Here is a 56,239-nt window from a genome sequence, read left to right as displayed (position 1 = left end):
GGTGTTTTGTCGGCCCTGTTTTTGACCATTTCGATGGCCAGGGTCATGCCGTGCTGGCGGATGTCGCCCACATTGGGGTGATCGGCCAGGTGGGCCACTGATTCCGCCATGCACCGGGACAGCGTTCGGTTCTGCTCGATCACATTGTCATCACGGAAAATGTCCAGAGTGGCCAGTGCAACTGCGCAGCCAATGGGATTCCCGGTATAGCTGTGGGAATGCAGGAAGGCCCGCATGGTTTCGTAATCGTCATAGAAAGCGTAGTAGACGTTGTCGGTAGTCAGTACCACGGACAGCGGCAGGTAGCCGGCGGTCAGACCCTTCGACAGGCACATGAAGTCCGGCGTGATGCCGGACTGCTCGCAGGCGAACATAGTACCGGTGCGGCCGAAGCCAACGGCGATTTCATCGGCAATCAGGTGCACACCATAGCGGTCGCAGGCCTCCCGCAACTTCGTGTGATAGATCGGATGGTGCATGCGCATGCCGCCGGCGCACTGGATCAGCGGCTCCACCACTACGGCACAGATCTCTTCATGGCGTTCGGCGAGAAGCGTGTCCATAGCCTCGAACTGGCGCAGGGCGTAGTCCTCTTCGGATTCCCCGACTTCGCGGTTGTACGCGTCAGGTGAGGGCGCGGTGATCACTTCCATCAGCAGCGGCTGGTAGGTGTCCTTGTAAAGGCCCACATCACCGAGCGCCAGGGCGCCCAGGGTCTCACCGTGGTAGCTGTTGCCGAGGTTGACGAAATTCTTCTTGCCGGAACGGCCCTGGTTCTTCCAGTAGTGATAGCTCATTTTCAGGGCGGCTTCGATGGCAGAGGAACCGTTGTCTGCGTAGAAACACTTGCTGAGCCCGTCCGGGGTGACTTCGATCAGCCGCTCGGAAAGATTCACCACCGGTTCATGACTGAAACCCGCCAGAATAACGTGTTCAAGCTGCTCGATCTGATCCCGGATGGCGGCGTTAATGCGGGGGTTGGCATGGCCGAACAGGTTGACCCACCAGGAGCTGACCGCATCAATGTAGCGATTGTTCTCGAAGTCCTCCAGCCAGACACCTTTGCCGCGACGAATGGGTATCAATGGGAGCGACTCGTGGTCCTTCATCTGGGTGCAGGGATGCCAGACGGACTTGAGGTCTCGGGCGACCAGGTCGGCGTTGCGCATGGTGACTCCTGTTAGTGGATCGCTGTTCAAGCGGCCCATGATACTGGTGCCGGGGTCAGGTATGCCAGTACTAACCGGTACCGGGGTGGGCACTGTGCTGCCTACTCTGCCGGGTTGGCGACGGCGGCCTGACTGCCATGCCCGTAACCGGCGCAGGCACGGCCAATGCGGTGGTATGCAGCTCCTTCCACAATCCGGTTATCGGTTCACTGGAGGTGCAAAATGCAGCTGGAAATGACACACAAGTATGACAACGGCCTCGAGCAGGTGCTGGGCGCTTTTTTTGATGAAGGCCATATTCGGGAAAAAAACCAGCGACTGGGATCCCGCAACGTCCGGATTGCCGAGCTGACCCGGGACGGTGGCTCGGCCAAGCTGGTGGTGGAGCGGGAAGTGACCAGTTCGGTTGAGGTGCCGGGTGTGTTGGCGTCCTTTCATCGCGAATGGAACCGCGTGCGACAGGAAGAGCACTGGTTTCGCAAGGACGACGGCGAGTGGCACTGTGAATTCCGCGTTCGCATTGATGGCGTGCCCGCAAAGATCAAGGGCAACATGCGACTGCAGGGATCAGACAACACCTGCACCAACCAGGTTACGCTTTCGGTGCGCTGCGATGTGCCTCTGCTTGGCAAAAAGCTGGCAAAGTTTCTTGTGGAGGATTCCCGCCACAAAATCGAGCGGGAGTATGGTACTACCCGGGAGATGCTCTAACCTCCCCGGGCAGCACCACGGTTTCAGTGCTTGAGCACCCGGGCCAGGAAGGACTGGGTCCGTTCGTTCTCGGGGTTGTCGAACACGGCCTCGGGCTTGCCCTGCTCAACAATCTGGCCCTCGTGGATGTAGATCACCCGGTCAGCCACCTCCCGGGCAAAGCCCATCTCATGGGTGACCACCATCATGGTCATGCCTTCCTTTGCCAGTTCGCGCATGACATCCAGCACTTCGCCGATCATTTCCGGGTCCAGAGCGGAAGTGGGCTCATCGAACAGCATCAGTCGTGGGTCCATGGCCAGGGCCCGGGCAATGGCCACCCGTTGCTGCTGGCCGCCGGAGAGCTGGGACGGGTACTTCTCCGCCTGGTTGGCAATGCCGACGCGCTCCAGCAGGGCCATGGCCCGTTTTTCGGCTTCGGACTGGGAAGCATCCTTGACCTTCATGGGGGCCAGCATGACGTTCTTCTTAACTGTCAGGTGGGGGAACAGATTGAACTGCTGGAACACCATGCCCACCTGTTTGCGGATGATGGCAAGCCCTTTCTGGCTTTGGCCTTTCGGTGCCAGGGGCTCGTTATCCACTACCAGTTCCCCGGAACCATACTCTTCCAGGCCATTGACGCAGCGGATCAGGGTTGATTTGCCCGAGCCACTGGCGCCAATGATGACCACCACTTCCCCAGGCTCAATGCTGAGATCGATATCCTTCAGGACATGAAGATCACCGAAGTGCTTGTTCAGGCCCTGCATTTTTACAATGTGAGTCATCGCAGACGCTCTCTCCAGTTAATCAGGTAGATGCTACACCGCGCCTTTCCAGTAACCGCAGCATCAATGACAGGGACAGGGTGATGCACAGGTACATGATGGCCACGACGAAATAGACCTCAAAGGCGGTAAAGGTATTGGCGATGTACACCTGACCCTGGCGCACCAGCTCGCCTACGCCAATCACCGAAAACAGCGAGGTATCCTTGATGCTCACGATGGCCTGGTTGCCCAGAGGCGGAATCATGCGTCTGAACGCTTGGGGCCAGACGATGGACCAGAAGGTCTGGGTGCGGGAAAGACCCAGCGACAGCCCGGCTTCGCTCTGGCCGCGGTCAATGGACTGGACACCACCCCGGACAACTTCCGAGATATACGCACCTGAGTTCAGGGCGATGGCTGCGATACCCGCGGTCAGCGGGTCGATAGGTCCGCCGATCAGGTCCGGCAGGCCATAGAAGATGAACAGTACCTGCACCAGGATGGGGGTGCCCCGGAAAATCTCGATATAGGCCGTGGCCGGCCAGCGCAGGAACCATTTTTTATTGATGCTCAGCAAACCGAAGAAAATACCCAGCATGAAGCCGATGGCAAGGCCGCCAAAGGAGATCAGAAGGGTATAGGGAATGCCTTTTAGCAGGAACGGGATCGAATTGATGGCCGCCTGCCAGTCAAACTGAAACTGGAATTCCACAGTTCGGACTCCCTGCCGAAGGTGAGAAGTAAGGCGCCGGGCCAGGCCCGGCGCGGGACAAAGTCTTTACCCTGCCGTTACTCTTCTTCGGGCATTTCGCCGAACCACTTCTCGTAGATGTCCTTGTAGGTGCCATCTTCCTTCATGCTGGCCAGGGCTTTATTCACATCTTCGACCCACTCGCTGCCGTCTTTCAGGGCGATGCCGTATTGCTGGCCTTCATACAGCTTGCCAACGGTCTTGACCTTGCCTTCGCCCTTGGTGCTGGCGAAGTAGCCGACATTCGGTGCGTCGTAGAAGACGGCATCCACATTGCCGGACATCAGCGCCATGTACATGTCGGAGCTGCCGGGGTAGGGGGTTACACCGTCGTTATCATCCAGTTCCTTGGTCAGGAAGTCGTAGCTGGTGCTACCGATCTTGGTGCCGACCTTCTTGCCTTCCAAGTCTTCCAGCTTTTCGATGTCGTCGTTGTTCTTGCGGACCAGGATGCGAAGACCGGAATCGTAGTAGGGGTCAGAGAAATCGACGATTTTCTCACGCTCTTCGGTAATGGTAATGCCGGCGATGGCTATATCAACATTGCCAGTTTGAAGTGCCGGAATGATACCGTTGAAATCCATGGTATTGAGTTCATAGTCGAAACCGGCCCGGTCAGCGACTTCAGCAATGATTTCCATGTCGAAACCGATCATCTCCTCGGTCTCCGGGTCCATCATTTCGAAGGGAACAAAACTGGGATCCGTCACCACCCTGAGTTCTTCCGCATTCAGGGCCGTGGTACTCACGCTCAGGGCAACGGCGGCGCTGAGGGTCTTAAGCCATTTGCTTTTCATATTGTCTCCTTGACATTTTTTGGGCGCCCCTGGGGTAGATGTTCGCGGGGCGACGGCTTGTTGGCAGCAGGTGGCTGCTGGTAACAGTCTAGACTATGGACAGACCAGGGCCAGAAAATCAAATAACAGGGCCTTTTCCGAGCCCAAAAAAAACGCCAGCATCAGCCGGCGTTTTTAAAGTCAGAGCCCGAAACAGGACGGTCAGAACGCGATCTTGTCCCGCTGGCCCAGCCCCAGGTTGTTCCAGATGTTAATGCTGGGTTCCACCTGGTTCAGGGTATAGAAATGCAGACCCGGCGCACCGGCTTCCAGCAACTTGCCGCACATGTCGGTGAGCAGTTCCTCGCCGAACTTGCGGATGCTGTCGCTGTCGTCGCCATAGGCTTCCAGTTGCTTGCGAATCCAGCGCGGGATCTCGGCACCACACATCTCGGAGAACCGCACCAGGTTGGAGTAGTTCACGATCGGCATGATGCCGGGCACCACGGGAATGGTTACGCCCATTTTCTCCAGCCGGTCAACAAAGTAGAAGTAGCTGTCAATGTTGAAGAAGTACTGGGTAATGGCACTGTTGGCGCCAGCCTCCACCTTGCGGGCAAAGTTTTTCAGGTCTTCTTCGGCATTGCGGGCCTGGGGATGGAATTCCGGGTAGGCCGCCACTTCTATATTGAACGCGTCGCCGCTGTGCTGGCGGATAAAACTGACCAGGTCGTTGGCGTAACGCAACTCACCGGCTGCCCCCATACCCGAGGGCATGTCGCCCCGAAGGGCGACAATCCGGCTGATGCCATGCTCCCGGTACAGGTCCAGCAGTTCAGCGATACTTTCCCGGGTCGAGCCGATGCACGACAGGTGCGGCGCCGCCGATATGCCCTGCTTGTGCAGGCTCAGGACGGTATCCACGGTCCGGTCGCGGGTGGACCCGCCGGCACCGAAGGTGACCGAGAAAAAATCCGGGTGAACCTCTGCCAGTTGGTCCCGGACAGCCTGGAGCTTGTCCCGGCCCTTGTCGGTCTTGGGCGGGAAGAACTCGAAGCTGAACCGGCGCTTGAACTGCTTTTGAGATTGCATGGCTTCGCTCTCGCTTAGTACTTGTAGACTAGTACTTGTAGATTAGTACTTGTAGGACTCAGGCTTGTAGGGGCCTTCCACCGGTACGCCGATGTACTTGGCCTGATCCGGGGTCAGTTTGGTCATGACGCCGCCAAACCCCTCCACCATGGCCCGGGCCACTTCTTCGTCCAGCTGCTTGGGCAGAACCTGAACGTAGACTCCCTTGGCACGCGCATCTTCCGGCAGGTCGGCAAACTTGCGCTCGAACAGGTGCATCTGGGCCAGAACCTGGTTGGCAAAGGAGCCGTCCATGATCCGCGACGGGTGACCGGTGGCGTTACCCAGGTTCACCAGACGGCCTTCGGACAGCAGGAGCAAAAAGTCGTTGGCGGCCTTGTCGCGGTAGACCACGTGCACCTGCGGTTTGACCTCGTCCCACTCCCAGTTCTTGCGCATGAAAGCCGTGTCGATTTCGTTGTCGAAGTGGCCGATGTTGCACACCACGGCGCCGGCCTTCAGGGCCTTCAGCATGTTGGAGTCACAAACATTAACGTTGCCGGTGGTGGTCACCAGCAGGTCAGTGTTCTGGAGAAGCTCCCGGTTGATGCCGGCTTCGGTTCCGGTGTTGATGCCGTCCTTGTAAGGGGACACCACTTCGAAACCGTCCATGCACGCCTGCATGGCGCAGATCGGGTCGGCTTCGGTGATCTTCACGATCATGCCTTCCTGACGCAGGGAGGCAGAAGAGCCCTTGCCCACGTCGCCGTAGCCGATGACCAGCGCTTTCTTGCCGGCCAGCAGGTGATCGGTGGCGCGCTTGATGGCATCGTTCAGGCTGTGACGGCAGCCGTACTTGTTATCGTTCTTGGACTTGGTGACCGCGTCGTTCACGTTAATAGCAGGCACTTTCAGGCTACCTGCGCGAAGCATTTCCTGCAGGCGGTGAACCCCGGTAGTGGTCTCTTCGGTGACACCATGGCACTTGCTCAGGATTTCCGGGTATTTTTCATGGAGCAGGGCAGTCAGGTCGCCGCCGTCGTCCAGAATCATGTTCGGCTCCCAGCCGGCTACATCGGCGCCGACGGTACGCTCAAGGCACCACTCGTATTCTTCGTCGGTCTCGCCTTTCCAGGCAAATACCGGAATGCCCTGGGCGGCGATGGCGGCTGCCGCGTGGTCCTGGGTAGAGAAGATGTTGCAGGAAGACCAGCGCACGCTGGCGCCCAGCTCGATCAGGGTTTCAATAAGAACGGCGGTCTGGATGGTCATGTGGATACAACCCATGACATTGGCGCCCTTCAGCGGCTGCTCGCTCTTGTAGCGCTGGCGCAGGGCCATCAGGGCCGGCATCTCGCCTTCGGCGATGGAGATTTCCTTGCGGCCATAGCCAGCCTCGGAAATGTCACGGACCTTGTAGCCTGCAAAGCTTTTCAGTTGTTCTGCTGGAGTGCTCATGGTGGTGCTCCTCAGTGTTGAATCTTGTGGGCCGGGAAGCGTTAGCCGCTTCCGGCTCTTAATTTGGCTTTTGAAGTCAGGGGCCCGATAGACGTTTAAACGCCCGCAGCGTCCTTCAGTGCAGCAGCCCGGTCAGTCTTCTCCCATGGGAAAGCGATAAAGGTCTCGTTCCCTACCGTCATTTCATAGGGCTCACGGCCGAAGTGACCGTAGGCCGAGGTGGCGCGATACATGGGGTGCAGCAGGTCCAGCATGCGGGTGATGGCATAGGGGCGCAGATCGAAGTGATCGCGGACCAGGTTCGCCATACGGCTTTCGCTGATCTTGCCAGTACCAAAGGTGTTGATGGAGATAGACGTAGGCTGTGCCACCCCGATCGCATAGGAAATCTGGATCTCGCAGCGGTCCGCAAGGCCGGCGGCGACGATGTTCTTGGCCACGTAACGGCCGGCGTAGGCAGCCGAGCGATCCACCTTGGACGGGTCCTTGCCGGAGAAGGCACCGCCACCGTGGCGGGCCATACCGCCGTAGGTATCCACAATGATCTTGCGACCGGTCAGGCCGCAGTCACCAACCGGGCCGCCGATCACGAACTTGCCGGTGGGGTTGATATGGAATTGGGTGTCCTTGTGGAGCAGCTCGGCCGGAATCACGTGCTTGACGATCAGTTCCATGACCGCTTCCTTGAGGTCGTCCATGGACACGTCTTCGTCATGCTGGGTAGACAGCACGATGGCATCGATGCCGCTGACCTTGCCATTCTCGTAGCGACAGGTGACCTGGCTCTTGGCGTCCGGGCGCAGCCAGGGCAGCAGGCCGCTCTTGCGGGCCTCGGCCTGACGCTCGACCAGGCGGTGGGCGTAGCAGATCGGCGCCGGCATCAGCACGTCGGTTTCATTGCTGGCGTAGCCGAACATCAGGCCTTGGTCACCGGCACCCTGGTCTTCCGGCTTCTGGCGGTCAACGCCCTGGGCAATGTCCACTGACTGCTTGCCGATGATGTTGATGACGCCGCAGGTATCGCCGTCAAAACCGACTTTTGAGGAGGTATAGCCCACATCCTTGATTACAGAGCGAACCAGGTCTTCCAGATCTACCCAGGCGGAGGTGGTGATTTCACCGCCAACAATGGCAACACCGGTCTTGACCATGGTTTCACAGGCGACCCGGGCGTTGGAGTCCGATTCCAGAATCTTGTCCAGGACGGCGTCGGAAATCTGGTCGGCCAGTTTATCCGGATGGCCTTCAGAGACCGATTCGGAAGTAAAAATGCTGTAATCAGACATGCGGTTTTGCTCCTCTGTGAGCGGTTAAGATTGAGCCTGTCAGTTGCCTGTGTAACTCAGCGGTTTCTATGTATATCAAAATGTTTTGATATGTAACTATACGTATGTCTCAGCTGGCGCCAGAGACCTTCCAGAACTCCCGGACCTGCACCTGGAAGCCGTTGCGCAGGCCTATAAACAGAGTTTCACCCGGGGTCAGGCCGGCTTCGGTGGCCCAGGCGGTGAGCTCCTCGGGCTCGAACCCGAGCCAGAGGTCGCCGCAGTTCTCGGTCGCCCATTCCTGGCCGTGCCGGCACAGGTCGCTGACCACCAGGCAGCCGCCGCCATTCATCAAGGCAGCTGCATCCAGAAGTATGTCCGCCGGGCTGGGTACGTGGTGCAGCACCATGTTGGCGACCACCAGGTCAAAGTTGTCGCCCCGGGCCAGCAGGGTGTCGGTCACCCCTTCTATAAGGTCCACGTTATTCAGCTTTTCTTTGATACATGTGCGGGTGGCCTTTGCAAGCATGTCCCGGGAGTTGTCCAGTGCCACCACGTGCGGACAGATCCTCGACAGTACCGGCAGGAAGCCACCTTCGCCGGGGCCGATTTCCAGAGCCGACTGCCAGTTCTGGCGGGCAGCCCGCTGCTCAATCAGTTCCGCCACCGGCCCGGCATAGAGCTCAAACGCCGCGATCAGCTCCTGCTGCTCCCGGAACTGCTCCGCATGGCGGGCAAAGAACGCCTGGGACTGGCTTGCCCGCTGGGACCGGATGGCCTGTATCCGCAGCTGCAGGTGCTCGGGCAGCGGTATCCTGTCCACCATGGTGAAAATCTGCCGTATGGTCTGGTCCGCCAGTCTGGTGATTTCCAGATGCACCGGGCGCCGGTAGAAGATGGCGTTACCTTCCCGCTGGGGCTCCAGCAGTCCCGCCTTGTGCAGCACCTTCAAATGATGACTCATGCCGGACTGGCGCATGTCGAATAGCTGACTCAACTCCAGTACCCCGAAGGTATCCCGGCGTAACACCCGCAGGATCTCCAGGCGCAGGGGATCGCCACTGGCCTTGTAGATCGGGGCCAGTACATCGGCAGAGGATGGCTCTGCGGACGTCGTGGGGGCTTCTTTGGCGGTGAGATTGGTCATGGGAAGAGAGTGTAGTGGCGAGAGACGGGTCGATCAATAGCAATATCAAAATAATTTGATATAGTTCTCCGGCCCGTTAAGGCCGGGACTCTTGCCTTCCCGCAACGCCCCAGTATGCACACTGATTTGCTCCGGTGGTCACTAATCGGCGAAAATACGCGCCTTATTTTTTGTACGATCTACCCCATGCCCCTCGCAACTGGAGAAACAGTCAATGCCGTCTCGTAAACAACTCGCCAACGCCATCCGTGCGCTCAGCATGGATGCGGTTCAGAAGGCCAAGTCCGGGCATCCGGGTGCGCCCATGGGGATGGCAGATATCGCTGAGGTTCTGTGGAACGACTACCTGAGCCACAACCCGGCCAATCCTGACTGGGCCAACCGGGACCGCTTCGTGCTGTCAAACGGGCACGGTTCCATGCTGCAGTACTCGCTGCTGCATCTGAGTGGCTACGACCTTTCCATGGACGACCTGAAGAATTTCCGGCAGCTGCATTCGCGCACGCCCGGCCATCCGGAATACGGCTACACGCCAGGCGTCCAGACCACCACCGGTCCCCTGGGGCAGGGCATCGCCAACGCCGTGGGCTTTGCGCTGGCGGAAAAGACCCTGGCGGCCCAGTTCAACCGGCCGGGTCATGAGATTGTTGATCACTACACCTACGCTTTCCTGGGCGACGGCTGCCTTATGGAAGGTATCTCCCACGAAGTGGCCTCCCTCGCCGGTACTCTGGGGCTTGGTAAGCTGGTGTTTTTCTACGATGACAATGGCATTTCCATCGATGGAGAGGTTGAAGGCTGGTTCACCGACGATACCCCCAAGCGGTTCGAATCCTACGGCTGGCAGGTTATCCCGGCCGTCGACGGCCACGACGCCGATGCGGTCAAGGCGGCCATTGAAGCTGCCCGGGCCAATACCGCCCAGCCCACCCTTATTTGCTGCCGCACGGTAATCGGCTTCGGAGCGCCCAACAAGCAGGGTACCGAAAGCTGCCACGGCGCGCCTCTTGGTGACGAGGAAGTCGCCCTGGCCCGGGAAAACCTGGGCTGGAAGCACGGTCCTTTCGAGGTGCCGGAAGACGTTTACGCAGGCTGGGACGCCAGCAAAAAAGGCGCTGCCGCAGAGAAGTCCTGGCAGAAGGCCTTTGATGCCTATAAAAAAGCTGAACCGGAGCTGGCGGCAGAGTTCGAGCGGCGCATGAGTGGTGAGCTGCCAAAGGACTTCGCGGAAAAAGCCACCGCCTATATCCGTGCCTGCCAGGACAAGGGCGAGACCATTGCCAGCCGCAAGGCGTCCCAGAATACCCTGAATGTATACGGCCCCATGCTGCCCGAGTTGCTGGGAGGCTCTGCCGACCTGGCCGGCTCCAACCTGACCATCTGGAACGGCAGCAAGGGTTTGACCAGAGACGATGCCAGCGGTAACTACATCTATTACGGTGTGCGCGAGTTCGGCATGGGCGCGATCATTAACGGCCTGGCCCTGCACGGCGGTTTCGTACCCTACGGCGCCACCTTCCTGATCTTCATGGAATACTGCCGCAACGCCGTGCGCATGGCGGCATTGATGAAGCAGCGCGCCATTATGGTGTTCACCCATGACTCCATCGGTCTGGGTGAAGACGGTCCTACCCACCAGCCGATAGAGCAACTGGCCAGCCTGCGCACCACCCCAAACATGAGCGTCTGGCGTCCGGCGGATGCGGTTGAATCCGCGGTCGCCTGGAAGGCAGCCCTCGAGCGTAGCGATGGCCCGTCTGCCTTGGTGTTCTCACGTCAGGCTCTGCCTCACCAGGCCCGCGATGACAAGCAGTTGGCCAATGTCGCCAGGGGCGGCTATGTACTTTCAGACAGTGACGGCACGCCCGAACTGATCCTTATCGCCACCGGTTCCGAAGTGGGCCTGGCCCAGGACGCGGCTGATGTTCTGCGCGACAAGGGTCGCAAGGTCCGGGTTGTGTCCATGCCATCGACCGACGTCTTTGAAGCTCAGAGCGCCAAGTACAAGCAGCAGGTCTTGCCCCTGGACGTGACCAACCGTATCGCCGTTGAAGCAGGCATCGAGGACTACTGGTACAAGTACGTGGGCCTGGACGGTCGCATTGTTGGCATGAGCAGCTTTGGTGAATCAGCGCCGGCAGGGGAGCTGTTCAAGGAGTTCGGTTTCACGGTAGACAACCTGGTTTCCGTGGCCAAGGACCTTCTGGATAATTGATGAGTCGACCCAAGGCGCCCTATCGTATCGCGATCAATGGTTATGGCCGTATTGGCCAGTGTGTGCTGCGCGCGATCTACGAAAACGGCTACCGGGACCGTCTACAGGTGGTGGCGATCAATGAGCTGTCGGATATCGACACCATCGCCCACCTGACCAAGTATGATTCGACCCATGGGCGTTTCCAGGGCGATGTCCGGGTTGAAGACGAGGTACTGATCATCAACGGCGATCGTATCGAGGTGGTCAGTCAGGAAGATCCGTCCCATTTGCCCTGGGGTCTCCTCAGGGTGGATCTGGTGTTGGAATGCTCCGGCTCGTTTTCCAGCCGCGATACCGCCGAGGTTCACCTGGGTGCCGGAGCCGGCCGGTTACTTTTTTCCCAGCCGGCGGAATCCGATGTGGACCGAACGGTGGTGTTCGGTATCAATGAAGGCGACCTTCAGGTGACCGACCGGATCGTTTCCAGCGCCTCCTGTACCACCAACTGCATCGTGCCGGTGATCAAGGCGCTGGACGAGGCATTGGGCGTGGAGTTCGGCAACACCACCACCATCCATGCCGCCATGAACGACCAGCCGGTCATTGATGCCTACCATCATCAGGACCTGCGGCGCACCCGCAGCGCACTGCAGAACATCGTGCCTGTGGATACCGGCCTGGCCCGGGGCATAGAACGCCTGCTGCCGGAGATGGAAGGGCGGTTCAGTTCGGTCGCCATGCGTGTACCCACCATGAACGTGTCTGCCATCGACCTCACTGTGAACGTCCGGGAAGCGACCACCATCGAGGCGGTGAATGACCTGCTGAAGGAAGCCGCCTCGGTAGGGCCGCTACGTGGCATCCTGGGCTACACCGATGAATTGCTGGCCAGCTGTGATTTCAATCACGACCCGCGCTCGGGCATTGTGGATGGTGGTCAGACCCGGGTGACCGGCGGGCGGATGGTAAAAGTGCTGTGCTGGTTTGATAACGAATGGGGTTTTGCCAACCGCATGCTGGATGTGAGCCGGAGTTGGCTCTGCCTGCAGGACGACGGTGAGGCCGACAAATGATCAATGGACGCTGTCAGGACACCCGGGCGCAAGACCTGGGAGGCAGCCCTTGTGCTCTGGGTGAGCAGTCTGGTCACGGATCAGATGCCTGAATTCAACCCTGACAATTAAGGAAGAGAAGCATTATGGCCATTAAGAAGATGACTGATCTGGATCTTGCCGGTAAGCGCGTGCTAATCCGGGAAGACCTCAACGTGCCGGTCAAGGACGGCAAGGTCACCAGCGACGCCCGTATCCGTGCCTCACTGCCCACCATCAAGGCAGCTATCGAAGCCGGCGGCCGGGTCATGCTGATGTCCCACCTGGGCCGACCGGAAGAGGGTGTGTTTGACGAAGCCTCCTCCATGAAACCGGTGGCGGAGCACCTGTCCGGCCTGCTGGGTCAGGAGGTCCGGCTTGCCAAGGATTACCTGGACGGCATTGAGCTTGCGGACGGGGAAGTGGTGCTGTTCGAGAACGTCCGTTTCAACAAAGGCGAGAAAAAGGATGATGAAGACCTGGCCCGCAAATACGCTGCACTGTGCGACGTCTATGTGATGGATGCGTTTGGTACTGCCCACCGCGCCCAGGCTTCGACCCACGGTGTTGCCCGGTTTGCGCCGGAAGCCTGCGCCGGCCCCTTGCTGGCGGCTGAACTTGAAGCCCTGACCAAGGCCCTGGATGCGCCCACCCAGCCGGTGGTGGCCATTGTCGGAGGCTCCAAGGTGTCCACCAAGCTCGACGTGCTCATCGCCCTGTCCCGTATCTGTGACCAGTTGATCGTCGGCGGCGGTATAGCCAATACTTTCCTGGCCGCGGCCGGTTATTCTGTCGGCAAGTCTCTGTGCGAGCATGACTTGGTCGAAACCGCCAAAGAGATTGCCGGCCGCGTGAACATCCCGCTGCCCAGGGACGTTGTGGTTGCGAAAGCGTTCTCTGAAGACGCCGAAGCGGTGGTCAAGGCCATAGACGATGTGGCAGACGACGAGATGATTCTAGATGTCGGTCCCCAGACCGCCAGCGAGTTTGCCCAGTTGCTCAAGTCGTCCAGGACCATACTGTGGAACGGACCTGTGGGTGTGTTCGAGTTCGAGCAGTTCGGTCATGGTACCAAGGCTTTGGCCCATGCCATCGCTGAAAGTGATGCCTTCTCTCTGGCCGGCGGTGGTGATACCGTCGCGGCCATCGACAAGTACGGCATTGCTGATCAGATTTCCTATATTTCCACTGGGGGAGGTGCCTTCCTGGAGTTTGTGGAAGGTAAAGTGCTGCCAGCGGTTGCGGTTCTGGAAGAACGCGGCCACTGACATGCGATAGCGCCGGGCCGCATCTGGAGGCCCGGCAGTAGATTGTATTAACGAGGAGATTTTTCATGGCCCTTATTTCGATGCGCCAGTTGCTCGACCATGCAGCTGAGCATGGTTACGGAGTGCCTGCGTTCAACGTCAACAACCTTGAACAGATGCGTGCAATCATGGAGGCGGCCGACAAGACCGACTCCCCGGTGATCGTGCAGGCGTCCGCCGGCGCCCGCAAATACGCCGGTGCCCCGTTCCTGCGTCACCTGATACTGGCGGCGGTGGAAGAGTTTCCTCATATTCCGGTGGTCATGCACCAGGATCATGGCACCAGCCCGGCCATCTGCCAGCGGTCGATCCAACTGGGCTTCAGCTCGGTGATGATGGACGGCTCCCTGGGCGAAGACGGCAAGACGCCCATGGATTACGAGTACAACGTGGATGTCACCCGTCGTACCGTGGACATGGCCCACGCCTGCGGCGTTTCTGTGGAAGGCGAGCTGGGCTGCCTGGGTTCCCTGGAGACAGGGCAGGCCGGTGAGGAAGACGGCATTGGTGCAGAAGGCACCCTGGATCACAGCCAGATGCTAACCGATCCCGAGGAAGCGGCCGACTTCGTCAAGAGAACCCACGTGGACGCCCTGGCCATCGCCATCGGCACCAGTCACGGCGCCTACAAGTTCACCCGGCCACCGACCGGTGACATCCTGGCCATCGACCAGATCCGCGCCATCCACAAGCGCATTCCGGACACCCACCTGGTCATGCACGGCTCCAGCTCGGTGCCCCAGGAGTGGCTGGAGATCATCAACCAGTACGGTGGCGAGATCCCCGAAACCTACGGCGTGCCGGTGTCCGAAATCGTCGAGGGTATCAAGCACGGGGTTCGCAAGGTCAACATCGATACCGACCTGCGTCTGGCAAGCACCGGCTCCATCCGGCGTTTCCTGGCCAAGAACCCGGCTGAGTTCGACCCGCGGAAATACCTGAAAGAGTCGGTCAAGGCGATGAACGAGGTGTGTGTCGCCCGTTACGAAGCCTTCGGCACCGCCGGTAACGCCAGCAAGATCAAGCCCATGAACCTGGAGGAAATGTTCGGACGCTACGAGCGTGGCGAGCTGGATCCCAAAGTAAACTGAGTTCTGAACGGGTTGGCCTGAGCCCGGGCGATTTCGCTCCGGGCCAGGCAGCTCAGCCTTCTGCCCGGCTTGCCGGGTTCCTGCCTCTCTGTAATTGCCGCTTTTCCTGACCCCAGTCAACACTCCTTCTCCGCCCCGACTTGTATTCTCAGGCATTGCATCAATTGTATCGGGTAGAGAACACAGCCTGTTCTGGTTGTTTTACTGTTCAAACGCGAGGCAGCAATGGACTTCAAGGATTACTACTCAGCGCTTGATGTGAGCGAGTCGGCGTCGTCCGAGGAGATCAAGAAGGCGTACCGCAAGCTGGCGCGGAAATACCATCCCGATGTCAGCAAGGAGCCCAACGCCGAGGACCGCTTCAAGGATATCGGTGAAGCCTACGAGGTACTGAAAGACCCGGACAAGCGGGCAGAATACGACCAGTTGCGTAAATACGGCGCCCAGAGTGACGGCTCCTTCGAGCCACCTCCCGGCTGGCAGAGTCGGTCGCCCTTTGGCGGTGGTGGTTACACCGAAGCCAATGCTGAACAGTTCAGTGACTTCTTCGAATCCATATTTGGTGAAGGCGGCCGCCGCCGTGGTGCGGGCCCGGGCGGCTTCGGTTATAGCCAGAGCATGCGGATGCGGGGGGAAGATGTGCACGCTCGCATTGCCCTGTTCCTGGAAGAAGCGCTTAATGGCTGTGAAAAGCAGGTCAGCTTCAATGTTACGGAAGCCGACCCCCAGGGCAGGCCCGTTAATCGCCGCAAGACCCTGAAGGTCAAGATTCCCGCCGGTATGCGGGAGGGCCAGCATATCCGTCTCAAGGGCCAGGGCTCTCCGGGCGTAGGCGGTGGCGAAAACGGTGATCTGTTTATTGAAGTGGAGCTAGCACCCCATCCGGTGTTCACCGTTGACGGTCGTGATATCCAGCTCACCCTGCCCATTGCGCCCTGGGAAGCCGCTCTCGGCGCCAGTGTGCCGGTGCCGACGGTGGGCTCGCGGGTCAATCTCAAGATTCCCAAAGGCTCCACCAGCGGCCAGAAACTCAGGCTCAAGGGCAAAGGCTTTCCCGGCAAGCCGGCAGGGGACCAGATTGTCATTCTGCAGGTGGTTCTGCCCCGGGAACACAGCGAAAAAGCGGAAGCCCTCTATCGCGAACTTGCCGAGGTCGAGAGCGATTTCGACCCTCGCAGCCAGATGATGAAGATGTGATCGGGAGACTAGATCATGGCACGTCGAGACGATGAAGCCCCAAGAGTAACCGTGGACCCGTCAGTCACCTTCACGCTGCTTGAGTTATGCGAGCACGGCGAGGTCCATGCCGAGTATGTGATCAAACTGGTCAACTACGGTGTGATTGCACCGGTGACCGAGGTGTCACCCCGGGACTGGGAATTCGATCTGGATGCCCTGGCCAGGCTTCGCAAAGCCCAGCGACTGCAGCGGGACCTCAAGATGAACCTGCCCGGCCTGGCCATGTCCCTGGAGCTTCTGGACGATGTCCACCAGCTCCGGCGCGAGGTGGAGCGCCTGCGTCGGCAGTTGCATCAGTTCATGCGGGAGAGTTAGTTAGCCGCTGAACTCCACCGCGAGGTGAGGGCAGGTCAGGCCTGCTTTTCCATTTCCTGGAGCCTTGCATACATGGCCTCAGCTTCCTGGGACAACACGGAGTAAGTCCGTATGTCGCCGTTGCGCTGGGCTTGCATGGCCTCGGTCAGTTTCTTCTCATAGTCTTTCTGCAGCTTCCTTTTAGGGTCGCCTTTCAAGAATCCCAGCATGTTTTGTCCTGCCTGTTTTACTCGAGTGTTCAATCCTTTACGCCAGTCTAACCGGAAAGTTCACAAATAGGTGGCGTGATAACGCTGGACTTATAGTGATTTTGGTACTAAATTCCCAAATATACTTTTTATGATGGGAAAATTTTCCCAATTTATGTTACCGACTCATACCAATCAGCTACATCGTGCCCTGGCCAGAATTCTGCGGCCCCTGGCCCGGCTGCTATTGCGCAACGGCATCGCCTTTGGTGAATTCTCCGAACTGGTTAAGCGAGCCTATGTGGAAGCAGCCTATGAAGACTTTCGGCACAACCGCCGTAAGCCCACGGATTCAAAAGCAGCCGTGCTGACCGGGCTGACCCGCAAGGAAATCAGGCGCCTTCGGGAAGCAGGTCCCGAGGTCTCAGACCATACCGCCGGTAGCCACCTCAACAGGGCATCGCGGGTAGTCTCGGGCTGGGTCCGTGACCCGGATTTTCAGGACCCCGAGGGAGCGCCCGCAAGGCTCGATTTTAAAGCCCGCCACGGTTTTCCCGAGCTGGTAAAGCGCTACAGTGGCGATATGACCCCGCGGGCAGTGCTTGATGAGCTGATCAGGGTCGGCGTGGTTGAACAGTCGGACCAGCTGGTGCTGCGCAAGAATGCCTATATCCCCGCCGGCGATGACAGCGAAATGCTGGCCATTTTTGGTGAGGACGTCGGCGACCTTATTGCCGTCATCGACCATAACCTGGCCAGTGAACGGGAACCCCTTTTCCAGCGTACATTGACCTACAACAACGTCCCGCCTGAGATCATGGCCCAGTGGCGGGCCCTCGCTGCCAGCAAGTCACAGGAGCTGCTCAAGACCCTGGACAGATGGCTGGCACCCTATGTCAGGGAGGTGCCGCGGACCGCCGTCGGTGAAAAACAGGTCAGGACGAGGGTTGGTGTGTTTTATTTGGAAGATCCGGTTCAGAAAGACGTGGTCAGCAAAGCGGGCTCCTCTGGCGGGAAGTCGTCACAATGACCTTTTTCCTGGGGCGTACCGGCCCAACCCGATGGGTGCCTACGGAGCTTGCCGCCAGCATGCTGTCGCCGGGTACCCGCAAGGTCATCCATTGCTGGCTCACCGAGCCCCGCTTTCTTGACGCCCATGGGGAGCCCGCCATATTGCTGCTGAACTCTGATGAGCTGGCAGGCTTCGAGGGATTGGTCTGGACTGGTGAGCGCGTGCTGGCACCTGACAGGGTACTGGACGAGCTTCTGACGTCGGGTCTGGCTACGCTCTGTAATGAGACCAGGGAAATACTATTACGGCGTACCGCGTACCGACCCGCGGAGGCACAGGCGCCCTTCAACAGGCGTAAAGCGTCCGTGGGGGCCTCACCTGCGCTTGCCGGCCTGAAGCGTCGCCGTACTGACTATGGCTTCGTCGGCGGACATGATTGAGCCCCAGGTCGGCTCCTCTCAGGCAACCTTAGGCTGAACTTTATGGGCAAGGGACCCGGTTCGGCGAAAGGCCTGGTGCCGCTTTCGGATCCCACCAAGCGTCGTTAGCATTGGGGGCTAGCCCTTGCAGAGCCTCGCTTTGGCGGCCTCATATTCCCGCCTGAGGCGGCTCACCAACTCCGCCGTTGGCACCACATCCCGGATGGCACTGACCCCCTGGCCTGCCGACCATACGGTCTTCCAGGCCTTGGCCTCATCATTGACCGGCTTGAGCTTTTCGCCATAGTTTACCGTTCCGGGCTTGTGCAGCTCGTCCATGGGGAAGCCGCCGGCTTCCAGGCTCTGGCGCATGAAGCTTGCAGGAATTCCCGACACCGCCGGCGTATGGATGATGTCCCCGGACACCGCCTCGATGATCATCTCCTGATAGGCCGCTTCAGCCTGTGATTCGCTTGTGTTGATGAAGCGGGTGCCCATGTAGCCAAGGTCTGCGCCCATGGCCTGGGCTGCAAGAAGGTCCTGGCCATGGGAAAGGGCACCGGCCAGTATCAGGGTACCGTCGAACACCTCCCGTATTTCATGCACCAGTACCAGTGGGTTGACGGTTCCCGCATGGCCACCGGCGCCTGCGGCCACCGCAATAATACCGTCTACGCCGGCTTCCGTTGCCTTGCGGGCATGTTTTTGATTGGTGACATCATGGAACACCAGGCCGCCATAGCTGTGAACCGCCTCCACCACCTTGGTGGCGGCGCCGAGTGAGGTAATCACAATTGGCACCCTGTATTTCACGCACAGCTCCAGGTCGGCTTCCCAGCGCGGGTTGGTTTTATGGACGATCAGATTGACCGCATAGGGCGCCGCCGGCTGCTCGGGCCGGCTGTCGGCGTGGGAGGCCAGGTCCGAGTTCATCTGCTTGAGCCAGTCCTCAAAGCCCTCGCTGGTACGCTGATTGAGGGCCGGAAAACTCCCCACAATGCCGGCCTTGCAGCACGCAAGAGCCAGTTCAGGACCGGAGATCAGGAACATCGGGGCTGCAATCAGTGGCAGAGCAAGGGAATCGCTTAATGAGGTTGGGACCGGCATGGAGGCTCCTGTTACTATTGATCGGAATGACTTAAGAACCATAATCTAACATCAAATACTGCTGGAGAAATCATGGGTGAAGCTAAGCGTCGTCACAATACCGGTGCCCCGGCACCAGGGCCGGGCAAGAAGGGCCGGGGCAAGGCGCCACTGATCGCCGGCGTGGTCGTCGCGCTGGTGGTGATCGTGATTGTGGTTTTTTACCTGACCCGTGCGCCCCAGCCCGGCTCCGATGACCTCCCGTCGGTCCCCGCCACAGCGGATCCGTTCCCGGCTGACCTGGATCGTTACGGGGTGAGCATCGGCGAGCCTGACGCACCTGTGGTGGTGCGGGAATTTGCCGACTACCAGTGCCCGGCCTGCGCCCGATTTGCGCCGGCGGCAGAAAAGCTCAAGGAGCAGTTTATCGACACCGGCGAAGTTCGCCTGGTGTTTTTCGACCTGCCCCTGCAGCAGCATCAGAACGCCATGCCTGCAGCCCAGGCAGCACGATGCGCTAGCGATCAAGGCGAATACTGGGCCATGCACAAGCAACTGTTTGATGCCCAATCGGAGTGGAGCAAATCCGGCTCACCGGTTGATGTGTTTGCCCGTTACGCCGGGGATCTGGGCCTGGACGAGCGCCGGTTCCGCCGGTGCCTGAACACCGAGCTCCACCGGGACGCGGTGGAACAGAGCCGCCGGGTTGCCATGCAGCTTCGGGTGACCAGTACCCCTACGGTCCTTGTGGATAACATTCCACTGACTTCGCCCGGCTGGGGCCAGCTCTCAGCGGTGGTGGAGCGGGAACTGGCGAAGGCTGATCAATAGTCCGGGTGAGCCGGCCGTGGGGCCGGTGAATAAATAATCGATGAGGCCCCCCGGCACGGCTGAAAACCCGTATAATCCAGCCAGTGCCGGGTTGTGTTCCAGTGGCACATTCATTTGCTTCGCTTTCAGTCGTCTTTCGGGGTCCTCGCCCCGGTCTTTGCCAGGGTTATCCATGTCATTCGCTTCACTTGAACTAATCGAGCCGTTGCTCCAGGCCGTTGAACTCCAGGGCTATAAAGAGCCTTCGCCGATACAGCAGCAGGCCATCCCCGGCATTCTGGCCGGTCGTGACATGCTCGCCGCGGCCCAGACCGGCACCGGCAAGACCGGCGCCTTCGTGCTGCCGCTGCTTCAGCGCCTGAATGCGGGCGAACCTGTACGCAGCAACTCGGTGCGGGTGCTGATTCTGACGCCGACACGGGAGCTGGCGGCCCAGGTCGGCGCCAGTGCCGTGCTCTACGGGCGCGAGCTGAACCTGCGCACGGAAGTGGTCTACGGCGGCGTGCGCATCAATCCCCAGATGATGAAGCTCAGAAAGGGTGCTGACATTCTGGTTGCCACCCCGGGCCGGCTGCTGGACCTGCACCGCCAGAACGCGGTCAAATTCGACCAGATAGAGGCCCTGGTGCTGGACGAAGCGGACCGCATGCTGGACCTGGGCTTCCTTGCCGACATCCGCAAGATACTGGACCTGCTACCCGCCAAGCGCCAGAACCTGCTGTTCTCAGCCACCCTGTCCGATGACATCCGCATTCTCGGGCGCGGGTTCATGCATCAGCCGCTGGAAGTGGACGTGAGTCCCAAAGTGATTGCAGCGGCGACCGTCCAGCACGGCCTGTTCCCGGTGGATAAGAAGCGCAAGGGTGAGCTTTTAAGTCATCTGATCCGCACCAAGGGTTGGTCCCAGGCGCTGGTGTTCGTCAAGACCAAAAAGGGCTGCGACCAGCTGGTACGTCAGTTGTGGGCCGATGGCATCCGCTGCACCGCGATCCACGGCGACCGTACCCAGGCCATGCGGACCAAGGCCCTGGACGATTTCAAGGAAGGCAAGATCGGCATACTGGTCGCCACCGACGTGGCCGCCCGGGGGCTGGATATCGAAAGCCTGCCGCTGGTCGTCAACGTGGACCTGCCCCGTGCGGCGGAGGACTATGTCCACCGGATCGGGCGAACCGGCCGTGCCGGCAGCAAGGGCAGGGCAGTTTCCCTGGTGAGCCATGACGAGGTAGTCGAGCTCAGGGCCATAGAGCGATTGCTGAAAAAACGCATCACCCGGGACACCATCAACGGCTTTGAGCCGGAGCATAACGTGCCGGTGTCGCCGGACCCGACGGCCAAGGTGAAAAAGGTCACCAAGCCCAAAAAGCCCAAGCGCTCGAAAGACGGGAAGAGTAAGTTAAAAGGCAGCAAGAAGCCCGCTACCAAAGCGGGTAAGAGTCCAGGCAAAGGACCCGGCAAGGCGCCTGGAAAGGCCTCGGGCAAGAAGCCGCAGTCGGGCGCACCCGCAGAGTCGGGCAGAGACCGCCGGCCGCCCCCGCCCCGGGCACGGCAGGCAGATTCGAACAGTCAGGGCTGACCTGAGTTACGCACAACCATTTCTACGGAGTCATTATGGTGAACGTCGGTCGATACGAGCGCCTGAAAGTTACCCGCATTGAGGACATCGGAGCCCGTCTCGATGCCGGAACCATGGGTGAGTTGCTGCTGCCGGCACGGTATGTGCCCTCCGGCTGCAAGCCCGGTGACCTGCTAATGGTTTTCGTGTCGCTGGATTCGGAAGACCGCCCGATTGCCACCACCGAAAAGGCCAAGGCCCAGGTCGGCGAAGCCGCCTGGCTGAAGGTGGTTTCGGTGACAGAGGTCGGCGCCTTCCTGGACTGGGGGCTGTCAAAGGACCTGTTCGTGCCCTTTTCCGAACAGCGGGTACCGATGCAGGAGGGCCGCTCTTACCTGGTCTATGTGTATGAGGACAACACCGGCAGACTGGCGGCCACCACCAAGCTCAACCGTTTTATCAAGGACCGCGCCGAGGGTCTGACCGAGCGTCAGGAGGTCAGCCTGCTGATTGGCGACCAGACCGATCTGGGCGTAAAGGCCATTGTGAACCACGAGTTCTGGGGCCTTCTGTATCAGGACCAGTTGTTCAAGTCAGTTCGCAAGGGCCAACGCATGTCCGGCTACGTCAAGCGCATCCGGCCGGACGGCAAGATTGAGCTGAGCCTTTACGAGCCCGGTTATGGCAAGGTCAGCGAATTTGCCGAATCAGTGCTGGATGCCCTCAAGAAGAATAACGGCTTCCTGCCCCTCACTGACAAGAGTCCGCCGGAGGCCATCTATGAGACGTTCAACGTCAGCAAGAGCGTATTCAAGCAGGCCATCGGCGCCCTCTACAAGAAGCATCTGATCCTTATTGAAAAAGATGGCATCCGGTTGCAGGACAGCTGAACGGTAACGCCCGGCTCAACCCTTCTATCCGGCGCGCGGTTTGGTTAGAATTCCACCGCGCCGGGCTTACACCCGCTTATACTCCCGGCTTCCAGAAACCATGCTCCGGATTTACGGTCCGGCCCGCAGGAGAAGACACCATGAGCAACAGCGTTGTTGTGTGCGCGCTTTATAAATTTGCCGTCCTGAACGACTACAAAGCCCTCCGCCAGCCCCTGCTGGCCCTGATGCAGAAACACGGCGTGCACGGCACCCTGCTGCTGGCCCGCGAAGGGATCAACGGCACTATTGCCGGCAGCCGCGACGGCATTGATCTCATCAAGGACTGGCTGGGCCAGGACGAACGTTTCGAAGGCATCGACTACAAAGAGTCCCAGGTGGACAGTCAGCCCTTCAAACGCACCAAGGTGAAACTCAAGAAAGAGATTGTCACCCTGGGCGTGGAAGGCATCGACCCGCGCAGGATTGTGGGCACCTACATCAAGCCTGCTGACTGGAATGCGCTGATCTGTGACCCGGAAGTGCTGCTGATCGATACCCGCAATCAATACGAAGTGGAGATCGGCACCTTCCGGAACGCGATTAACCCCGCCACTGAGACCTTCCGTGAGTTTCCCGATTACGTTCGCGAGCATCTGGACCCTCAGAAGCACAAGAAGGTAGCCATGTTCTGCACCGGCGGCATCCGCTGCGAGAAATCCACCGCCTATCTGAAACAGCAGGGGTTTGACGAGGTCTATCATCTGGAAGGCGGCATCCTCAAATACCTGGAGGAAGTGCCACAGGAGCAGAGCCTGTGGCAGGGCGAGTGTTTCGTTTTCGACGACCGGGTCACGGTCAATCATCGGCTCGAACAGGGCGACTATGACCAGTGCCACGCCTGTCGCCGCCCCATCACCGAGCAGGACAAGACGCGACCGGAGTACCAGCAGGGGGTCAGTTGCCACCGCTGCATCGAGTCCCTGTCCGATCACCAGAAAATGCGTTTTGCCGAGCGGGAGCGACAGATGGAGCTGGCCCGTCAGCGTGGCGAAGTCCATGTGGGCGGCGATGCTGCCCGGGTGATCGCAGAAAGAAAGGCGGCCAAGCGCGCCGGGCGGGAAGAGCAGATCAGGCGCAGCCTGGAAGGCGGCACCCCTTCGGTGTGCACGAAAGCTGAAGCTTCCGCTACGAAAGACGAAACACGAAACGCCTGAGGTAGCGGTGCAGGACATTTTAATGTAGCGGAAGCTTCAGCTTTCGAGGAGCCACCAGGCTCCCGTGTTGGTCGGGACACAGGGTTGGTCGGGACACAGGACGCGAGGGCGTAAAGACCTAGGTCCATGGTGCAGGTCATCCGGGCCGGGTTCATTACCATCGCGAAAACCGAGTGGTCCCAGGAGCTAAAAAGCACGTATCTTGAGCCGATTCGTAACAAATTCATGGAGATGTGCTATGACAAGAGCTTTCACGGTTGCCATCCTCGCGCTGGCGGTGTCCCCACTGGCCCTGGCTGACATTGACAGCCGGAACTGGGAGGGCGAGGTCGAACTGGGGTTGTTGATCACCTCCGGTAATACCGACGAAACCAACATCAACAGTGGCCTGGCGCTCAAACACGAAATCACCAGCTGGCGTAACACCGGGGAGTTCCGGTCGCTCTACTCGGAAACCGATGAGACCACCACTTCCGAGAAATACGCGGCCGCCCTGGAAACCAACTACAAGTTCGACGAGCAGCAGTACCTGTTCCTGCGCGGCTCCTACGACGACGATCGTTTCTCGGGCTATGACTTCCGCTCCTCATCCACCGCCGGTTATGGTAACCGCGTATGGCAGGCGGGCGAAGACAGCTTCCTGGACCTCTCCATCGGTGCCGGTTACCGCTATAACAAGCTTCAAACAGCAGATGATGATGTCGGGCGCACCGAGGAGGAGGCCATCGGCCGGCTGGCCGGGCAATTCAATTACGAGCTGTCATCCAACGCTCTGTTTCGCCAGAAGCTGAGCACGGAGGTCGGGCTGAGTGAAAATGAAACCATCACCGAATCCGAGACCTCGGTTCAGGCCCAGTTGATCAACAACCTGTCCATGAAAGTGGCCTACGTGGTAACCCATTTCTCCAGCCCCCCCAGTGGCACCGCCAGCACTGATACTGAAACGTCACTCGCGCTGCTCTACGGTTTCTGAAGCCCGCGTCCCGGCCGTGGTCAGGGTCTGGCCCTGACCACGGCCTGCCGGGCACCCATCTGACGCTATTTCTCCTGGGCGGCCAGCAGGGTGGCGTAGAAAAACCGCACGTCCCTGGCAAAGTTTTCTATGGAATAGTCCCGGGCGAAGGCCAGGGCGTTGTCCCCCAGTTCCCTGCGAAGTTCATCATCTTCCAGCAACAAGGCTACCTTGTCCCGCCACAGAGCCAGTTTCTCCGGCGTTTTGAAGCCGTTATAACCCTGTCGGACCACATCATCGATGCCCGACGAACGCACAGCCACCACCGGCAAGCCAGCTGCCATGGCCTCCAGTATCACCATGCCCTGGGTTTCGGATTTCGAGGCAAACAGGAAGGCGTCCCCAAGCCGGTAGTAGATTGGCATGTCGTCCGGCGGCACGGCCCCGAGCAGGGAGATGGTTTCCTGCAGTCCCAGTGAGTCGATGCGTTGCTGGATCCGGTCCCGCTCGTGGCCGTCGCCAATGATCAGGAAGCGGAAGGGTCTGGTGGCTCTGGCCTTGAGGCTGGCAATAGCGTCGATCATGAAATCGATGTTCTTTTCGCTGGAAATCCGCGACACGCTCACGAACACCCGCTCTTCGCCAATCCCCAGGGAAGCCTTCAGGGTAGCCACCGCGTCATCACTGACCGAGTTGAAGCGCTGGTAGTCTATGCCCGTGGGCTGAATATAGGTGGCCGATTTCACGCCGATCATGCGCAGGTACTCTTCAGTCGAGTAGGTTGGCACAATCACCCCGTCGCACTTGTTGGCGAAATGCTTGATCAGGGCATGGGAGATCAGGTTGCGGAACAGGGTGCCGGGAATGGGCACGAAATGGGCGTAGTGCTCCAGCCGGGTATGGTAGGTGTAGACCACGGGCACCTTCAGGCGACGTCCCATGAACAGACCCAGTGAGCCCAGCCAGATCGGGTGGTGCAGATGGATGATGTCGGGCTTGAAGGCACGTACCTGCTTCCTGATGCGGGCCAGGAAGATGTTGGCAAGCCGGAACTCACGCTTTACGCCCATGGACAGAAGAGACGGCACCCTGACCGTGGTTTGCTCGTTCTCAGGCTGGTCCCGGTAGGTGGGCGCCACCACCTGAACCTGGTCACCCATGGCTTCAAGGCCCCGTTTCAGCCGGTCAATGGAAATGGGCACACCGCCGATGAATGGCAGGTAGTTGTTGGTGAACATGGCCACCCGCAGAGGCTTTTCCAGCCAGGGACTCGGGTCCAGGTCGTAGTTGGGATAGTAATCATGGCCCACGAACACCAGTGTGTAGAGCTTGATCCCGATAAGCGCCAGCACGCTCACCAGCAGGATGAAGTTGATGTAGCCCACATAGAACAATGAATAAACGAAGAACCAGAAAGTTTCGAGACGCTTCAGCACCGGGTTCTGGTTGGTTTCCATGCGTACCAGTTCGGCATTGGCGCCTTCTTCATCCACCATCACCCTAACGTAGTGGTAGAAGCTGGTTTCATTGTTGAGAACAAGGCCGCCGGCGCCGCCGGTGGTAATAAAAGTGGTGTCGTTCCTGGTTTCCCGGTCGAACAGGGTCAGGTTGGCGGAGAACACCATGTTTACCGCATGTTCATCAATCAGGCTGAGCAGCTGCTCCCGGAAGTCTGGCGGCTGGAGGAAATCCGACTCTTCGGTAAAGAGCAGCTCTTGGCCACTGCGCATCACCGGGTGGCCTACAAACAGAAACGTGTGGCTGGCATCGTCCTGCTCCAGCACATCCTGCAGCCAGCGTATCTGCCATTGCCAGGGGGTCTTGCCGGTGCTGTCCAGAAAGACCAGGCGGCTGTTGCCGAGGGTGACGCTGTAGAAGTGTGGCCCGAAGTGCTCGTAGAAACGGAAACTGCCAAAGTCCTCGTACTCGTGCTGGCCGAAAGTGAGCAGGTAGGGCATCTCCAGGTGCCCGAGCGTTCCGTGCAGGGCCCGGTACTTATCCTCGCCGCCGCCACTGACCGCATTGCCGGCAGACACCATGAAATCGACCCCGGAGGCATTCAGATGGGGGATCATCTTGCGCTCGAATATGCCTACGGAATTGTTGATGTTACCCACCACCGCGAACGAGAAGGTGTCCCGGTCATCCAGCATCCGGTGAAGCTGCTCCACCTGTTCGGTATGCACTGCTTCGAAATCAGTCTCGAAGAAGTTCAGGTAGGCTTTATAGCCGATCAGCAGAACAACAATCAGAAGGTTCAGGTAGAACAGGGCTTTCAGGGGATTGCGGAGGCTCATTAACCGTCCTTTTGGATGCGAACCAATTCCTTTTGGAAGATCACCAGACCCACCAGCATGCCCAGGTAGATTGTCAGCAATCGCCAGCCGACGATCACAAGCAGCAGATGGTTACCGGTGAGGATATCCCGGAAGAAGCTGCCAAAAATACCCTCCGATATGCCCGAAGCCCCCGGCGTCGGTGAAAAGTACATCACAAAGGTGGTCACCACCAGTAGCCCCAGGGAAGTCAGGTATTCGACATTGTAGCCCAGATGGTAGATCAGCAGGGCCGGGAAACTGAACAAGCTGATCAGGAACACCGCGGTGAACACCACCGACAGAAGCACACTTAGGCGCGGGCCCCTTAGGTAATGCCCGAAACTGAACGAAAACCTGAGCATCTCCCGCCGCGCCTTGAATTGCCAGGTTCGGTGCCGCTTCGAGCTGATGAGGTGCAGGCGCCGCAACAGGGCAATGGCGCCGGAAAGTGGTGGAATGAGCCAGCGGGTACGCAACAGGACTACGGCAAAGAAGCCCAGGTAAATAACGATGAACAACGACAGGGCAACACTAATCTGGTCCAGAATGGGCTGGTTCTGCAGCGCCGGCAGGGTCAGCAGGAACACCGGGGTCAGGGAAAAAATGAACACCACCGCCAGCACCGTGCGTATGGTGGTGGCAGCCGTAGCCCGGCCAATGGGTACGCCATGGCGCTGCAGGTACCAGACCTGGGCGAATCCACCTCCGGTGGCCATGGGCGTGACGTTGGAAATGAATATATTGATGAACACCAGGCGGTAGATCACCCGAAAACGCAGGCTGTGGCCCAGGGCCTTCAGAGTGTAGTGGAGTCTCAGCCCGTCAGCGGCAAAATAGACCACCAGCAGGGCAGCCACGCTCAGCAGGGTACTGATGTTCAGCAGGCGCCAGTCAAAGGTAACGCTGCGCCCGGCGAACTGGTCATACACCAGGTACAGGCCCACCCCGGTCAGGGCAAGAAAAAGGACGCCGAAAAAGACGAGCCGGCGCCAGGGTATGGAAGGTTGAGCCCCAACAGGGGTGTGATCTGTCATGGAAAAGCCGCCTCTTTAGACGGCGCAGTTTACTGTGTGGGGTAGGGGGGCTGTCCAGTTACAGGACGGTCAGCACAAGCCTGCCGAACAGGCTGTGCCGGGCAGAATCAGTGGCCGTAGACCATCATGGAGGTATTGGTAATGGCGAAGTCGGTGAAAGACACTTCGCCGATGCTCTTTTCTCCCATACGGAAGACCGGCATGTCGATGTCTGCCCGGAACTCCACGTCATGGATTGAGAGCCCGTCCTTGCCGCTGGTGGCGCTGGTACCGGACGAGAGCTTCGCGGTGGCACTGGCCATACCGAAATGGCCGAGGGTATCCGCCCCGCGACGGTTGTGTATCTGCAGCCCTTCTATGCTTACGGCGGCGAAGTTGAAAAGCAGGATAACGTCCGCTGCGTCCCAGTTCAGGCTCCCGTCGGTAATCTCAAAGTGGGTATCGATCTGAAGCTCACTGTTAGAAACCTGGTTCCCGTTGGCCAGCAGCCGGGTTTCGTCACCGTGATTACGGACAATAATATCGGTGGGGCCGACATAGCCGTTCAGCAGAATATCGGAAAATAGTGACGCAGAGCCGTCAGCGCCTTCCGTCACCACGCTGTCGATGGCCAGCTGGAAGTCCACGGCAGTGAGATAATCGTCAAGGCTGGTCGGGTCGCCGCTGTCCGTCGGGCCAATATGGATAACCAGGTCGCCGCTGTTGAAGGCTTTACCGAATTCACCACCCACGGAGTATTTCGCCACCGCATCGGCAATATCGGGATTGGACCCTGCAGCCAGTTGGCCACTACTGGCCCGGCGGGCGATTTCGGAAAACCCGTGCTCCAGCACTTCATTTTCCCCCGCGATGTCCAGGGTGACCTTCATGTTGTCCAGGGCGCCGCCGCCCTGACCTGACAGGCTGAGGTTGTTCACGTGCAGTGAGCCTTCATCCTGCCAGGTGAAGCGCCCGACGTTAACCTGGGTTTCAAGCTCAATGGTGACGCCGGCCTTACCTGTAATCTGGCCCATGGCTTGGTCATCAATGGCCTGGAACTCTGCAAATGCCGGCAGCGAGAGGCTGGTTGCGATGGTTACAGAGAGGGCGCTGCCCCATGAAAGGCGTTTCATTCCTGACCCCTTGAGCCTTGTCTCGCGGGACTCGCGAGCCTGAATCGGCGTTTATTATTGAGTTCGAATCGGTGCCACAGAACAGCGCAACAGTGCAGCGTTACATAGGGTTACAGTATGTCGGGAAGCGAAGGGTTTCTGTGAGAAGGATCACAGTCTGCCGGTTACAAAGTGAGCGATGCGTCCGGTGAAAGCGCATTCAGAATCAGTTGCTTCTGATGGTTGGCAAAGCCGGTGACCTGTTTTTCGGCGTCGTCGGCATCTCGGGCCAGAACTGCCCGTGTCAGCCGGGTGAAAAAGGCACCGGTACGGTCCAGGTCCTGCCGGTAGCGGGCGGCACTGAAGAAGTAGGCCCGGCTCACAGCGGGCTTGAAGTTGCTCAGGGCCTCGCTGAGGTAGGGGTTGCCTACCACCTCGCAACACAGGTCCATCACATCAAAACTGGCCTGGACAATGGCCGACACATCCGGCGTCTTTGCCTGAATGCTGAGGGTAGCAGCATGCACCTGGCTGACCAGCGGCTCCCTGTCAGGCTCTCGCCAACGCTCGCACAGGCGGCGGGCCAGCATGATCAGCAGGTGCATATAGACGTCGTAGAGCTCAGCCGCATGGTCGGCATCAAGGACACTGGCGCTGGCGCCCCTGCGGGGAGTTATGTCGACCAGGTGCCAGCGCTCGAGGGTGAACAGGGCTTCCTTCACCGAGGCCCGGCTGACCCTGAGTTCCGCCGCAACGGTGGCTTCCTGTATGCGCTCGCCGGGCCGGATGGCGCCGGTCATGATGCGATCGCCCAGATAGTTGGCAATCTGCTCAGCAAGGGTATTGGGCACCTGAAAGTCCATGGCTTCTTCCGACTTAGTCATTCCCGACCGGATCAGTTCCGGCTATGGCCTTGGAACGCAGGCCAAAGATGGATTTTGTCCACTTCATGAGCTGTTGCGAGTCTACCACACCCGGGCTCGCAGCCACGCCTGTCGGCGGCCCTCCGCGCGCGCCTGGGAAATCGCCGCTGTCAAACACCGAAAAAGCCAGTCTGTCATTTCAGGCCAGCAATCCTCGATGCGCCAGATCCTTTGTTGACGATTGCTATATTGTCCTACAATATAGCAATAACAAGGTTGTTATTTATCGTGTTCCGCAACAGCCGAAAGCAAATAGGGCGTGAGCCTGCAAATGCCTACGTCAATAAGAGGAGAAACACCCGATGACCACTGACCACATGACCCTGGCGCGAGACCCGTTCCGCCGCCGGCTCCTGCTAAAGCTGAAGAAATACAGTTTCATCATCGCCATGCTGCCACTGGCTCTGCCGCCGCTGTTGCTGAGTGCGGGCCAGGCTACCGGCTGGGTCAACCTGTTTGCCTGGGGTGTGCCGGTGGTGGTGTTCGGCCTGATTCCGGTACTGGACCTGATACTGGGACAGGACGCACTGAACCCCGATGAAGAAACAGACGTTCCCCAGATGAGGAGTGAGCGCTTCTATCAGATCATGACCCTGGGCTGGGTGGCGGCTTTTGTGGTGCTGCTGGTCTGGTCCCTGAACATTCTGGCTTCCGGGGTCTTCAGCCTGTCCGGTGCCATTGGCTGGACCGTGTCGATCGGTATCGTGGGCGGCCTGGGCATCAACGTCGCCCACGAGCTCATTCACAAGGACGACAAATACGAGACCTGGGCCGGCGGCTTCCTGCTGGCCCTGGTGTGCTACGGCGGTTTCAAGGTCGAGCACCTGCGAGGCCACCACGTGCATGTGTCGACCCCGGAAGATGCATCGTCTTCCCGGTATAACCAGTCCCTGTACAATTTCCTGCCCCAGGCATACGGACGCAACTTCATGAACGCCTGGCGCCTGGAGGCGGCCAGACTCAAGCGCAAGGGTCATAGCTCCTTCAGCTGGCGCAATGAGTTGATCTGGTGGTACAGCCTTTCAGCGCTAGCGCTGGCGGCCTGCACCCTTGCCTTTGGCTGGCTGGGCGCGGCCTTTTTCCTGGCCCAGAGCTTTATCGCCTTTACCCTGCTGGAGATCGTCAATTACCTGGAGCACTACGGCCTGCATCGCCGCAAGCTGGAGAACGGCCGTTACGAGCGAACCACACCGGAACACAGCTGGAATTCCAACTACTTCCTGACCAACGTGTTCCTGTTCCATCTTCAGCGTCACAGTGATCATCACGCCTTCGCCAAGCGCCGCTATCAGGTGCTCCGTCATCACGAAATCGCGCCGCAACTGCCCGCAGGTTACGCCGCCATGGTGGTCGTGGCCCTGTTCCCGCCGCTGTGGAGAAAAATCATGAACCCGCGGGTGGAGGCCTACTACAAAGGCGAGGAGCACCAGTTGGCGTAGCCAGGCAGGGTAGGATAGGCAGGATTGACGCCCGCCCGGAAAAGCCGGTCATAACCCCCCGGGACGATCGGCCCCTTGAAAACAGCCTCAGTGGCGAGCATGGTGTGAGCAACCGCAATTCATGTGAAAAGGAAGCTGTCACTATGCGACGCCATTTCGAAGAGGCCCCTGGCCTGCACGATGAAAACGTACCGGAAACCGACGGCTACGTTTTCAACCAGACCATGATGCGTATAAAGGATCCGGAAAAAAGCCTGGATTTCTACACCCGGGTCATGGGCATGCGACTGATCCGCAAGCTGGATTTTCCAGAGATGAAGTTCACTCTGTATTTCCTGGCTTACCTGGACGACAACCAGGCCGCCGCCGTACCGGCAGACGATGCGCACCGCACCACCTTCATATTCGGCCGCGAGGCCATGCTCGAGCTGACCCACAACTGGGGCACTGAAAAGGACCCTGACTTCCGTTACCACAACGGTAATGACGAGCCCCAGGGCTTCGGGCATATCGGTGTGGCGGTACCGGATGTCTACCAGGCCTGCGAACGGCTTGAGAGCCTGGACGTGGAGTTCGTCAAGCGTCCGGACGACGGCAAGATGAAGGGCCTGGCCTTTATTCGCGACCCGGACGGCTACTGGATCGAAATCCTCCAGCCCAGCATGCTGGAAAAACTGCGCAAAGAAGGGGCCTGATCAGGCCCGGGCGCTGCGGGAAGCCACGATCACGGCCAGGGTCAGCACCACAGCCCCGATCACCCCGGCGGTGCCCAGCATTTCCCCGAGAATAACCCAGGCCAGCACCGCCACGAACAGTGGCTCCAGTGTGACAATAATGCTGGAGGTGGTGGCCGGGGTTGCCTTCATGCCGGCAAAGAAACACAGGTAGCCAAGGCAGGTGGGCACCAGTCCGATATAAACCACCAGAGACCAGTCAACCCACGTCAGGGTGCCCAGTTCGTCAAAGCCGCCGGACATCGCCACAATCGGCAGCAGAACCAGCGCACCGGTGAAGAAACACACGAACGCGGTGGTGAACACCGGGGCCCCTGCCGCCGCATGTCGGCTGGTGAGGGTAAACCCGGCATAAACGAAAGCGGCCATCAGCGCCACCAGCAGGCCCCCAAGCCGTAACTGGCCGGTGGTTTCGATATCCCCCGCCACCAGCAGCACCGTTCCCGCCACCGCTGCCAGCAGAGCCAGCCAGGTCACCAGCCCCGGACGCTCGCCCAGCAGGGGCGCCGCCATAAGCGCCACCAGCACCGGCGACACGCACAGGGCAATAAGGGTAGCAATGCCCGCACCGATCAGTTCCACCGCCACCAGGTAGGTGCCCTGGTACGCTGCCTGGAACAGCCCCAGGGCAGCCAGGGCGATCAGGGTCTTCAGGGTGAGCCTGATGCGGTTTGCCTCCGGCGCCGGATCGTTGCTCCGGGCTTTGCTGAAGGAAAGGGAGCGCTGCTCCCAGAACATCAGCAGGAAAAAGCAGGGGAAGGCGATGGTGAGGCGGAAAAAACCCAGGGTGATGGGTGTCATGACCGAATCATTGAACAGGAACTTGGCCGCGATGCCCGTTGTCGCCCACAGGGCAGCGGCAACCGCGATCAGTAAAGCACCCCGGATGACAGTAGCTCGTTGGAGCTGGGCGGAGGATAACGGCGTGGTCATGTCTGCGGCCTCAAAACCGCTCACTTTAACCCAAACCCTCCCCGCTGGGCGAGGCTATTGACCTGAAAGGGCGCGGGCCTATTGCCGAACGATGACGATCAACTCCTTGGGCCCGTGCACACCGTAGGCCAGAGTCTGCTCGATATCCGCGGTCTTGGAGGGCCCGGAAATCAGCAGGGCATTGGTGGGCATGCCGGCGCTCCAGCGCTGTAGCTCCATGGCCTCAAGGAAAGTGGCGAAGATCTGGTCCGCCTCCAGCACCGCGATGTGGATCGGGGGCACCAGGCTCATCAGTCGGGGTTCATCGATGCCCGGCCAGAGGATCAGGCTGCCGGTTTCGGCAATGGCGCCCCGGGTGGAGGTAATGGCCGCGTCCACGTCATTGAACAGTTCCCGCTGCCAGTGTTCGACAGGCTCCCCGTAGCTCAGCAATTCCGGCAGGTCCGGATGCCCGGAGGCGCGTATCTCGGCCCCGATCGGATGCTTCAGTGGGGTGAGCAGGTTACGGGCCTGGCGTTGCTTGAGTATGCCCGCCAGAGTGTCCAGCCATTCCTCATCGGTTGCCCGGTGAACTTCCCCGTGTACTGTTTCAATCATGGCCTGGAACAGGTCCAGCTTCTGGGCGGCGCTCCAGTCCCGCCCCGTCATGGAGCCATAGTCCAGTTCCGGCATCGGCAGTTCACCGTCCCGGCGGTTTCGTAGGCGTTGCAGAATGTCTTCCCGTGAGGTCATCGGCTGCCACCGTTATCGGAGCTGTTGCTGTCGGCCCTTTGTTTCATGAGCTGGTGCAGGGTCTTTGGTGCCAGCCTGGGTGCTGTTCGTACCCGGGTCCAGGCACCGGCACTGGCCGGTTGCAGGGCGCGAAATCTGGCGGCCATGCGGGTGCCGGTCCGATATAGCCCCGGGTTCGCGTGCATCCATTGCCAGCCCCGCCAGGCCAGGGACTCCCAACGCCCGCGCTTGACCCCGTGGCCCTTCACCACACCGGGGTGCACGCTGTCGCCGTCCACCGATTCCCGGCGCAGGCGCACCAGCAGGTCCGGAATCGGTATCTTGACCGGGCAGACCTCACCGCAGGCACCGCACAGGGAGGACGCCGTTGGCATATGCCGGGTTTCATCCAGCCCCAGCAGGTGGGGCATCAGGATCGAGCCGATGGGCCCGGGGTAGGTGGTGCCGTATACGTGTCCCCCCACGCGGGTGTAGACCGGGCAATGGTTCATGCAGGCGCCGCAGCGGATGCAGCGCAGGGTGTCGATCAGCTCGTCGTCCTGATAGATCCCGGAGCGGCCGTTGTCCACCAGCACCAGGTGCACTGCCTCTGGGCCGTCCGGTTCGCCCGGCTGCCGGGGCCGGCTGATCATGTTGAAGTAGGTGGTCAGGTGCTGGCCGGTGGCCGAGCGGGTGAGCAGGGCGAGCAGGGGTGCCACATCGGCAAGGGAGGGCACCACCTTCTCGATGCCGGTGACGGCAATATGGCAGGGCGGCACCGTGGTTGTCATGCGGCCGTTGCCCTCGTTCTCCACCAGGCAAAGAGTGCCGGTCTCCGCCACCGCGAAATTCACCCCCGAGACTCCCACATCTGCGTTCATGAACTTTTCCCGCAGCTGCTGGCGGGCGCTGGCGGTCAGGTAATTGACGTCGTGGGAGCGGTCAGTACCGGTCTTGCGGTGCAGCAGCTCGGAGATCTCATCGGTATTCATGTGAATGGCGGGCATGATGATGTGCGACGGCGTCTGCTCCGCCATCTGCACGATGTACTCCCCCAGGTCCGACTCCAGCGCCTCGATGCCCTCGGCTTCGAGGTAATGGTTAAGCTCCATTTCCTCGGACACCATGGACTTGCCCTTGATCACCGTTCTGGCTTCGCGGGCCACGCAGATGTCACGAATAATCCGGCAGGCCTCGTCAGCATCCGTCGCCCAGTGCACCTGTATGCCGTTGCTGGTGAGCTGGCTTTCAAGCTGTTCCAGCAGATCCGGCAGCCGGGCCAGCGCGCGCTGGCGCACCGCCGCCCCAAGCGTGCGGAGGGATTCCAGGTCCCAGCCCTCAAAGGCGGCCTTGCGCTTGCCCATGAGGCCATCCATGGCCCGCCGGAAATTACCGCGCAGCTGGTCGTTCTGCAGAGCTTCCCGGGCTCGGGGATGAAACGACTGGACCTGGCTGGCGGTAGGGTTGTGTTGGTTCATCAGGACTTGCCTCCCTGGCCACTGACCCGTTCCCACAGAAAGCTCGCAATATGCTGGCCGGCGATGCCCTGGCCGGCTTTCTCGGTATGGCCGTTGATGTTCATCAGGCAGCCGCAGTCGGTGGTGACAAACTCCCGGGCGCCGGTGTCCGCCAGCGCCTGGACCTTGTCCCCCACCATGGCGGCGGATATCTCCGGATGGCGTACTGCGAAGGTGCCGCCGAAACCGCAGCACTCCTCAGGGCGGACCTGTTCCACCAGGGTCACGTTGCCAAGCTGCTGCAACAGGCGCGGGCCTACCTCGGCAATGCCCATTTCCCGGCGGGCGGAGCAGGAGGTGTGCATGGCCACGGTGACAGGCTCGCCGACATCCTCCAGGTGCACATGGCACACGTTGAGCAGGAAATCGGTCAACTCCCAGACCCGTCCGGCGACCTCTTTTGCCCTATCGCTCTGGGGAGTATCCCGGAACAAGTCAGGGTAGTGCTTGCGCATCATGCCGCCGCAGGAACCGGAGGGCACCACAATGGGCCAGTCTTCCTTGAACAGACCGAGCTGGGCGGCCGCTACCGCCCGCGCTTCGTCGTAATAGCCCGAGGTATAGGCCGGCTGGCCACAACAGGTCTGGTCCTGGGGGAAAAGCACCTGGATGCCTTCCCGTTCAAGCAGTTGAATACCGGCGAGGCCGGCGCCGGGATAGAAAAGATCAACCAGGCAGGTGCCAAAAAAATAGACTTTTTCGGGCTTGCCAGGGTAGAGCCTGATGGCGTCCGTCGTCATATTGTTTTTCTCGCCAGGCTGGGGATTCGTCCAGTTATTACGATAGGCAGGGGCAACTGGACTGTCTACCCTACTTTGGCCGCGGAGGTTGCTAAAGAGGAGAAACTTGTAAAGAGGAGTAACTTGTAGAGAGGAGGGACTTGTAGAAGAGTAGGAACCCGGGCTGACAAAAAAGCCCTGCCAGCGGCAGGGCCAAAATCTTCAACCTGGTAACGCTCGGGTTATTCAACCGTCAGGCGAGCGGCGTTTTTTTCCACGGTTTTCTCACCAATACCTTTCACATTGCTCAGGTCCGTCACGGTCTTGAAAGGTCCGTTGCTGTCCCGGTAGGTCACAATGGCTTCGGCCTTGGACTCACCAACCCCATCAAGACTGCTCAGGGTGATGGCATCAGCCTGGTTGATATTGATCTGGCCACTGGTTGCCTCGCCTTCGGCCTGGGCGAACCCGGACACAAGGGAAAACAGAAGAACCAGCATTGCAAAAAAAGATTGTCGGGCCATTTAAAGCTCCTTGAGTGTCATGGCGTTTAACTGAGATAGATGTTCAGCAGAAGCAATGACAGGCACCGGTGCAGGCCGTAAACGTGAACGTTGGATATTCAGAGGCCAAGGGGCCGGACTGATCTCGACTAATCGGGGAGCCCAGGCAGTGCCTGGAGCAATAGCATGGGGAGGAATTCGAGTAGCACGGCAGGTTCACCATCCCTGTGTTCCCGTTCCGTGGCTAACTACTCCTTGGCTAACTCTGGCCTGATCCTTCAGGCTACGCCGTCCATGACGTCTCTTCCCTGACTCTGCCTGGTCCTTCAGGCTGTGCCATCCCTGACCGTTCGTCCGTGATTCCGCCTGATCCTTCAGACGTCGCCATCCCTGACGTGTCTTCCCTGTGAGTGCTTTTGTCTCAATCCGTTGAGCCGCAAGCCTCTGAGCCCAGTCCTTTGAGCTTTCATCCTTTGCGTCCGTTCTACAAGATCTACGACCTCAAGATCTTCCGACCTTTCGACCTACGACCTTTTCCCAACGTCCTGTCGGGCCTAGCATCCCTGCAGCTTGCCTCCGTGCAAGCACTGCATCCCTGCTGGAAAAACATTCTACGCAGCCACTACAGGAAAAGTACGGGACAAAGTGACCGTCCCGTGTGCGAAATAGAGTACAGCTGTGTAATCCGGCAGGGTGTTTGCCTAACGGCGGGCGCGGTAGTCGTCCAGGGCGCCCTGTAAGTGCCTGAGCAGAGCCGGAGCAGGCCAGGCCTGGCTCGGGTCCATTTCGCACTGGTGAATAAGCTGGGTCAGGGCCTGGTTGACCGGCGCGCGGGTGTTGAGGCGGGTGGCCAGGTTGACGACCTCGCCGTTGATCCAGTCCACCTCTGTGGGCCGGCCCGCCTCTATGTCTTCCCACATGGATGAGCGGGCATAGGGATCAATGGTTAGCATTTTGTCCGCCAGCCGCTTGAAGAGCCAGTTCGGCGTTTTCATCACGTAGGGGATCAGTTGGGTGGGAATGGCAGTGACCTTGACCGTACGGATGCCCGCCATTTCCAGCAGGGTCAGGGTCTCTTCCTGGGCCATGGCCAGGCAGCGGCGGTAGTCCCGCTGGGCAAGCTCTTCCCGAAGCGGCACGCCGGACAGCGCATTGATTGGGTTGTTCAGGTTCAGCAGCAGCTTTGACCACATCACCGGCTCCATGTCGTCGCGCTCCTCCAGAGGCAGACCCGCCGCCTGGAACCAGGGCAGTGCCGGTTCCAGCCTGGGGCTTGCCGCCGCCATCAGTTGGCCCTGGGTGCCGTGGTGGAAGTGGCCCGGAGCTTTCTCCAGTACGTTGAAGGGGATCATGCCTGCAAGCACCGTGCATTCCGGCAGTAACCCCTGCAGACGGTCGGCATTGGTGATGCCGTTCTGCAGGCTGATGACCGGTGTGCCGGGCTCCAGAAATTCTGCCAGCTGTGCCCCAGCTTCTTCCGTGGCCGCCGATTTGGTGGTCACCAGCACCAGGTCAGCCCCGGCTGCTGCGCCCGGGTCGGTAGTGAACTGGTCGGGGCTCAGGCTGGTGCTGAACTCAAAGCCTTCGTAATCGGTCACTTTCAACGGCTGTTCAGTAAAAACATCCTGCAGGCGGCGCCGGCCGATCAGGGTGACATCTGCGCCGGCAGACAAAAGCCGTCCGCCCACATAACAGCCGACACTTCCGGCGCCGAACACAACAATACGACTGGGTTGACGAGTCATCAGGAGGCCTTTTGTGGTCTTGATGAATGATGGTCGGGCAGAGCTCACTGCCCTTGGGTCTGACTTCCACTATACACGAAGACGCAGCCATGGCAGCCCGGCCCTGCCTCCGGAGCCGCGCCCCGGGCCGCCAGCATCCTCGGGCACCTGAACCCATGCACTTTTGCAGGGCGAGGACCGTGCCCCGCGAAATCGGTCTACCGCCCAAATCGGGTGCGCTCAAACCCTCGCTCGTCGCTTATGCAACGCCCTGATTCACCGAAGTTTTATTCTCAGCGTCACCGGAGCGCGCCTGGGCAACGGTATGCACCCTGCTGGTGCGCAAACGGGCCGGCTGATGCCTGACAGTGCACGGTCTGAAGCGGAAGGGTGTGCTACGCCTCCTGTTTTTATTAGTAAGTCGATGATTTTAATAATGTATGCGGCGGTGTGGAACAGCAGATGCAGAGACCCTTGTGCGATTTAGACGATCCGCATGATTTTAACGAGGATAAAGGACGCACAACATGACTATTAAAAAAACCGTGAAAGTTGGTCTTTCTGCGCTAGCGCTCTCCATCAGTTTATCCACCGTAGCCGCAGAAGACCCGATCAAGGTCGGCATTCTGCATTCCCTCTCCGGCACCATGGCCATCAGTGAAACCGTGCTGAAAGACACCGTGGAAATGCTGATCGAGCAACAGAACGCCAAAGGTGGCGTTCTCGGCCGCCAGCTGGAAGCCGTGGTGGTAGACCCGGCGTCCGACTGGCCGCTGTTTGCTGAAAAGGCCCGCGAGCTGCTGGCCCAGGAAAAAGTGGACGTGATCTTCGGCAACTGGACGTCTGTTTCCCGCAAATCCGTTCTGCCCGTGGTGGAGGAACTCAACGGCCTGCTGTTCTACCCGGTTCAGTACGAAGGTGAGGAATCCTCGCAGAACGTTTTCTACACCGGCGCCGCGCCCAACCAGCAGGCGATTCCTGCCGTGAACTACCTGATGAACAACATCGGTGTGGAGCGCTGGGTTCTGGCGGGCACCGATTACGTCTACCCGCGCACCACCAACAAGATCCTTGAGACCTACCTGATGGACCAGGGCGTGGCCAAGGAAGACATCATGATTAACTACACGCCTTTCGGTCATTCCGACTGGCAGAACATCGTGTCTGACATCAAGAGCTTCGGTTCCGCCGGCAAGAAGACCGCCGTGGTGTCCACCATCAACGGCGACGCCAACGTGCCTTTCTACCGTGAACTGGGCAACCAGGGCATTGCTGCCTCCGACATTCCCGTGGTCGCCTTCTCAGTGGGTGAGCAGGAACTTTCCGGCATCGACACCGGCCCGCTGGTTGGTCACCTTGCGGCCTGGAACTACTTCATGAGCGTCGACAGCGACGCCAACTACGACTTCATCGACCAGTGGGTCGAGCACACCGGCGACGACGAAGCGGTCACCAACGACCCTATGGAAGCTCACTACATCGGCTTCAACATGTATGTCGAGGCGATCAAGAAGGCCGGCACTACTGATGTGGACGCGGTCAAGGAGGCCATTATCGGTGTAACCGTGCCCAATCTCACCGGTGGCTACGCCGCCATGATGCCCAACCACCACATCACCAAGCCGGTGCTGATCGGCGAGATCCAGGACAACGGCCAGTTCTCCGTGGTCTGGGAGACCCCGTCTACCGTGGCTGGCGATGCCTGGTCTGATTACCTGCCAGGTTCCAAGGACCTGATCGCCGACTGGCGCAAGCCGCTGTTCTGCGGAACCTTTAACACTCAAACCGGCAAATGCGGTGCCTCCGCCGGCGAAATGGCTGCTGAAGACGCCGAATAAGGCCTGAAAACCGGGGTGGCGCTGCTGCCCCGGGTATTTGTCGATTAGTACAACGAACGACTGCAACACGCCAAAAACCGACAGGACAGAACCATGAGCATCATTCGATCGCTCACGCTACTGCTTATTGCCCTGACAATGATCAGCCCCGTAGCAGCCCAGGATCAGGAAGATCCGGGCAAAGAGCTGCTGGCCAACCTGGCCGAGGCCCGGCCCGCCCAGGTAGAGGATGCCATCAACGCCATCGCCACCAGTGGTGATGTGCGCGCCCGCAGCTGGCTGGATGCCTACGGTAATAACCGCCTGAGCCAGATCAAGGACAGCGGTGAGATCGTAATCGTACTGACGCCGAAGACATGATGGGCAAGGTCGAGGCGTCACTGGTAGAACCACTGGAGCAACGCCTTGAAGTGGAGGAAGACGCCCGGGTCCGTGACCGGATCGAAGCCGCCCTGGCCATTTACCGGGTGGGTGAGGGCGATATTGAAGCCGTCGACGTGCTGGCCGGCAGCCTCCACAGCCGCGCCCGGGCCGCCCTCAACATCGCCGCCCGAAGTGATGACCCGCAGTTGGCCGCCGAAGCCACCAGGGCACTGGCAACCATCGAGCAGAAACTGAGAATCAACAGCGCCGCCGAGACCCTGTACTTCGGGCTCTCCCTGGGTTCGGTGCTGGTACTCGCCGCCATTGGTCTGGCCATTACTTTCGGTGTGATGGGCGTGATCAACATGGCCCATGGTGAACTGATCATGCTGGGCGCCTATACCACCTGGGGCATGCAGCAACTGCTGCCGGGCCAGCCGGGCCTGGCATTGATACTTTCCATCCCCGCTGGCTTCCTGGTAGCGGCCACCGCCGGCATTATCATCGAACGCAGCGTTATCCAGTTTCTCAAGGGCCGGCCCCTGGAAACCCTGCTGGCCACCTTCGGCATCAGCCTGATCCTGCAGCAGCTGGTACGTACGGCCGTTTCGCCCCAGAACCGCACCGTGGTGACTCCGGAGTGGATGAGTGGCTCGCTGGTCATCAACGACGCACTCTCCCTGACACTCAATCGCATGTATGTGCTGGGCTTCGCGCTGGTGGTTTTCGCCGCCCTGATGCTGATCATGCGCAAAACCCGCCTGGGGCTGGAAGTGCGCGCCGTTACTCAGAACCGCAACATGGCCCGCTCCATGGGCATCAAGGCCACCCGGGTGGACATCATGACCTTCGCCCTCGGCTCCGGTGTTGCCGGCCTGGCCGGGGTGGCGCTGTCACAACTCACCAACGTCGGCCCCAACCTGGGCCAGAACTACATCATCGATTCGTTCATGGTGGTGGTGTTCGGTGGCGTGGGCAATCTGTGGGGCACGCTCATAGCCGGGCTGTCGCTGGGCACCATCAACCAGCTGCTCGAACCCTGGGCCGGTGCCGTTCTGGCCAAGATCATTGTGCTGGTCTTTATCATCCTGTTCATCCAGAAACGGCCGAAGGGACTCTTTCCCCAGAAGGGCCGTGCGGCAGAGGGCTAAGGTGTCCCGTCTAGCCAATTCTTTAATCCACTGCGTGACGCAAGCGCCACGCCCTTCGGGGACCCCTGAACGCCTTGATAGCAGCGTTGCAGCGCCTCGATTTGGAACCACCAAACCTTCGCCCCTACGCCTTGCTCTCAAGTCGTTCAGGGGCCCAGTGAATCAAATAATTAGCCAGAAGGGACACCAGCATGCATAACATGAAATATTGGTGGGCTCGGCCTTTCTATGAGCGTTCCACCCAACTGTTCCTGGGGATCCTGTTCGCGGCCCTGGCGGTTGTGACCATCCTTCACGTGGCGCTGCCGGAAGGCCACGCGCTCTACGTGAGCTCCTACACCGTCACCCTGCTGGGCAAGTACCTGTGCTACGCGCTGCTGGCGGTGGCGGTGGATCTGGTGTGGGGCTACCTGGGCATACTGAGCCTGGGCCACGGCGCCTTCTTTGCCCTGGGCGGTTACGCCATGGGCATGTACCTGATGCGCCAGATCGGCGACCGGGGCACCTACGGCGATCCGGTGCTGCCGGACTTCATGGTGTTCCTGAACTGGGACTCGCTGCCGTGGTACTGGTGGGGCTTTGACATGGCCTGGTTCGCCTTTGCCATGGTGCTGCTGGCGCCGGGCCTGCTGGCCCTGGTGTTCGGTTTCCTGGCCTTCCGGTCGCGGGTTACCGGCGTCTACCTGTCGATCATCACCCAGGCCCTGACCTTCGCCCTGATGCTGGCCTTCTTCCGTAACGAAATGGGCTTTGGCGGTAACAATGGCCTCACCGACTTCAAAAACCTGCTGGGCTTCAACCTGCGCACCGACGCCACCCGGTTCGGACTCTTTATCGCCACCGGTATTGCCCTGGCAATCGGCTACATCGTCTGCCGGGCCATCGTGGGTAGCAAACTGGGCCGGGTGAGTATCGCCTGCCGCGACGCCGAAGCCCGCACCCGGTTTCTGGGTTACCGGGTGGAGCGGGTGCAGCTGTTCGTGTTCGTGGTCTCCGCCATGCTGGCGGGCGTGGCCGGCGCGCTCTATGTGCCCCAGGTGGGCATCATCAACCCCGGCGAGTTCTCGCCCATTTTCTCCATCGAGATCGTGGTCTGGGTCGCCCTGGGCGGACGCGCCACCCTCTATGGCGCGGTCATCGGCGCCATCCTGGTGAACTACGCCAAGACCGTGTTCACCGGTGTCATGCCCGACGCCTGGCTGTTCGCCCTGGGTGGCCTGTTCGTGCTGGTCACCGTGTTCCTGCCCCAGGGCATCGCCGGCCTGCTCAGGCAGCGCCGCAAGCGCTCAGATGATGACGAAAGCCCAACGGACGCTCCGGCAAAGGAGGCCTCCGCATGAGCCTGCTTACCGAATTTGCCCAGCGTGACCGGGTCTTTGATTTCCTGACCCCCAGCGAGTCCCCGGTGGATGTGCGCCACGGTCCGATCCTCTACCTGGAGGATGTCAACGTCAGCTTCGACGGCTTCCGGGCCATCAACAACCTCAGCCTGACCATCGACGACGGCGAACTTCGCTGCATCATCGGGCCCAACGGCGCGGGCAAGACCACCATGATGGACATCATCACCGGCAAGACCCGGCCCGACTCCGGCTCGGTCTGGTTCGGCAGCCGCCATAACCTGCTGATGAAGAGCGAACCGTACATCGCTAGCCTCGGCATCGGCCGCAAGTTCCAGAAACCCACGGTGTTCGAAGCCCTGACCGTGTTCGAGAACCTGGAGCTGGCCATGGCCGCCAACAAGAAAGTCTTTCCCACACTGACCGCGAAAATGACCGGCGAAGCCCGGGACCGCATCGACGAAGTGCTGGCCACCATTGGCCTGGCTGAGTTGCGGGAGCGCCCGGCAGGCATCCTCTCCCACGGCCAGAAGCAGTGGCTGGAAATCGGCATGCTGCTGATGCAAAAGCCCCGCCTGCTGCTGGTGGACGAACCCGTCGCTGGCATGACCGAGCAGGAAATGGAACGCACTGCCGAACTGCTCATCAGCCTAGCCGGCAAACAGTCTGTGGTAGTGGTGGAGCACGACATGGGCTTCATACGCTCCATCGCCCGCAAGGTCACCGTACTGCACCAGGGCAGTGTGCTGGCGGAAGGCACCATGGATCAGGTCTCCAACGACCCGGAAGTCATCAAGGTTTATTTGGGGGAGGAAGCCTGATGCCAAATGAAAGAGCGATGCTCAGAATTGAAAATCTCAATCAATACTACGGCGAAAGCCACACCCTCTGGGACCTGGAACTGGACGTCCCCAAGGGCCAGTGCACCTGCGTCATGGGCCGCAACGGGGTAGGCAAGACCACCCTGCTCAAATGCGTGATGGGGGAGGAAACCACCGCCAAAGGCAAGCTGATGTACGAAGGCGATACCGACCTCACCAAGCGGCGCCTGGAAGACCGCGCCCGCCTGGGCATCGGCTACGTACCCCAGGGCCGGCAGATCTTTCCGCTGCTGACGGTGGAGGAAAACCTGCGCACCGGCCTCGCCGCCCGGTCCGATGGCAGCCGCAAGATCCCCGAGCGCATCTATGAGCTCTTCCCGGTACTGAAGGAAATGAAAAGCCGACGCGGCGGCGACCTCTCCGGCGGCCAGCAACAGCAACTGGCTATCGGCCGGGCGCTGGTGATCGAACCGCGCCTGCTGATCCTCGACGAACCCGGCGAAGGCATCCAGCCCAACATCGTCACCCAGATCGGCGAAGTCATCCGCCGCCTGATCGAAGAAGACGGCCTCACGGTGCTGCTGGTGGAACAGAAGCTGCCCTTCGCCCGCCGCTACGCCGACAACTTCGTGATCATGGACCGGGGCAGGCGCGTGGCCACCGGCGAGATCGCCGAGCTGTCGGATGAACTCATCAAACAGCACCTGACCGTATGACTATTCACATGTTTCCCACGACCCCCGGGCCCGTGCCCAAAGCCCACGACTCCGGCCACCGCTTCGACGCCGGCCGGCACTGGGCCGCGTTCATCAGTCTTGGCTTCCAGGCCCGCAGCGAACACATCATCGACACCGCGCGCCTTGAGCAACCGGGAGCCGACGAGGAACTCAGCAAGGCCCGGCCCATCACCCGCCTGACCCGCGCCCGCCACCGTGGCCCGCTGCGGGTCCAGCGACCCTTCTATCCGGAAGGAAAACACGGCTGCTGCCATGTGTATCTGCTGCACCCGCCCGGTGGGCTAGTCAGCGGCGATGCACTCACCATTCACGCCGCCCTGGAAAAGAACACCCACGCGCTTTTGACCACCCCGGCGGCCGCCAAGCTCTACAAAGCCGACAGCCACGGCGTGTCCTGGGCACAGGACGCGTACCTGAAGGTCGCCGACGGCGCCACCCTGGAATGGCTGCCCCAAGAAACCCTCGCCTTCAACGGCTCAAAGGGGGAGCAGACCACCAGCATCCACCTGACCGGCAACGCCAAATGCCTGGGCTGGGAAATCCTCGCCCTGGGCCGCCCAGCCAGCGACCTGCCATTCGCCACCGGCCTGCTGGAACAAAAATTCGAACTCACCCGCGACGGCAAACCCCTATGGCAGGAACGCCAGCAACTCGACCCCAAACACCCCAGATTCCACGGCAAATGGGGTCAGGGCGGCAACACCGTGCAAGCCACTCTCTGGGCCGCCGGCCTGGAAGATGAAGCCGAAGCCATCGAAGCACTGCGCGAAACCCTCCCGGCCAACCACCGCTGGGCCGTTACCCGCAGAAGAGGCGTCCTGCTCCTACGCTACCTGGGGCACGAAAGAAACGAAGCCTGGACCCTATGCCAAAAAGCCTGGGAAACCCTCCGCCCCAGACTCACCGGCAAACCCGCCAGCATCCCCAGAATCTGGCTGACATGACCAAAGGCCATGCACAGAAGCGGCGGAAAAATGTAGCGGAAGCTTCAGCTTTCGAGCAGGCCAAAGGCCTGCCAACCGGGGCACCAACCCGAACCAAAAGGAATGCACCGGAAGCTCCAGCTTCCCGACGGGCCAAAAGCCCGCCAGGCCGGCAAGCACCAACCCGGACCCATAGAAATGTAGCGGAAGCTTCAGCTTTCGAGCAGGCCAAAGGCCTGCCAAACCAACACCAAAACAAGAACAGCTAACGCCAGACATCGGAGCAAACCATGGAACTCACCCCAAGAGACAAAGACAAACTCCTCCTCTTCACCGCAGGCCTGCTAGCCGAACGCCGCAAAGCCAAAGGCCTGAAACTCAACTACCCCGAAGCCGTCGCCCTCATCAGCACCGAAATAATGGAAGGCGCCCGTGAAGGCCGCACCGTCGCCGACATGATGAGCGCCGGCCGCGAAATCCTCACCCGCGACGACGTCATGGAAGGGGTGGCTGAACTCGTCGACGAAGTCCAGGTAGAAGCCACCTTCCCGGACGGCACCAAGCTGGTCACTGTCCACAACCCGATCGTTTAAGGAGCGAACCATGATCCCCGGCGAATACCAACTAAAAGACGGCGACATCGAACTCTGTGCGGGCCGCGAACGCATCACCATCGACGTGGCCAACACCGGCGACCGACCGATCCAGATCGGCTCCCACTACCACTTCGCCGAAGCCAACCCGGCGCTCACGTTCGACCGCAAAAAGGCGCGCGGCTACCGCCTCGACGTCGCCGCCGGCACCGCCATACGGTTTGAGCCGGGCCAGAGTCGGGAAGTGACGTTGATTCCTTATTCAGGGGGACGGTCAATTTACGGGTTCCGTGGGGATGTTATGGGTTCGCTGGACTAGTGACGGAGTTGCCTTTGGATATGTGCCAGGGCCAGGGCGTGGAGCCTCTTTCCGGGACACGCCCGTGAATACGTCCCTGTAGGGCTCGGCTGCAGCCATCCATGGCTGCAGACGGTCCCGGAAAGAGGCCCCAAGCCCTGTCCCGCGGGTTCCGGGAGTAGCCCTCCAGGAAGCTTGCCTTTAAGGCGGGGAAAGACTTTGAGGGCCAGTTGGGTATGACTCTTCGGGAATGTGCGGAGCCAGGGATGGCGGAGCCCAAGCGTCACATGGATGTGCTTGAGCGTTTCCCGAAGAGTCATACCCGACTGGCCGAACACCAAACGCTAACAAGCGAGGCAAACTGATGAAGATAACAAGACAAGCCTACGCCGACATGTACGGCCCCACCACCGGGGACCGAGTCCGCCTCGGCGACACCGAACTGTGGATCGAAGTGGAAAGCGACGCCACCCACTACGGCGACGAAGTGAAATTCGGCGGTGGCAAAGTCATCCGTGATGGCATGGGCCAGAGCCAGCGGGCCGATGACACCGTCATGGACACCGTCATCACCAACGCCCTGATCCTCGACTGGTGGGGCATCGTCAAAGCCGACGTTGGCCTCCAAAATGGCCGAATCGCCGCCATCGGCAAAGCCGGTAACCCCGACACCCAGCCCGATGTTGAAATCGTCATCGGCCCCGGCACCGAAATCATCGCCGGTGAAGGCAAAATCCTCACCGCAGGCGCCCTCGATGCCCACATCCACTTCGTCTGCCCCCAACTGGTGGAAGAAGCCCTGATGAGTGGCATCACCACCATGCTCGGCGGCGGCACCGGCCCCGCCACCGGCACGAACGCCACCACCTGCACCCCCGGCCCCTGGCACATCGGCAAAATGCTCCAGGCCGTCGACGCCATGCCCATGAACATCGGCTTCCTCGGCAAAGGCAACGCCAGCCTGCCTGAATCCCTGGAGCTTCAGCTTAAAGCCGGCGCCATGGGCCTGAAACTCCACGAAGACTGGGGCACCACCCCTGCCTCTATCGATAACTGCCTCACCGTTGCCGACCAATACGACGTCCAGGTCGCCATCCACACCGACACCCTGAACGAATCCGGCTTCGTGGAAGACACCCTAGCCGCCTTCAAGGAACGCTGCATCCACACATACCACACCGAAGGCGCCGGCGGCGGCCACGCTCCGGACATCATCACCGCCTGCTCAAAAGATTACGTACTGCCGTCGTCAACAAACCCCACACGGCCCTACACCGTCAACACCATCGACGAACACCTCGACATGCTAATGGTCTGCCACCACCTGGACCCGAACATTCCCGAGGATGTCGCCTTCGCCGATTCCCGCATCCGCCGGGAGACTATCGCAGCAGAAGACATCCTCCACGACATGGGCGTGATCTCCATGATCGCCTCCGACTCACAGGCCATGGGCCGGGTAGGGGAAGTGGTATGCCGAACCTGGCAGACCGCCCATAAAATGAAAGTCCAGCGCGGCCTGCTGCCGGAAGACGAAGCCCTGGGGGCGGACAACCTGCGCGCCAAACGCTACATCGCCAAGTACACCATCAACCCCGCCATCACCCACGGCATCGCCCACGACGTCGGCTCCGTGGAAGTGGGCAAAATGGCCGACCTGGTGCTGTGGGATCCCGCATTCTTCGGCGCCAAGCCCGCCATGATCATAAAAGGCGGCATGATCGCAGCCGCCCCCATGGGCGACCCCAACGCCTCCATACCCACGCCCCAGCCCGTGCACTACCGCATGATGTTCGGCGCCTTTGGCAAAGCCGCCAGTGCAACCCGGGTCAGCTTCGTCAGCCAGGCTGCGCTGGACGCCGGCATCGGCGACAGGCTCGGGCTCGACAGCCCGCTGTCCGCCTGCAAGAACGTGCGCGGCATCCGCAAGAGCGACATGAAACTTAACGACAGCTGCCCGCACCTGACCGTGGACCCGCAAACCTACGAAGTCCACGCCGACGGCGAACTGCTCACCTGCGAGCCGGCCACCGAGCTACCGCTCGCCCAGCTCTACCACCTGTTTTAAGGAGCCACCATGCTGGAACTCACAGAACGCCTGGGCACCGACGTCGAAGCCGCTGAAATTTTCGACACCCTCACCCTACCGTACGAGCTCAGAATCCGCGGCCGCCTAAGGGCCACCACCGACAATCACCACGACGTCGGCCTCTTCCTCGACCGCGGCCCTGTGTTGCGTGAAGGCGAATGCCTGCAGGCCCGGGGCGGCGAAATCGTCCGCATACGCGCCGCCTGTGAACCGGTCGTCACCGCCAGCCTGGCCGCGGGCCTGCCCATGGCCCGCCTGTGCTACCACCTGGGCAACCGCCACGTAAGCCTCGAAATCGGCAGCAACAGCGACACCCAAGGCTGGATACGCTTCCCGCCCGACCACGTACTGGAAGAACTGGCCGAACGCCTGGGCGCCACCCTGACCCACCACCAGGCCCCCTTCGACCCCGAACCCGGCGCCTACGCAAAAGCCGGGGAAGGGCACAGCCATGGGCACGCCAGTCATAGTCATAGCGAGAGCCAAAGTCATTCCCACGCACACGGCCACAGCCATGAGCACTGAGGCCTACCAGACCCCGGTAGCCGACCTCTCACTGCTGGGCCTGATGCAGATCACCAGCCCCGCGCTGCCCATCGGCGCCTTCGCCTGGTCCCAGGGCCTGGAAAGCGCCTTCGAACTGGGCTGGGTAACTGACGAAGCGCAGCTTTGCGAATGGCTCGAAGGCGTACTGGAAGACGGCCTCAGCCGCTGTGAACTGCCCCTGCTGGTGCGGTTACAAAAGGCCTGGGCCACCAAAGACGCCGAGGCCCTGGCCCACTGGAACACCTGGCTCCACGCCACCCGGGAAACTGCCGAACTCAGCGACGAAGACACCCGCCTGGGCACCGCTTTGATCCGGCTGCTGAAAAGTCTCGACCTGATGCCCGAACCCGGCCTGCTACCGGAAGACCCCGGCTACGTCACCGTATTCGCCTGGGCCGCGCACCAGCGCAAGGTCCCGGTTCGCCAGACCTTACTCGGCTTCGCCTGGGCCTGGCTGGAAAACCAGCTCGCCGTCGCCTGCAAAGCCATGCCGCTCGGCCACACCGCCGCCCAGCGGTTGAACGAACACCTGCGACGTTTGTTGGTCGCCGCCGTCGACCGCGCCATGGCATTGGACGACAGCCAGCTCGGGCCCATCCTGCCGGGGCTGGCCCTGGCGAGCGCCCAGCATGAAACACAGTACTCAAGACTGTTCAGAAGTTAGAAAAGACCAACGCTCCGAAGATGAGCGTGGTGAGTGAGGCTCCCTTTCGGGACTGTGCGTAGCCAGGATGGCGGAGCTCAAGCGCCACAGGGATGTGCTTGAGCGTGTCCCGAAAGGGAGCCTCACTCGCCACTTGCACTGAGTTAGATAAATCAAGATAACGAGGAACCAAACCATGCCACATTGCCTGAGAGTTGGAGTCGGCGGCCCCGTTGGCTCCGGTAAAACCGCACTGCTGCGCCAGCTCTGCCTCGCGCTCCGCGATCACTACGATATTGCCGTCGTCACCAACGACATCTACACCCGGGAAGACGCCGACTTCCTCCTCAAAAACGACGCCCTCCCAGCCGACCGCATCCTCGGTATCGAAACCGGCGGCTGCCCCCACACCGCCATCCGCGAGGATGCCTCCATGAACCTCGCCGCCATCGACGATCTCCAGACCCGCCACCCCGGCCTGGAACTGGTACTGGTGGAATCCGGCGGCGACAACCTCTCCGCCACCTTTAGCCCCGAACTCTCCGACCTCACGCTTTACGTGATCGACGTCTCCGCCGGCGACAAGATCCCCAGAAAAGGCGGCCCCGGCATCACCAAGTCCGATCTGCTGATCATCAACAAAATCGACATCGCCGAATACGTCCACGCTTCCCGCGACGTGATGGACCGGGACTCAAAGAAGATGCGCGGCGAACGGCCCTTCGTGTTCGCCAACCTGTATGACGGGGTAGGGCTGGAGACCATTATCAGCTTCATTCTCGAACGGGGCATGTTGCCAGAGCGCCGGCCAGAGAAAATCGCAAGTACCGCCTAAGGCTCGTCCATCCTGCTGAATTATTTGTTTTCTATGGGAGAAACCAAGATGACTGCTTTAACCAAACTAATCGCCACCGCCGCCCTCCTGCTGGCAGCCACCACCGCAGCCGCCCACACCGGCCACGGCGCTCACGCAGAAAGTGGCTTCCTAAGCGGCCTGCTGCACCCCATGCAGGGCCTGGACCATCTACTGGCCATGGCCGCCATCGGCTTCTGGAGCGTACGCCAGAGCAACACCATGAAGAACTCCACCCCCCTGTTCGTCATCGGCGGCATGGTGCTGGGCGCCAGCCTCGCCTGGGGCGGGCTGAGCCTGCCCGGTGTGGAAACCGGCATTGCGCTCTCCGTCATGCTCGCCGGCATCCTGATCGCCACCATGGCGAAGCTGCCGACGGTTGTGGGTGGTTCGCTGGTTGCGGCATTCATGGTGTTTCATGGGTTTGCCCATGGGGCGGAGATGCCGGCTGGGGCGACTTTGGCCGCGTATCTGGCGGGCTTCTCCATCGCCACTCTGGCTATCGCCTTTGCCGGGCGTGGGCTTGGGGCACTGCTGATGCAGACGAACAGCGGGATTTTCCGGGGGCTGGGTGTTGCACTGGCGGCGACTGGGGCGTTCCTGGCTGCCTGAGCTACCACTAGCCTAAGCAAACTGAACCAACACTCGGCAAAACAATGGGGTACAGGGACATCCCTGTACCCCTGGCTTAAGAAAAGTTACCAATTCTAACGCTACTTCATTTGCTGCCTATCCATTTTGAAGCTATAAAAGAGACACATAATTAAAAAGCCCGCCCCACAGGCAGGCTTATAAATCACAACAGAAACGCCACGAATACGCGCTGGCCCAGGATCGGAAAATGGTTTCACCAGCGCTACAGCCTCTTTTTACCCTTCTCTGGTTTCTTGTTCCCCTGGCCATCCTTGGTGCATTGGTGAAATCCCCCTGGTTCAAGGGCTGGGTAGGGGAGTGCATGGTGAACATCTCCGCCCGCCTGTTCCTCGACAGGAAAACCTACCACCTGATTCGCAACGTCACCCTGCCCACCGAAGACGGCACCACCCAGATCGACCACATCATCGTCTCGCCCTTTGGCGTGTTCGTGGTGGAAACCAAGAACATGAAAGGCTGGATCTTCGGCAGCGCTCATCAGCCCCAGTGGACCCAGAAAATCTTCAGGCATAACCAGAAATTTCAGAACCCGCTGCATCAGAACTACAAGCATGTAAAAACCTTGCAGGCTCTGCTGGGGCTGACAGACGGGCAGATTCATTCGCTGGTGGTGTTCGTGGGCGACGCGACCTTCAAGACAGCGATGCCGCCCCACGTCACGAGGGGCGGTGGCTACCTGAGGTTCATCAAATCTTACCAGGACCAGGTGCTTACCCCGGAGCAGGTGAGTGAGGTTATTGATCGCATAGCGGCAGAGCGACTTACCGCATCGTTCAAAACCCATCGAGCGCATCTGCGCCATGTGCAGGGGATAGTCACCAGCAAGACACAGCAGATGGATTTTGGCGGTGCTACAGACCGAGACAGATTGGTTCATAGACAGAAGCCCCGGCGCAGGGGCAGGGGATTGAAACCGACGTTTGCAGTGGTTGCGGTGATGACTGCTTTTGTTTATCTGGGAGGCCCTGCTGAGTTGGCCAGTATTGTTGCGGGGAGTGTTGCCCAGAGCGTACAGGCAAACGTGACAGCCAGGCCTCAGGCTGTGGCTCCACAGGTACAGCCGAACCTTGAAGCTGAGCGTGCTCGGCAGCCAGCGGAGGACCAGCGAAGGTTGGTAGAAGCCCGGCAAGTGAAGGAGCGGATTTTCGAACGTGCTTTCCATGAGCATTATGTGGCGCCTGAAGGCTGTGACAACTGGAAGTCGGACCGGCATATGGTGGAGTGTGTGAACCATGGGATGCGGGCTAAGGCTGAGTTTCGGGGGGAGTATTTTGGTGGGTGAGCTGGGCAGTACCTCAGTATCGTTTTTAGAACCTTTTGACGGAGCAGCGTGAGTTGGACCCTATTTCCTACTTGTTTTCAGCTTATTTGAATACCGTTCAAGGTAGCGTCCATGAGCATGTGTCTGAACGGTATGGCACACAAATCACACCGGTTGAGGTCCAGTATGAGGGCGTCAATGTGGCCTTCCAGCATCAGGTCTGGCGGGTGCGGGACCAGAGCGTTTGCGGCACTGTACGCAACGATCTTAAGGCCTACTCGGAATGCACTGTTAAGGCCAAGAAGCTGTTCGGCACACTTTGTTCAGAGCTTTCCAAAAAGCCCGAGCAGAACTGGAAACATGGTAAGTACCGGACTATGTACTGCAACGCATCTTTGTCTTTCAGACCGGTTATTGCAAGCGTAAACCCAGGGACCGGTGTTACGAGTGAGCTTGAAAAGGCGAGGCAGGCTTGTAATGCGGCTACTGTGGCGGCTATGGGTAGTCGAGAGCCGAAGGTTTTGAGGGAGAAGAGGGAGTTGTGTGAGGTTTACTCGGGGTTGAAACAGTGAAAGCTCAATAAAATAAATCTGTCCCGGTTTCATTTGATACGCTTCCACCGTAGTTACTAAAGAGGAGTGAGTTAGTGTCGATCAGCATGGATTTGGTAATCAATACGCCGGAAGGATCGGTTGATATGAAAGCAGGGCTGGATACTATGAGTGGAGTATCGGGCTCTGTACAGACTATTGCTGAAACAATTCTTTTGAAAAAGGCTCCTCACAGAAACAGTGGTAAGAAAAAAGTGAGAACCATCTTAAAGCAGACTTTCAAAGGGTCTTACGGCCATATTTTTAGTGTGGACGTCGATGATGATAATTTGACAAAAAGACTGCGATCGATTGGCCGTCCCGTATTTGTGGAACTAATATCCTATTTTTTCGCAGAATCCCTTTATAAAGAACACCAAAATCTTTCTCCCCGAGCAAACAAGGTTGTAGAAGACCTAGGTAACGAAGCTAACGAGCTTATCCGTCAACTTAGGAAATCTCCACTTAGAAAGTTACACGAAGTCTCGAGAAAGTTTGACCTTGTTGTAAAGATTAGGTATCGAAAGAACAAACATGATAAGACAATTATCGGTGCATTTGATCGATCTACCGCAGAAGCAGTAGACGCAAAAAAATCTCGAGAAGAGTACTGGATAAAGGCAGGTATTAGTAGGTTCAATATAAATACTGGGAACGGTCGACTTGTGGTTGAGGGTGATGACCATACAGTTGCTTTTGGTTTTTCTTCCTATAAAAATCTTACCATGAAAGCGAAGAAGTTTTTTACCGAGAACTTAAATTATAATAATGGGTTGGAGGCTGAGAATTATAAATATCTTAGCTTAAACGTTTCGCCTGTAAAGTTGAGAGATGGGACGGTGGTAAAATATATGGTTAAAGGGTATGGCGATTGATAAATAGATACTCAGTTGCGACATTGATTATCGTATTATTGGTAGTTGGAGGTTATCTTTTAAACTTCCACTTAATTCATGGTCAGCAAGTTTCAGATAGCTCTTCTGATTGGGGTGCCTTCGGTGATTATTTTGGCGGCGTAATTGGTACAGCGCTAAGTTTTTTCGCGCTTGTATTGCTGATTAAATCTCTGAGTCTTCAAAATGAAGCTAACGCAGATCTGAAAAAGCAGCTCAAAAATAGTGAGCGAACTGAAGCCATAAAATCGTTTGAATCATTGTTTTTTAATTTAGTTGAGTCACAGAATACATTAACTGAAAAATTTTCAATCTATCACGTTGAAAATGGTACACTTGTTAAATTGATTGGGGGGGACGCAATAGCAAGGATTGAGGATGAAATAGAGATTATGCGTTCTTCTGGTGCAACTGACGACCAAGTCGCTCAGCTTGTGGAAGCGTTAGATGAAGATGATAACATTTACAATATACTTCGACCCTTTTCTGTGTCGGTCAACGTCATCTCAAAAAATCTTAGTGATTCTCGAGGTTTCGACGTAGATACGAGTAAATTTTATTACAGTACTTTGATCAATTTTCTAGCTTTTTCTCAATTGCGGTTGATTTTGATTGCAGTACAATTTCTTGACAACCATCATTCTAACAATTTAATTAGTTACCCTGAGTTCAATGACGTCTTAGAAGAATTAGGTTTGGAAGTTGGTAGATATTAGGATTCGTTTAGCAACTAGAACCTCCATTAGGCTCAGTCAATAGCCCTCTGCCTTGTGTGCCGAATGATACTGTGCGCGGCCTCACAAACGCCCCAAAAAAACCGGAACAGAGCTATTTTTCAGTTTCTCTAAGGCCTTGAGCTAATTTGCGAGACACTGGGACAAATCAATTTTTCTGAGCACAATATTAAAAAAATATTAAAAAGGACAGGCACTGTTAGAGAAGAACAAAGAAGCATGAAATTTTCAGCTCCGTTGAGTTCGTTTTTTCAGTGAGGTAAGCGGTCAATCAGACCCGAATCCATCGAAATCTCTGGATTCCGGCGTTTTTTCACCCGTTTTGGCAATTCCAAGGCGAGGCAGGTTCCTGGCTGTCGCCAGTGAGTGTCGTTAATTATTTATTGGGGAGAATCAGGCTGCAGATCGTCGTCGGGGCGGGTGCGCTCGCTGGTTCTGACGGTACAGCGCTTCGAAATCCAGGGCTTCGGTAAGCCACTCATCGGCGGTCAGTCCCAATCGGTCCAGAATCGGTGGGTGATGGTCAGGAATGTGGCCCCGTTTTCCCGGTCGGGCAGTCCGGCCGGTATAGTCCACCAATTCCAGATATTCCCGCAGACTGAACAGGATGCCCAGTTGTGGCTCGTTTCTTACCGCTCCCTCGAAGTGGAGCAGCGGTTTAAGGGCCGTTGAAAACTGGTTCAGGAATTGTTGTTCCTTCTGTGCCTGAATGGCGGCTGCCAGGCTGAACCGGGGCGTCAGCCGCTCTTTGATACTGGTATGGTCAGAGCTTTCCGGAGTATCGGCTAGGGCAGCCCTGATGGGATTCAGGTCGACATAAGCCATGCAACTGAGCAACGCCTGCTCTGTCTTTAAAGCCTGAGATTTGAACCGCGACTCCCAGAAATGCCCGGTACAGCCATCTTCCTGATTTGCCTCTCGGGCAATAGACTCGTTAAGACATTTCATGAACCAGCTCAGGCTGGCGAGGCGTTGTCGGTAGACGCCGGCCATCTGTTTTACGAACCCTAGTTCGGCCTCGTGAAGTTCGCCTCCAGACTGATACCGCTGCACCAGCGGTGGGCCTTTGAACAAGCTTGTCCAGCGTGCCAGAACGTCGTCGTCAGACCATGTGTCCGACTGCTCAGGACAAAGCTTCACTACTAGGTGGTAGTGGTTCGACATGATTGCATAGGCACAAAGATCAATGGCAAAGAGGGAGGACAGCAGCCGGATGCGCTCTTCGATCCACCGGCGTCGGTGCTCGTAGTTTTTGTCGGTCTGGTGATCGATACCGCACAGAAAAGTACGCCGTACGCAGCGTGAGACGACGTGGTAAAAAGGTGTATCAGAAACACAGATCAGCTGTTCTCTGGGGCGGGCCATGCTAATCCTTTAGCGGCAATTTTGATATGTACTGGATAAAAACACAGTATATAAGCCGTTTCAAGCTCTTGCCAGATCTGGAGTGGGACGTAAGAGCATCGAAGGTGGCCTAGCCTATTTTGGATCTGTTAGGTTTAGGCTTTGCCCGCAGAGGAAAGTCTTCTTAAGCCGAACCGGGACAGACTTATTTTTGCTTGGGCTGAGGGACGAGCCCCACAAAGCTTATTGAAAACAGGCCCGTCCCGCGTTTCTACTCCTTCTGCTTCCGACTTCGTTTATTGAGGGACAACGGAAAACGCCCCCTTGGCCAAAAGCTCACCTTCCTCTGTCACCACCTCAACTCGCCAGTCTCCCAACATGTGCCGGTCAATATACTTGGCTGAGGATGCGCGCATGGGGTCAACCGACGGCCTGATTGCCACCCGCGCAACC

At 59.2% G+C, this 56,239-nt stretch carries 53 protein-coding genes and 1 pseudogene (1 of these 54 cut by a window edge); 32 read left to right on the top strand and 22 right to left on the bottom strand.

What is annotated here, in order from left to right:
* Positions 1–1,169: the 5' portion of an adenosylmethionine--8-amino-7-oxononanoate transaminase gene (locus tag G7W63_RS04585; protein ID WP_166253817.1), read on the bottom strand. 181 nt of this gene lie to the left of the window's left edge; the window shows 1,169 of its 1,350 coding nt (coding positions 1–1,169); its start codon is at positions 1,167–1,169; the stop codon falls past the left edge of the window.
* 222 nt (positions 1,170–1,391) lie between these two features.
* On the opposite strand from G7W63_RS04585, the gene G7W63_RS04580 reads away from it, so the two are divergent.
* Positions 1,392–1,880 (top strand): DUF2505 domain-containing protein, encoded by a 489-nt coding sequence (locus G7W63_RS04580; protein WP_166253814.1) that lies wholly within the window; start codon positions 1,392–1,394, stop codon positions 1,878–1,880.
* Positions 1,881–1,903: 23 nt separating this feature from the next.
* Here the strand turns inward: G7W63_RS04580 and G7W63_RS04575 are convergent, their stop codons facing one another.
* The 7 genes from G7W63_RS04575 to G7W63_RS04545 form a co-directional block, all read right to left on the bottom strand.
* Positions 1,904–2,650 (bottom strand): amino acid ABC transporter ATP-binding protein, encoded by a 747-nt coding sequence (locus tag G7W63_RS04575; protein ID WP_166253811.1) that lies wholly within the window; start codon positions 2,648–2,650, stop codon positions 1,904–1,906.
* Between the two features lie 22 nt (positions 2,651–2,672).
* Positions 2,673–3,344, bottom strand: a complete 672-nt coding sequence (locus G7W63_RS04570) for an amino acid ABC transporter permease (RefSeq protein WP_166253808.1) — start codon at positions 3,342–3,344, stop codon at positions 2,673–2,675.
* A 77-nt stretch (positions 3,345–3,421) separates the two neighbouring features.
* Positions 3,422–4,180, bottom strand: coding sequence for a transporter substrate-binding domain-containing protein (locus tag G7W63_RS04565; RefSeq protein WP_166253805.1), 759 nt, complete (start codon positions 4,178–4,180; stop codon positions 3,422–3,424).
* A gap of 201 nt (positions 4,181–4,381) precedes the next feature.
* Positions 4,382–5,251: a methylenetetrahydrofolate reductase [NAD(P)H] gene (gene metF, locus G7W63_RS04560; protein WP_166253802.1), complete on the bottom strand. Its 870-nt coding sequence runs from the start codon at positions 5,249–5,251 to the stop codon at positions 4,382–4,384.
* 42 nt (positions 5,252–5,293) lie between these two features.
* Complete coding sequence (gene ahcY, locus G7W63_RS04555) at positions 5,294–6,688, bottom strand: adenosylhomocysteinase (RefSeq protein WP_166253799.1); 1,395 nt, start codon at positions 6,686–6,688, stop codon at positions 5,294–5,296.
* A 95-nt stretch (positions 6,689–6,783) separates the two neighbouring features.
* The gene (metK, locus tag G7W63_RS04550; protein WP_166253796.1) at positions 6,784–7,974 is read right to left on the bottom strand and encodes a methionine adenosyltransferase; all 1,191 of its coding nucleotides are present in this window, start codon (positions 7,972–7,974) and stop codon (positions 6,784–6,786) included.
* Positions 7,975–8,083: 109 nt separating this feature from the next.
* Positions 8,084–9,100 (bottom strand): ArsR/SmtB family transcription factor, encoded by a 1,017-nt coding sequence (locus G7W63_RS04545; RefSeq protein ID WP_166253793.1) that lies wholly within the window; start codon positions 9,098–9,100, stop codon positions 8,084–8,086.
* Between the two features lie 214 nt (positions 9,101–9,314).
* Between G7W63_RS04545 and tkt the strand changes: the two genes are divergently transcribed.
* The 6 genes from tkt to G7W63_RS04515 all read left to right on the top strand — a co-directional run bounded on the left by tkt (position 9,315) and on the right by G7W63_RS04515 (position 16,340).
* Positions 9,315–11,315 (top strand): transketolase, encoded by a 2,001-nt coding sequence (tkt, locus tag G7W63_RS04540; RefSeq protein ID WP_166253790.1) that lies wholly within the window; start codon positions 9,315–9,317, stop codon positions 11,313–11,315.
* The gene (locus tag G7W63_RS04535; RefSeq protein WP_166253787.1) at positions 11,315–12,370 is read left to right on the top strand and encodes a type I glyceraldehyde-3-phosphate dehydrogenase; all 1,056 of its coding nucleotides are present in this window, start codon (positions 11,315–11,317) and stop codon (positions 12,368–12,370) included. Before tkt ends, G7W63_RS04535 begins: the two co-directional genes overlap by 1 nt.
* 125 nt (positions 12,371–12,495) lie before the next feature.
* Positions 12,496–13,656 (top strand): phosphoglycerate kinase, encoded by a 1,161-nt coding sequence (locus G7W63_RS04530; protein ID WP_166253784.1) that lies wholly within the window; start codon positions 12,496–12,498, stop codon positions 13,654–13,656.
* A 65-nt stretch (positions 13,657–13,721) separates the two neighbouring features.
* Positions 13,722–14,786, top strand: coding sequence for a class II fructose-bisphosphate aldolase (gene fba / locus G7W63_RS04525; RefSeq protein WP_166253781.1), 1,065 nt, complete (start codon positions 13,722–13,724; stop codon positions 14,784–14,786).
* A 225-nt stretch (positions 14,787–15,011) separates the two neighbouring features.
* Positions 15,012–15,983, top strand: coding sequence for a DnaJ C-terminal domain-containing protein (locus tag G7W63_RS04520; protein ID WP_166253778.1), 972 nt, complete (start codon positions 15,012–15,014; stop codon positions 15,981–15,983).
* Positions 15,984–15,998: 15 nt separating this feature from the next.
* The gene (locus tag G7W63_RS04515) at positions 15,999–16,340 is read left to right on the top strand and encodes a chaperone modulator CbpM (protein ID WP_166253775.1); all 342 of its coding nucleotides are present in this window, start codon (positions 15,999–16,001) and stop codon (positions 16,338–16,340) included.
* A gap of 35 nt (positions 16,341–16,375) precedes the next feature.
* Here G7W63_RS04515 and G7W63_RS04510 read toward each other — a convergent pair whose 3' ends face one another.
* A complete protein-coding gene (locus G7W63_RS04510) occupies positions 16,376–16,549 on the bottom strand; it encodes a DUF6435 family protein (protein WP_166253772.1) in 174 nt (57 codons plus the stop codon).
* Positions 16,550–16,703: 154 nt separating this feature from the next.
* Here G7W63_RS04510 and G7W63_RS04505 point away from each other — a divergent pair, with 154 nt between their 5' ends.
* The gene (locus G7W63_RS04505; protein WP_166253770.1) at positions 16,704–17,558 is read left to right on the top strand and encodes a DUF6502 family protein; all 855 of its coding nucleotides are present in this window, start codon (positions 16,704–16,706) and stop codon (positions 17,556–17,558) included.
* Positions 17,555–17,980 carry a hypothetical protein gene (locus G7W63_RS04500; RefSeq protein ID WP_166253767.1) on the top strand — a complete coding sequence of 142 codons (426 nt, stop codon included), beginning with the start codon at positions 17,555–17,557 and terminating at the stop codon, positions 17,978–17,980. The genes G7W63_RS04505 and G7W63_RS04500 overlap by 4 nt, the downstream gene beginning before the upstream one ends.
* Before the next feature lie 117 nt (positions 17,981–18,097).
* Here G7W63_RS04500 and G7W63_RS04495 read toward each other — a convergent pair whose 3' ends face one another.
* Entirely contained in the window at positions 18,098–19,066 is a 969-nt protein-coding gene (locus G7W63_RS04495; RefSeq protein ID WP_166253765.1) for an NAD(P)H-dependent flavin oxidoreductase, read from the bottom strand.
* Positions 19,067–19,138: 72 nt separating this feature from the next.
* Here G7W63_RS04495 and G7W63_RS04490 point away from each other — a divergent pair, with 72 nt between their 5' ends.
* The 5 genes from G7W63_RS04490 to G7W63_RS04470 all read left to right on the top strand — a co-directional run bounded on the left by G7W63_RS04490 (position 19,139) and on the right by G7W63_RS04470 (position 24,490).
* The gene (locus G7W63_RS04490; protein ID WP_166253763.1) at positions 19,139–19,876 is read left to right on the top strand and encodes a DsbA family protein; all 738 of its coding nucleotides are present in this window, start codon (positions 19,139–19,141) and stop codon (positions 19,874–19,876) included.
* 172 nt (positions 19,877–20,048) lie between these two features.
* Complete coding sequence (locus G7W63_RS04485) at positions 20,049–21,452, top strand: DEAD/DEAH box helicase (RefSeq protein WP_166253760.1); 1,404 nt, start codon at positions 20,049–20,051, stop codon at positions 21,450–21,452.
* A 35-nt stretch (positions 21,453–21,487) separates the two neighbouring features.
* Positions 21,488–22,321 carry a CvfB family protein gene (locus tag G7W63_RS04480; RefSeq protein ID WP_166253757.1) on the top strand — a complete coding sequence of 278 codons (834 nt, stop codon included), beginning with the start codon at positions 21,488–21,490 and terminating at the stop codon, positions 22,319–22,321.
* Between the two features lie 140 nt (positions 22,322–22,461).
* Complete coding sequence (trhO, locus tag G7W63_RS04475) at positions 22,462–23,517, top strand: oxygen-dependent tRNA uridine(34) hydroxylase TrhO (RefSeq protein WP_166253754.1); 1,056 nt, start codon at positions 22,462–22,464, stop codon at positions 23,515–23,517.
* A gap of 238 nt (positions 23,518–23,755) precedes the next feature.
* Complete coding sequence (locus G7W63_RS04470) at positions 23,756–24,490, top strand: DUF481 domain-containing protein (RefSeq protein ID WP_166253751.1); 735 nt, start codon at positions 23,756–23,758, stop codon at positions 24,488–24,490.
* Between the two features lie 65 nt (positions 24,491–24,555).
* Here G7W63_RS04470 and G7W63_RS04465 read toward each other — a convergent pair whose 3' ends face one another.
* From G7W63_RS04465 to G7W63_RS04450, 4 genes are all read right to left on the bottom strand, one after another.
* A complete protein-coding gene (locus G7W63_RS04465) occupies positions 24,556–26,766 on the bottom strand; it encodes a glycosyltransferase (RefSeq protein WP_166253748.1) in 2,211 nt (736 codons plus the stop codon).
* Positions 26,766–27,821 (bottom strand): lysylphosphatidylglycerol synthase transmembrane domain-containing protein, encoded by a 1,056-nt coding sequence (locus G7W63_RS04460; RefSeq protein WP_166253745.1) that lies wholly within the window; start codon positions 27,819–27,821, stop codon positions 26,766–26,768. The genes G7W63_RS04465 and G7W63_RS04460 overlap by 1 nt, the downstream gene beginning before the upstream one ends.
* Positions 27,822–27,928: 107 nt before the next feature.
* Positions 27,929–28,933, bottom strand: coding sequence for a DUF6160 family protein (locus G7W63_RS04455; RefSeq protein WP_166253742.1), 1,005 nt, complete (start codon positions 28,931–28,933; stop codon positions 27,929–27,931).
* Between the two features lie 164 nt (positions 28,934–29,097).
* Positions 29,098–29,775, bottom strand: a complete 678-nt coding sequence (locus tag G7W63_RS04450; RefSeq protein ID WP_166253895.1) for a GntR family transcriptional regulator — start codon at positions 29,773–29,775, stop codon at positions 29,098–29,100.
* 362 nt (positions 29,776–30,137) lie between these two features.
* On the opposite strand from G7W63_RS04450, the gene G7W63_RS04445 reads away from it, so the two are divergent.
* Both G7W63_RS04445 and gloA read left to right on the top strand, forming a co-directional pair.
* Entirely contained in the window at positions 30,138–31,274 is a 1,137-nt protein-coding gene (locus tag G7W63_RS04445) for an alkane 1-monooxygenase (RefSeq protein ID WP_166253739.1), read from the top strand.
* 143 nt (positions 31,275–31,417) lie between these two features.
* Positions 31,418–31,969 (top strand): lactoylglutathione lyase, encoded by a 552-nt coding sequence (gene gloA / locus G7W63_RS04440; RefSeq protein WP_166253736.1) that lies wholly within the window; start codon positions 31,418–31,420, stop codon positions 31,967–31,969.
* Here gloA and G7W63_RS04435 read toward each other — a convergent pair whose 3' ends face one another.
* The 6 genes from G7W63_RS04435 to G7W63_RS04410 all read right to left on the bottom strand — a co-directional run bounded on the left by G7W63_RS04435 (position 31,970) and on the right by G7W63_RS04410 (position 38,136).
* Positions 31,970–32,941, bottom strand: coding sequence for a DMT family transporter (locus G7W63_RS04435; RefSeq protein ID WP_166253734.1), 972 nt, complete (start codon positions 32,939–32,941; stop codon positions 31,970–31,972).
* Positions 32,942–33,019: 78 nt separating this feature from the next.
* The gene (locus G7W63_RS04430; protein ID WP_166253731.1) at positions 33,020–33,673 is read right to left on the bottom strand and encodes a LutC/YkgG family protein; all 654 of its coding nucleotides are present in this window, start codon (positions 33,671–33,673) and stop codon (positions 33,020–33,022) included.
* Positions 33,670–35,130 carry a LutB/LldF family L-lactate oxidation iron-sulfur protein gene (locus tag G7W63_RS04425; RefSeq protein ID WP_166253728.1) on the bottom strand — a complete coding sequence of 487 codons (1,461 nt, stop codon included), beginning with the start codon at positions 35,128–35,130 and terminating at the stop codon, positions 33,670–33,672. Before G7W63_RS04425 ends, G7W63_RS04430 begins: the two co-directional genes overlap by 4 nt.
* Positions 35,130–35,909 carry a (Fe-S)-binding protein gene (locus tag G7W63_RS04420; protein ID WP_166253725.1) on the bottom strand — a complete coding sequence of 260 codons (780 nt, stop codon included), beginning with the start codon at positions 35,907–35,909 and terminating at the stop codon, positions 35,130–35,132. Before G7W63_RS04420 ends, G7W63_RS04425 begins: the two co-directional genes overlap by 1 nt.
* 221 nt (positions 35,910–36,130) lie before the next feature.
* Positions 36,131–36,412: a ComEA family DNA-binding protein gene (locus G7W63_RS04415; protein ID WP_166253722.1), complete on the bottom strand. Its 282-nt coding sequence runs from the start codon at positions 36,410–36,412 to the stop codon at positions 36,131–36,133.
* 680 nt (positions 36,413–37,092) lie between these two features.
* Positions 37,093–38,136 carry a 2-dehydropantoate 2-reductase gene (locus tag G7W63_RS04410; protein ID WP_166253720.1) on the bottom strand — a complete coding sequence of 348 codons (1,044 nt, stop codon included), beginning with the start codon at positions 38,134–38,136 and terminating at the stop codon, positions 37,093–37,095.
* Between the two features lie 506 nt (positions 38,137–38,642).
* Here G7W63_RS04410 and urtA point away from each other — a divergent pair.
* From urtA to G7W63_RS04330, 16 genes and pseudogenes are all read left to right on the top strand, one after another.
* Complete coding sequence (gene urtA, locus G7W63_RS04405) at positions 38,643–39,953, top strand: urea ABC transporter substrate-binding protein (protein ID WP_166253717.1); 1,311 nt, start codon at positions 38,643–38,645, stop codon at positions 39,951–39,953.
* A gap of 93 nt (positions 39,954–40,046) precedes the next feature.
* Positions 40,047–41,467, top strand: a pseudogene (gene urtB, locus G7W63_RS04400) (urea ABC transporter permease subunit UrtB).
* 191 nt (positions 41,468–41,658) lie between these two features.
* Positions 41,659–42,807 (top strand): urea ABC transporter permease subunit UrtC, encoded by a 1,149-nt coding sequence (gene urtC, locus G7W63_RS04395; RefSeq protein ID WP_242634315.1) that lies wholly within the window; start codon positions 41,659–41,661, stop codon positions 42,805–42,807.
* Positions 42,804–43,628 carry an urea ABC transporter ATP-binding protein UrtD gene (gene urtD / locus G7W63_RS04390; protein WP_166253714.1) on the top strand — a complete coding sequence of 275 codons (825 nt, stop codon included), beginning with the start codon at positions 42,804–42,806 and terminating at the stop codon, positions 43,626–43,628. Before urtC ends, urtD begins: the two co-directional genes overlap by 4 nt.
* 17 nt (positions 43,629–43,645) lie before the next feature.
* On the top strand, positions 43,646–44,344 hold the full coding sequence (gene urtE, locus G7W63_RS04385) for an urea ABC transporter ATP-binding subunit UrtE (RefSeq protein ID WP_166253889.1): 699 nt from the start codon (positions 43,646–43,648) through the stop codon (positions 44,342–44,344).
* The gene (locus G7W63_RS04380) at positions 44,341–45,309 is read left to right on the top strand and encodes an urease accessory protein UreD (RefSeq protein WP_242634313.1); all 969 of its coding nucleotides are present in this window, start codon (positions 44,341–44,343) and stop codon (positions 45,307–45,309) included. Before urtE ends, G7W63_RS04380 begins: the two co-directional genes overlap by 4 nt.
* 269 nt (positions 45,310–45,578) lie before the next feature.
* The gene (gene ureA, locus G7W63_RS04375) at positions 45,579–45,881 is read left to right on the top strand and encodes an urease subunit gamma (protein ID WP_166253711.1); all 303 of its coding nucleotides are present in this window, start codon (positions 45,579–45,581) and stop codon (positions 45,879–45,881) included.
* 10 nt (positions 45,882–45,891) lie between these two features.
* Positions 45,892–46,200 (top strand): urease subunit beta, encoded by a 309-nt coding sequence (locus tag G7W63_RS04370; RefSeq protein WP_166253709.1) that lies wholly within the window; start codon positions 45,892–45,894, stop codon positions 46,198–46,200.
* A 343-nt stretch (positions 46,201–46,543) separates the two neighbouring features.
* Complete coding sequence (gene ureC, locus G7W63_RS04365) at positions 46,544–48,247, top strand: urease subunit alpha (protein ID WP_166253706.1); 1,704 nt, start codon at positions 46,544–46,546, stop codon at positions 48,245–48,247.
* 9 nt (positions 48,248–48,256) lie between these two features.
* Positions 48,257–48,793 (top strand): urease accessory protein UreE, encoded by a 537-nt coding sequence (ureE, locus tag G7W63_RS04360; protein WP_166253703.1) that lies wholly within the window; start codon positions 48,257–48,259, stop codon positions 48,791–48,793.
* The gene (locus G7W63_RS04355) at positions 48,783–49,478 is read left to right on the top strand and encodes an urease accessory protein UreF (RefSeq protein ID WP_166253700.1); all 696 of its coding nucleotides are present in this window, start codon (positions 48,783–48,785) and stop codon (positions 49,476–49,478) included. The genes ureE and G7W63_RS04355 overlap by 11 nt, the downstream gene beginning before the upstream one ends.
* Positions 49,479–49,653: 175 nt before the next feature.
* Complete coding sequence (ureG, locus tag G7W63_RS04350) at positions 49,654–50,292, top strand: urease accessory protein UreG (protein WP_166253697.1); 639 nt, start codon at positions 49,654–49,656, stop codon at positions 50,290–50,292.
* Positions 50,293–50,340: 48 nt separating this feature from the next.
* Entirely contained in the window at positions 50,341–50,922 is a 582-nt protein-coding gene (locus tag G7W63_RS04345) for a HupE/UreJ family protein (RefSeq protein ID WP_166253694.1), read from the top strand.
* A gap of 229 nt (positions 50,923–51,151) precedes the next feature.
* The gene (locus tag G7W63_RS04340) at positions 51,152–52,246 is read left to right on the top strand and encodes a nuclease-related domain-containing protein (RefSeq protein WP_166253691.1); all 1,095 of its coding nucleotides are present in this window, start codon (positions 51,152–51,154) and stop codon (positions 52,244–52,246) included.
* A gap of 625 nt (positions 52,247–52,871) precedes the next feature.
* Entirely contained in the window at positions 52,872–53,690 is an 819-nt protein-coding gene (locus G7W63_RS04335; RefSeq protein ID WP_166253688.1) for a hypothetical protein, read from the top strand.
* Positions 53,687–54,424, top strand: coding sequence for a hypothetical protein (locus G7W63_RS04330; protein WP_166253685.1), 738 nt, complete (start codon positions 53,687–53,689; stop codon positions 54,422–54,424). The genes G7W63_RS04335 and G7W63_RS04330 overlap by 4 nt, the downstream gene beginning before the upstream one ends.
* A 411-nt stretch (positions 54,425–54,835) precedes the next feature.
* On the opposite strand, the gene G7W63_RS04325 is transcribed toward G7W63_RS04330, so the two are convergent.
* Positions 54,836–55,807, bottom strand: coding sequence for a transposase (locus G7W63_RS04325; protein WP_166253682.1), 972 nt, complete (start codon positions 55,805–55,807; stop codon positions 54,836–54,838).
* A gap of 275 nt (positions 55,808–56,082) precedes the next feature.
* Positions 56,083–56,229, bottom strand: coding sequence for a DUF2914 domain-containing protein (locus tag G7W63_RS20170; RefSeq protein ID WP_423202275.1), 147 nt, complete (start codon positions 56,227–56,229; stop codon positions 56,083–56,085).
* Positions 56,230–56,239 lie beyond the last annotated feature (10 nt).

This window comes from Marinobacter salicampi, assembly GCF_011074795.1.
In the GTDB taxonomy this organism is placed as follows: domain Bacteria; phylum Pseudomonadota; class Gammaproteobacteria; order Pseudomonadales; family Oleiphilaceae; genus Marinobacter; species Marinobacter salicampi.
Note: the sequence above shows the minus strand (reverse complement) of the source record. Positions and strands in the feature narration are given on the sequence as shown.

What these genes read in the sequence shown, in the direction of transcription:
- G7W63_RS04580 (WP_166253814.1), top strand. Translation starts at nt 1,392, where the DNA reads ATGCAGCTGGAAATGACACACAAGTATGACAACGGCCTCGAGCAGGTG.
- G7W63_RS04575 (WP_166253811.1), bottom strand. Translation starts at nt 2,650, where the DNA reads ATGACTCACATTGTAAAAATGCAGGGCCTGAACAAGCACTTCGGTGAT.
- G7W63_RS04565 (WP_166253805.1), bottom strand. Translation starts at nt 4,180, where the DNA reads ATGAAAAGCAAATGGCTTAAGACCCTCAGCGCCGCCGTTGCCCTGAGC.
- metF (WP_166253802.1), bottom strand. Translation starts at nt 5,251, where the DNA reads ATGCAATCTCAAAAGCAGTTCAAGCGCCGGTTCAGCTTCGAGTTCTTC.
- ahcY (WP_166253799.1), bottom strand. Translation starts at nt 6,688, where the DNA reads ATGAGCACTCCAGCAGAACAACTGAAAAGCTTTGCAGGCTACAAGGTC.
- metK (WP_166253796.1), bottom strand. Translation starts at nt 7,974, where the DNA reads ATGTCTGATTACAGCATTTTTACTTCCGAATCGGTCTCTGAAGGCCAT.
- G7W63_RS04545 (WP_166253793.1), bottom strand. Translation starts at nt 9,100, where the DNA reads ATGACCAATCTCACCGCCAAAGAAGCCCCCACGACGTCCGCAGAGCCA.
- tkt (WP_166253790.1), top strand. Translation starts at nt 9,315, where the DNA reads ATGCCGTCTCGTAAACAACTCGCCAACGCCATCCGTGCGCTCAGCATG.
- G7W63_RS04535 (WP_166253787.1), top strand. Translation starts at nt 11,315, where the DNA reads ATGAGTCGACCCAAGGCGCCCTATCGTATCGCGATCAATGGTTATGGC.
- G7W63_RS04530 (WP_166253784.1), top strand. Translation starts at nt 12,496, where the DNA reads ATGGCCATTAAGAAGATGACTGATCTGGATCTTGCCGGTAAGCGCGTG.
- fba (WP_166253781.1), top strand. Translation starts at nt 13,722, where the DNA reads ATGGCCCTTATTTCGATGCGCCAGTTGCTCGACCATGCAGCTGAGCAT.
- G7W63_RS04520 (WP_166253778.1), top strand. Translation starts at nt 15,012, where the DNA reads ATGGACTTCAAGGATTACTACTCAGCGCTTGATGTGAGCGAGTCGGCG.
- G7W63_RS04515 (WP_166253775.1), top strand. Translation starts at nt 15,999, where the DNA reads ATGGCACGTCGAGACGATGAAGCCCCAAGAGTAACCGTGGACCCGTCA.
- G7W63_RS04510 (WP_166253772.1), bottom strand. Translation starts at nt 16,549, where the DNA reads ATGCTGGGATTCTTGAAAGGCGACCCTAAAAGGAAGCTGCAGAAAGAC.
- G7W63_RS04505 (WP_166253770.1), top strand. Translation starts at nt 16,704, where the DNA reads ATGTTACCGACTCATACCAATCAGCTACATCGTGCCCTGGCCAGAATT.
- G7W63_RS04500 (WP_166253767.1), top strand. Translation starts at nt 17,555, where the DNA reads ATGACCTTTTTCCTGGGGCGTACCGGCCCAACCCGATGGGTGCCTACG.
- G7W63_RS04495 (WP_166253765.1), bottom strand. Translation starts at nt 19,066, where the DNA reads ATGCCGGTCCCAACCTCATTAAGCGATTCCCTTGCTCTGCCACTGATT.
- G7W63_RS04490 (WP_166253763.1), top strand. Translation starts at nt 19,139, where the DNA reads ATGGGTGAAGCTAAGCGTCGTCACAATACCGGTGCCCCGGCACCAGGG.
- G7W63_RS04485 (WP_166253760.1), top strand. Translation starts at nt 20,049, where the DNA reads ATGTCATTCGCTTCACTTGAACTAATCGAGCCGTTGCTCCAGGCCGTT.
- G7W63_RS04480 (WP_166253757.1), top strand. Translation starts at nt 21,488, where the DNA reads ATGGTGAACGTCGGTCGATACGAGCGCCTGAAAGTTACCCGCATTGAG.
- trhO (WP_166253754.1), top strand. Translation starts at nt 22,462, where the DNA reads ATGAGCAACAGCGTTGTTGTGTGCGCGCTTTATAAATTTGCCGTCCTG.
- G7W63_RS04470 (WP_166253751.1), top strand. Translation starts at nt 23,756, where the DNA reads ATGACAAGAGCTTTCACGGTTGCCATCCTCGCGCTGGCGGTGTCCCCA.
- G7W63_RS04465 (WP_166253748.1), bottom strand. Translation starts at nt 26,766, where the DNA reads ATGAGCCTCCGCAATCCCCTGAAAGCCCTGTTCTACCTGAACCTTCTG.
- G7W63_RS04460 (WP_166253745.1), bottom strand. Translation starts at nt 27,821, where the DNA reads ATGACAGATCACACCCCTGTTGGGGCTCAACCTTCCATACCCTGGCGC.
- G7W63_RS04455 (WP_166253742.1), bottom strand. Translation starts at nt 28,933, where the DNA reads ATGAAACGCCTTTCATGGGGCAGCGCCCTCTCTGTAACCATCGCAACC.
- G7W63_RS04450 (WP_166253895.1), bottom strand. Translation starts at nt 29,775, where the DNA reads ATGGACTTTCAGGTGCCCAATACCCTTGCTGAGCAGATTGCCAACTAT.
- G7W63_RS04445 (WP_166253739.1), top strand. Translation starts at nt 30,138, where the DNA reads ATGACCACTGACCACATGACCCTGGCGCGAGACCCGTTCCGCCGCCGG.
- gloA (WP_166253736.1), top strand. Translation starts at nt 31,418, where the DNA reads ATGCGACGCCATTTCGAAGAGGCCCCTGGCCTGCACGATGAAAACGTA.
- G7W63_RS04435 (WP_166253734.1), bottom strand. Translation starts at nt 32,941, where the DNA reads ATGACCACGCCGTTATCCTCCGCCCAGCTCCAACGAGCTACTGTCATC.
- G7W63_RS04430 (WP_166253731.1), bottom strand. Translation starts at nt 33,673, where the DNA reads ATGACCTCACGGGAAGACATTCTGCAACGCCTACGAAACCGCCGGGAC.
- G7W63_RS04425 (WP_166253728.1), bottom strand. Translation starts at nt 35,130, where the DNA reads ATGAACCAACACAACCCTACCGCCAGCCAGGTCCAGTCGTTTCATCCC.
- G7W63_RS04420 (WP_166253725.1), bottom strand. Translation starts at nt 35,909, where the DNA reads ATGACGACGGACGCCATCAGGCTCTACCCTGGCAAGCCCGAAAAAGTC.
- G7W63_RS04415 (WP_166253722.1), bottom strand. Translation starts at nt 36,412, where the DNA reads ATGGCCCGACAATCTTTTTTTGCAATGCTGGTTCTTCTGTTTTCCCTT.
- G7W63_RS04410 (WP_166253720.1), bottom strand. Translation starts at nt 38,136, where the DNA reads ATGACTCGTCAACCCAGTCGTATTGTTGTGTTCGGCGCCGGAAGTGTC.
- urtA (WP_166253717.1), top strand. Translation starts at nt 38,643, where the DNA reads ATGACTATTAAAAAAACCGTGAAAGTTGGTCTTTCTGCGCTAGCGCTC.
- urtC (WP_242634315.1), top strand. Translation starts at nt 41,659, where the DNA reads ATGCATAACATGAAATATTGGTGGGCTCGGCCTTTCTATGAGCGTTCC.
- urtD (WP_166253714.1), top strand. Translation starts at nt 42,804, where the DNA reads ATGAGCCTGCTTACCGAATTTGCCCAGCGTGACCGGGTCTTTGATTTC.
- urtE (WP_166253889.1), top strand. Translation starts at nt 43,646, where the DNA reads ATGCTCAGAATTGAAAATCTCAATCAATACTACGGCGAAAGCCACACC.
- G7W63_RS04380 (WP_242634313.1), top strand. Translation starts at nt 44,341, where the DNA reads ATGACTATTCACATGTTTCCCACGACCCCCGGGCCCGTGCCCAAAGCC.
- ureA (WP_166253711.1), top strand. Translation starts at nt 45,579, where the DNA reads ATGGAACTCACCCCAAGAGACAAAGACAAACTCCTCCTCTTCACCGCA.
- G7W63_RS04370 (WP_166253709.1), top strand. Translation starts at nt 45,892, where the DNA reads ATGATCCCCGGCGAATACCAACTAAAAGACGGCGACATCGAACTCTGT.
- ureC (WP_166253706.1), top strand. Translation starts at nt 46,544, where the DNA reads ATGAAGATAACAAGACAAGCCTACGCCGACATGTACGGCCCCACCACC.
- ureE (WP_166253703.1), top strand. Translation starts at nt 48,257, where the DNA reads ATGCTGGAACTCACAGAACGCCTGGGCACCGACGTCGAAGCCGCTGAA.
- G7W63_RS04355 (WP_166253700.1), top strand. Translation starts at nt 48,783, where the DNA reads ATGAGCACTGAGGCCTACCAGACCCCGGTAGCCGACCTCTCACTGCTG.
- ureG (WP_166253697.1), top strand. Translation starts at nt 49,654, where the DNA reads ATGCCACATTGCCTGAGAGTTGGAGTCGGCGGCCCCGTTGGCTCCGGT.
- G7W63_RS04345 (WP_166253694.1), top strand. Translation starts at nt 50,341, where the DNA reads ATGACTGCTTTAACCAAACTAATCGCCACCGCCGCCCTCCTGCTGGCA.
- G7W63_RS04340 (WP_166253691.1), top strand. Translation starts at nt 51,152, where the DNA reads ATGGTTTCACCAGCGCTACAGCCTCTTTTTACCCTTCTCTGGTTTCTT.
- G7W63_RS04325 (WP_166253682.1), bottom strand. Translation starts at nt 55,807, where the DNA reads ATGGCCCGCCCCAGAGAACAGCTGATCTGTGTTTCTGATACACCTTTT.